This window comes from Planctomycetia bacterium (assembly GCA_021413845.1).
Lineage (GTDB): Bacteria > Planctomycetota > Planctomycetia > Pirellulales > PNKZ01 > PNKZ01.
On the sequence record JAIOPP010000156.1, the window covers coordinates 1 to 57,671 of the forward strand.

The 57,671-nt window shown below is 59.6% G+C and carries 43 protein-coding genes and 1 riboswitch (1 of these 44 running past the window's edge); of the genes, 8 read left to right on the plus strand and 35 right to left on the minus strand.

Annotation, left to right across the window (positions count from 1 at the left end; translation table 11 throughout):
* Nucleotides 1-64: 64 nt before the first annotated feature.
* Nucleotides 65-586 (minus strand): hypothetical protein, encoded by a 522-nt coding sequence (locus K8U03_25500; protein MCE9608255.1) that lies wholly within the window; start codon nucleotides 584-586, stop codon nucleotides 65-67.
* A gap of 127 nt (nucleotides 587-713) precedes the next feature.
* Here K8U03_25500 and K8U03_25505 point away from each other — a divergent pair, with 127 nt between their 5' ends.
* The 3 genes from K8U03_25505 (at nucleotide 714) to K8U03_25515 (ending at nucleotide 4,050) form a co-directional block, all read left to right on the plus strand.
* The gene (locus K8U03_25505; protein ID MCE9608256.1) at nucleotides 714-1,358 is read left to right on the plus strand and encodes an alpha/beta hydrolase; all 645 of its coding nucleotides are present in this window, start codon (nucleotides 714-716) and stop codon (nucleotides 1,356-1,358) included.
* A gap of 65 nt (nucleotides 1,359-1,423) precedes the next feature.
* Nucleotides 1,424-2,098 (plus strand): DUF1080 domain-containing protein, encoded by a 675-nt coding sequence (locus K8U03_25510; protein ID MCE9608257.1) that lies wholly within the window; start codon nucleotides 1,424-1,426, stop codon nucleotides 2,096-2,098.
* A gap of 128 nt (nucleotides 2,099-2,226) precedes the next feature.
* Nucleotides 2,227-4,050, plus strand: a complete 1,824-nt coding sequence (locus tag K8U03_25515; protein ID MCE9608258.1) for an IGHMBP2 family helicase — start codon at nucleotides 2,227-2,229, stop codon at nucleotides 4,048-4,050.
* A 29-nt stretch (nucleotides 4,051-4,079) separates the two neighbouring features.
* Here K8U03_25515 and K8U03_25520 read toward each other — a convergent pair whose 3' ends face one another.
* The 3 genes from K8U03_25520 to K8U03_25530 form a co-directional block, all read right to left on the minus strand.
* Entirely contained in the window at nucleotides 4,080-7,778 is a 3,699-nt protein-coding gene (locus K8U03_25520) for a pre-peptidase C-terminal domain-containing protein (protein MCE9608259.1), read from the minus strand.
* 66 nt (nucleotides 7,779-7,844) lie between these two features.
* Complete coding sequence (locus tag K8U03_25525; protein MCE9608260.1) at nucleotides 7,845-9,932, minus strand: DUF1549 and DUF1553 domain-containing protein; 2,088 nt, start codon at nucleotides 9,930-9,932, stop codon at nucleotides 7,845-7,847.
* 564 nt (nucleotides 9,933-10,496) lie between these two features.
* Nucleotides 10,497-11,885: a DUF1501 domain-containing protein gene (locus K8U03_25530; protein ID MCE9608261.1), complete on the minus strand. Its 1,389-nt coding sequence runs from the start codon at nucleotides 11,883-11,885 to the stop codon at nucleotides 10,497-10,499.
* A 283-nt stretch (nucleotides 11,886-12,168) separates the two neighbouring features.
* Here K8U03_25530 and K8U03_25535 point away from each other — a divergent pair, with 283 nt between their 5' ends.
* Complete coding sequence (locus tag K8U03_25535; GenBank protein ID MCE9608262.1) at nucleotides 12,169-13,197, plus strand: substrate-binding domain-containing protein; 1,029 nt, start codon at nucleotides 12,169-12,171, stop codon at nucleotides 13,195-13,197.
* Nucleotides 13,198-13,334: 137 nt separating this feature from the next.
* On the opposite strand, the gene K8U03_25540 is transcribed toward K8U03_25535, so the two are convergent.
* The 3 genes from K8U03_25540 to K8U03_25550 all read right to left on the minus strand — a co-directional run bounded on the left by K8U03_25540 (nucleotide 13,335) and on the right by K8U03_25550 (nucleotide 14,405).
* On the minus strand, nucleotides 13,335-13,517 hold the full coding sequence (locus tag K8U03_25540; GenBank protein MCE9608263.1) for a Flp family type IVb pilin: 183 nt from the start codon (nucleotides 13,515-13,517) through the stop codon (nucleotides 13,335-13,337).
* 178 nt (nucleotides 13,518-13,695) lie between these two features.
* Nucleotides 13,696-13,878: a Flp family type IVb pilin gene (locus tag K8U03_25545; GenBank protein ID MCE9608264.1), complete on the minus strand. Its 183-nt coding sequence runs from the start codon at nucleotides 13,876-13,878 to the stop codon at nucleotides 13,696-13,698.
* A 344-nt stretch (nucleotides 13,879-14,222) separates the two neighbouring features.
* Nucleotides 14,223-14,405 (minus strand): Flp family type IVb pilin, encoded by a 183-nt coding sequence (locus tag K8U03_25550; GenBank protein ID MCE9608265.1) that lies wholly within the window; start codon nucleotides 14,403-14,405, stop codon nucleotides 14,223-14,225.
* Between the two features lie 232 nt (nucleotides 14,406-14,637).
* A riboswitch (cyclic di-GMP riboswitch) is annotated at nucleotides 14,638-14,723 on the minus strand.
* Between the two features lie 361 nt (nucleotides 14,724-15,084).
* Here K8U03_25550 and K8U03_25555 point away from each other — a divergent pair.
* The 3 genes from K8U03_25555 to K8U03_25565 are packed head-to-tail and all read left to right on the plus strand — an operon-like array spanning nucleotide 15,085 to nucleotide 16,935.
* On the plus strand, nucleotides 15,085-15,441 hold the full coding sequence (locus tag K8U03_25555) for a hypothetical protein (GenBank protein ID MCE9608266.1): 357 nt from the start codon (nucleotides 15,085-15,087) through the stop codon (nucleotides 15,439-15,441).
* 13 nt (nucleotides 15,442-15,454) lie between these two features.
* Nucleotides 15,455-15,847, plus strand: a complete 393-nt coding sequence (locus K8U03_25560) for a hypothetical protein (GenBank protein ID MCE9608267.1) — start codon at nucleotides 15,455-15,457, stop codon at nucleotides 15,845-15,847.
* Entirely contained in the window at nucleotides 15,844-16,935 is a 1,092-nt protein-coding gene (locus tag K8U03_25565) for a DUF362 domain-containing protein (GenBank protein MCE9608268.1), read from the plus strand. Before K8U03_25560 ends, K8U03_25565 begins: the two co-directional genes overlap by 4 nt.
* Nucleotides 16,936-16,956: 21 nt before the next feature.
* Here K8U03_25565 and K8U03_25570 read toward each other — a convergent pair whose 3' ends face one another.
* The 8 genes from K8U03_25570 to K8U03_25605 all read right to left on the minus strand — a co-directional run bounded on the left by K8U03_25570 (nucleotide 16,957) and on the right by K8U03_25605 (nucleotide 35,356).
* Complete coding sequence (locus tag K8U03_25570) at nucleotides 16,957-18,420, minus strand: DUF1501 domain-containing protein (GenBank protein MCE9608269.1); 1,464 nt, start codon at nucleotides 18,418-18,420, stop codon at nucleotides 16,957-16,959.
* Between the two features lie 74 nt (nucleotides 18,421-18,494).
* Nucleotides 18,495-21,554 carry a PSD1 and planctomycete cytochrome C domain-containing protein gene (locus K8U03_25575; GenBank protein MCE9608270.1) on the minus strand — a complete coding sequence of 1,020 codons (3,060 nt, stop codon included), beginning with the start codon at nucleotides 21,552-21,554 and terminating at the stop codon, nucleotides 18,495-18,497.
* 105 nt (nucleotides 21,555-21,659) lie between these two features.
* Nucleotides 21,660-23,147: a DUF1501 domain-containing protein gene (locus K8U03_25580; protein MCE9608271.1), complete on the minus strand. Its 1,488-nt coding sequence runs from the start codon at nucleotides 23,145-23,147 to the stop codon at nucleotides 21,660-21,662.
* A 46-nt stretch (nucleotides 23,148-23,193) separates the two neighbouring features.
* The gene (locus K8U03_25585) at nucleotides 23,194-26,673 is read right to left on the minus strand and encodes a PSD1 and planctomycete cytochrome C domain-containing protein (protein ID MCE9608272.1); all 3,480 of its coding nucleotides are present in this window, start codon (nucleotides 26,671-26,673) and stop codon (nucleotides 23,194-23,196) included.
* A gap of 252 nt (nucleotides 26,674-26,925) precedes the next feature.
* Nucleotides 26,926-29,922 carry a c-type cytochrome gene (locus K8U03_25590; GenBank protein MCE9608273.1) on the minus strand — a complete coding sequence of 999 codons (2,997 nt, stop codon included), beginning with the start codon at nucleotides 29,920-29,922 and terminating at the stop codon, nucleotides 26,926-26,928.
* Nucleotides 29,923-30,035: 113 nt separating this feature from the next.
* On the minus strand, nucleotides 30,036-31,382 hold the full coding sequence (locus K8U03_25595) for a DUF1501 domain-containing protein (protein ID MCE9608274.1): 1,347 nt from the start codon (nucleotides 31,380-31,382) through the stop codon (nucleotides 30,036-30,038).
* 92 nt (nucleotides 31,383-31,474) lie between these two features.
* On the minus strand, nucleotides 31,475-32,938 hold the full coding sequence (locus tag K8U03_25600) for a DUF1501 domain-containing protein (protein MCE9608275.1): 1,464 nt from the start codon (nucleotides 32,936-32,938) through the stop codon (nucleotides 31,475-31,477).
* Nucleotides 32,939-33,199: 261 nt separating this feature from the next.
* A complete protein-coding gene (locus K8U03_25605; protein ID MCE9608276.1) occupies nucleotides 33,200-35,356 on the minus strand; it encodes a hypothetical protein in 2,157 nt (718 codons plus the stop codon).
* 137 nt (nucleotides 35,357-35,493) lie between these two features.
* Here K8U03_25605 and K8U03_25610 point away from each other — a divergent pair, with 137 nt between their 5' ends.
* Nucleotides 35,494-35,970 carry a GNAT family N-acetyltransferase gene (locus K8U03_25610; protein MCE9608277.1) on the plus strand — a complete coding sequence of 159 codons (477 nt, stop codon included), beginning with the start codon at nucleotides 35,494-35,496 and terminating at the stop codon, nucleotides 35,968-35,970.
* Nucleotides 35,971-35,974: 4 nt separating this feature from the next.
* Here K8U03_25610 and K8U03_25615 read toward each other — a convergent pair whose 3' ends face one another.
* The 20 genes from K8U03_25615 to K8U03_25710 all read right to left on the minus strand — a co-directional run.
* Nucleotides 35,975-36,187 carry a DNA gyrase inhibitor YacG gene (locus tag K8U03_25615; GenBank protein MCE9608278.1) on the minus strand — a complete coding sequence of 71 codons (213 nt, stop codon included), beginning with the start codon at nucleotides 36,185-36,187 and terminating at the stop codon, nucleotides 35,975-35,977.
* A 56-nt stretch (nucleotides 36,188-36,243) separates the two neighbouring features.
* Nucleotides 36,244-36,573: a zinc ribbon domain-containing protein gene (locus K8U03_25620; protein MCE9608279.1), complete on the minus strand. Its 330-nt coding sequence runs from the start codon at nucleotides 36,571-36,573 to the stop codon at nucleotides 36,244-36,246.
* 69 nt (nucleotides 36,574-36,642) lie between these two features.
* Complete coding sequence (gene grpE / locus K8U03_25625; GenBank protein ID MCE9608280.1) at nucleotides 36,643-37,176, minus strand: nucleotide exchange factor GrpE; 534 nt, start codon at nucleotides 37,174-37,176, stop codon at nucleotides 36,643-36,645.
* Nucleotides 37,177-37,184: 8 nt separating this feature from the next.
* Nucleotides 37,185-38,333, minus strand: a complete 1,149-nt coding sequence (gene dnaJ, locus K8U03_25630) for a molecular chaperone DnaJ (GenBank protein MCE9608281.1) — start codon at nucleotides 38,331-38,333, stop codon at nucleotides 37,185-37,187.
* A 147-nt stretch (nucleotides 38,334-38,480) separates the two neighbouring features.
* A complete protein-coding gene (gene groL / locus K8U03_25635; protein MCE9608282.1) occupies nucleotides 38,481-40,097 on the minus strand; it encodes a chaperonin GroEL in 1,617 nt (538 codons plus the stop codon).
* Between the two features lie 232 nt (nucleotides 40,098-40,329).
* Complete coding sequence (gene groES, locus K8U03_25640) at nucleotides 40,330-40,626, minus strand: co-chaperone GroES (protein ID MCE9608283.1); 297 nt, start codon at nucleotides 40,624-40,626, stop codon at nucleotides 40,330-40,332.
* Nucleotides 40,627-40,708: 82 nt separating this feature from the next.
* The gene (gene groL / locus K8U03_25645) at nucleotides 40,709-42,391 is read right to left on the minus strand and encodes a chaperonin GroEL (protein MCE9608284.1); all 1,683 of its coding nucleotides are present in this window, start codon (nucleotides 42,389-42,391) and stop codon (nucleotides 40,709-40,711) included.
* Nucleotides 42,381-43,787 carry a hypothetical protein gene (locus K8U03_25650; GenBank protein ID MCE9608285.1) on the minus strand — a complete coding sequence of 469 codons (1,407 nt, stop codon included), beginning with the start codon at nucleotides 43,785-43,787 and terminating at the stop codon, nucleotides 42,381-42,383. The genes groL (K8U03_25645) and K8U03_25650 overlap by 11 nt, the downstream gene beginning before the upstream one ends.
* Nucleotides 43,788-43,937: 150 nt before the next feature.
* Nucleotides 43,938-45,491, minus strand: a complete 1,554-nt coding sequence (locus tag K8U03_25655; protein MCE9608286.1) for a hypothetical protein — start codon at nucleotides 45,489-45,491, stop codon at nucleotides 43,938-43,940.
* 31 nt (nucleotides 45,492-45,522) lie between these two features.
* Nucleotides 45,523-47,673 carry a hypothetical protein gene (locus K8U03_25660; GenBank protein MCE9608287.1) on the minus strand — a complete coding sequence of 717 codons (2,151 nt, stop codon included), beginning with the start codon at nucleotides 47,671-47,673 and terminating at the stop codon, nucleotides 45,523-45,525.
* 101 nt (nucleotides 47,674-47,774) lie between these two features.
* The gene (locus K8U03_25665) at nucleotides 47,775-48,239 is read right to left on the minus strand and encodes a hypothetical protein (protein MCE9608288.1); all 465 of its coding nucleotides are present in this window, start codon (nucleotides 48,237-48,239) and stop codon (nucleotides 47,775-47,777) included.
* A gap of 205 nt (nucleotides 48,240-48,444) precedes the next feature.
* Nucleotides 48,445-49,662, minus strand: a complete 1,218-nt coding sequence (locus K8U03_25670) for a type II secretion system F family protein (GenBank protein ID MCE9608289.1) — start codon at nucleotides 49,660-49,662, stop codon at nucleotides 48,445-48,447.
* Between the two features lie 11 nt (nucleotides 49,663-49,673).
* A complete protein-coding gene (locus K8U03_25675) occupies nucleotides 49,674-51,176 on the minus strand; it encodes a GspE/PulE family protein (GenBank protein ID MCE9608290.1) in 1,503 nt (500 codons plus the stop codon).
* On the minus strand, nucleotides 51,173-52,381 hold the full coding sequence (locus K8U03_25680) for a PilT/PilU family type 4a pilus ATPase (GenBank protein MCE9608291.1): 1,209 nt from the start codon (nucleotides 52,379-52,381) through the stop codon (nucleotides 51,173-51,175). Before K8U03_25680 ends, K8U03_25675 begins: the two co-directional genes overlap by 4 nt.
* Complete coding sequence (locus tag K8U03_25685; GenBank protein ID MCE9608292.1) at nucleotides 52,372-52,971, minus strand: hypothetical protein; 600 nt, start codon at nucleotides 52,969-52,971, stop codon at nucleotides 52,372-52,374. The genes K8U03_25680 and K8U03_25685 overlap by 10 nt, the downstream gene beginning before the upstream one ends.
* Nucleotides 52,972-53,018: 47 nt before the next feature.
* Nucleotides 53,019-54,461 carry a hypothetical protein gene (locus K8U03_25690; protein ID MCE9608293.1) on the minus strand — a complete coding sequence of 481 codons (1,443 nt, stop codon included), beginning with the start codon at nucleotides 54,459-54,461 and terminating at the stop codon, nucleotides 53,019-53,021.
* 38 nt (nucleotides 54,462-54,499) lie between these two features.
* Nucleotides 54,500-55,438, minus strand: a complete 939-nt coding sequence (locus tag K8U03_25695; protein ID MCE9608294.1) for a prepilin-type N-terminal cleavage/methylation domain-containing protein — start codon at nucleotides 55,436-55,438, stop codon at nucleotides 54,500-54,502.
* 5 nt (nucleotides 55,439-55,443) lie between these two features.
* Entirely contained in the window at nucleotides 55,444-56,238 is a 795-nt protein-coding gene (locus tag K8U03_25700) for a type II secretion system GspH family protein (GenBank protein ID MCE9608295.1), read from the minus strand.
* A 70-nt stretch (nucleotides 56,239-56,308) separates the two neighbouring features.
* On the minus strand, nucleotides 56,309-57,112 hold the full coding sequence (locus K8U03_25705; GenBank protein ID MCE9608296.1) for a prepilin-type N-terminal cleavage/methylation domain-containing protein: 804 nt from the start codon (nucleotides 57,110-57,112) through the stop codon (nucleotides 56,309-56,311).
* 181 nt (nucleotides 57,113-57,293) lie between these two features.
* Nucleotides 57,294-57,671: the 3' end of a type II secretion system GspH family protein gene (locus K8U03_25710; protein MCE9608297.1), read on the minus strand. Its footprint extends 498 nt past the window's final position; the window shows 378 of its 876 coding nt (coding positions 499-876); its start codon lies off the right edge, out of view; the stop codon is at nucleotides 57,294-57,296.

The window sequence follows — 57,671 nt, forward strand, 5'->3', positions numbered from 1 at the left end:
AGCCGGTGGGCGTTAGCCCCCGGTTCCCGAACGTCGAGACCATCGCCGGGTCCGTTCCGTCCCTCTATTGCTTAGCGCGAATCGTCGTAACGACTTCCGCAAACTTCGCGACCGTCAGCTTCTCGATCACTTCGTACGGCATGTCGGTATCGGCCGCCTTTTGCAGCGCGCTCTTAGGGATCGCGATCTTCAGCTTCTCCTCGATTTCCATCACGGCATCGGCCATGTCTAAGTTGCTCGCCTTCAACGTGGACAATGTCGACTTCGGATCGACCGCTTCCGGTTTGATCTTCAATATCTTAGCGAGCACATCCTGCACGACTTTCAAGTCTTCCGCCGCGGTGCTCTTCTTGAGGACGGGAGTTCCGAGGGGAGGTTCGCCGGCCGGCAAGGAAGCCGCTTCCGGTGCCGATGCAGTCGGCTTCGGAGTCGAGGCGACAATCGGTGTTGCTACGGGGGCTGCGATCGGAGCGGCGGCCGTCGCCGTCGGCTTCGCCGGTTCCGGTTTTACAGCCTCGGGCTTGCTGCAACCAAGAACGATTCCGCACAAGAAGGCCGTCGCGATGGTTCTATAGATGACGCACATGTTCTCGCCTCTTCGGTGATTTGACGGATAATAACCCCGGCAATATAACGGCCTCCGGGCAACGGTGAAACGGGCTAGCTTCAAGAACGGTACATTGCCCGCCGTTTGCCGGAGAACATAACGTCCGATGACATCGCGAATTCTGTTGCTTTCGGGAATGACACCGAACGATCGAATTTTCGATCGGCTGCTGCCGCTGTTGCCAACCGCATCGATCGTTCGCTGGATCGAGCCGTTCAAGAATGAATCCCTTTCCGAATATACTCTTCGCTTGGCGGAAACCATTCCCGTCCAAGAGCCGACAATTGTCTGCGGAGTGTCTTTCGGCGGTGTCGTTGCGCGCGAACTCGCGGTCCGGTTAAACTCCAAAACGTGCGTAGTTATTTCGTCGATTCAAAGCCCAAGTCAGCTTCCCCCGTGGTTCCGAATGCTTCGCCCCTGCGCACGGTACGGATTTGCTCATTTTCTAAATGGCATAGGTACTCTCGCCGCTGCCGTCCCGCGGCGTATTCGCACAGGATCAACTCTGCGTCTAACAAAGCTGGCAGGCGATCGTGGTTCGTGGTATCGGTGGGTAACAACCGCGTTTCTAAACTGGAAGCCGACATTGGAACTCGACGTCGCCTCCTCCCTTCAAGTTCATGGTGATCGCGACACTACGTTTCCGATTCGTTACATTAAGCCGAACATAACCATTTGTGGCGGCGGACACGTTTTGCCGTTAACGCATAGCGTTGAGATTGCCGAAATCCTCAACGGCCTTGCTAATTAGATGCGTCCGGACGCGTGTGGCGAATTTCATCTAATTGCGACGAACGCTTCAGCAGGGAACGTGTTATGCGATCGACTCTCATCATAATTATTACAGTCTTTGCCGTTTTCGCGTTACGATCGAGCAAGTCGATTCTTCTCGCGGATGATAAATCTACAGATGCCGTAGTCGGAAAACCGGCCTCTCTCTTCGACGGCAAGACGCTCACCGGCTGGAAGATCACCGAGTTCGGCGGTCAGGGAGACGTGACCGTGGCCGACGGGAAGATCGTGCTGGAGATGGGAAGCAACATGACCGGCATCACGCTGGCCGAGACGGTGAAACTTCCCCAACTCGATTACGAGATCACGCTCGAAGCGATGCGCGTCGACGGCGATGATTTCTTTTGCGGGCTCACGTTTCCCGTCGGCGACAAGGCATTGAGCTTCATCGTCGGCGGATGGGGAGGGGCGACCGTCGGGCTTTCAAGCCTCGACGGGGCCGATGCTTCCACCAACGAGACGACGACCTATCAAGATTTCGACCGCAACAAGTGGTATAAGCTTCGCGTCGCCGTAACGCAAAAGCGAGTTCAGGCTTGGATCGACGAGAAGAAAGTAGTCGACGTCGAGCACACAGGCCGGAAACTATCGATTCGCTCCGAGGTCGAGCTTTCCCGACCGCTCGGCATCAGTACCTGGCTTACGAAGGCCGCATTGCGTAACATCACGATCCGCCGCTTGCCTGCCGCCATAAAGTAACGCAACACTCGTCTCTTCGTTCGCATGGAGTTCGCTCGTTGCACGAGAATCATTTCGATCGCTTGCTGCGCCTCTTGCAACTTGAAGCCGAAGCGGAAGCGGAGCAGTTGAGAGCCCGAGCCCAACGGATGTCGGGGCGCGAGGCCGAGCGGCTCGGCAATACGCTCATCGAAATGGCGATCGAGGAAGAGACGGCAGGCCTCGGCGGGCGCTGGCTGCTTACGTTCTGCAAACGCAACCGAACGCTGCGGCTGCCGTGGAATCGATTCAGTCGCGGCACCCCGGTCGTCCTCACGCCGCAAGAGACCGACGATAAGATGCTGCTACGCGGCATCGTCAGCGATCGGGCCGACCGGACGATCACGATCGCGCTCTCATCGGTGCCCGACGACTATGAAGAGGTTCCGTCGTGGCGCATCGACTATGCCAGCGACGAACGAGCCCGCGAGCGACAGCGCGATGCCTTGCGTTCGGCCCGCGACTCGGAACGGGGGCGGCTGCCGCAATGGCGCAAGTTGCTTTTAGGGGAGAAGGCTCCAATCTTTCGCACACCGTCGCCGAGCAGTTCGCCGTTCAAACCGCTCTCGACGGCGCTCAACGAATCGCAACTCGACGCGGTGAAATTCGTGTTATCGGCCGAGCATTTCGCGATCGTGCATGGCCCGCCCGGCACGGGGAAGACGACGACGATCGTTGAGTTCATTCGACAAACCGTCGCGCGCAAGGAGAAGGTGCTGGCCTGCGCGCCGAGCAACATGGGGGTCGATAATCTGCTCGAACGGCTCGTCGTGCGCGGAGTTCGGGCCGTACGGCTCGGGCATCCGGCGCGCGTCTCCGCGCCGCTGCGCGAGCACACGCTCGATTATCTTACGGAGAGCCATCCCGACATGGCGGTCGCCGAACGACTGTTGCGCGAAGCGGAGAAGCTTTTCCGGAGGGCCGGGAAGTATACGCGAGCGAAGCCCATGCGCGGCGAGAAGCAGGCCATCCGCGCCGAAGCGAAAGCGTTGTCGAACGAAGCCCGACGATTGGAACGGACCATCGAAGCCCATCTGCTCGACGAAGCCGAGGTCGTCTGCTGCACGCTGACCGGCGTCGACGGCGAGGTGCTCGGCGATCGCGAGTTCGAGTGGGTTGTCGTCGATGAGGCGGCGCAAGCGACCGAGCCGCAGACTTGGATCCCGCTTTCGCGTGGGAAGCGACTCGTGCTCGCCGGCGACCATCGCCAACTCCCGCCGACCGTCGTCTCGGCCGAGGCCGCGGCGCAGGGCTTTGCGGTGAGCCTGATGGAGCGGCTCATGCAAACCGAAGGAAAGGACCGCTCACGAATGCTGAGCGTGCAGTACCGGATGCACGAAGCGATCATGAATTTTTCGTCGCGGCAGTTTTACGACGGCAAGCTCACCGCAGATCCGAGCGTCGCCGGGCATCTGCTATGTGACTTGAAGGATGTAGAGTCGAACGCCGCGACGACCGTGCCGCTCGAGTTCGTGGATACGGCCGGCGCCAGCTACGATGAATCGACACAACCCGACGGCGAAAGCCGGCTCAACGAGCAAGAGGCGGCGCTGGTCGTCCGGAAAACGAAAGCATTGCTCGCCGCCGGCCTGGAGCCGCGGCAGATCGCGATCATCGCGCCGTATGCGGCGCAGGTGCGGTTGCTGCGCGATTTGCTCGACGAGCCGGGCCTCGAGATCGATTCCGTCGACGGCTTCCAGGGACGCGAGAAAGAAGCCGTGATCGTGACGCTCGTCCGCAGCAATCCGGAAGGGGAGATCGGCTTCCTCGGCGATGTGCGGCGCATGAACGTCGCACTAACCCGTGCGAAGCGGAAACTGACCGTCGTCGGCGACTCGGCCACGCTCGGCGGCCATCCCTTCTACCGCGACCTGCTCGAATACTTCGAGCAAGCCGGCGCCTATCACAGCATTTGGGAAGAGCCGCCGGAATAGTCACCCGTCTTCAAGACCTATGACTTCGACTATTTCGCCGGCGCGGCGACGGGAGCTTGTCCGCTCGGGGCAACATCCGCGCGTACCAAAGTCGATGGCTTCCGCACCTTGAGCATCACGGCAGGCGAGGCCTCGAAATCGACCTTCGCGCCTCCGGCTTTCGCAGTCAACGTTTGCGCAAACACTAGGCGATCGGTCTCCGGCACCCAATCGAAACAGGTCAGGAAGATCTGACGCTCGGTCTCGCCCGCAGGAATGAGAATGCCGTTGAGACCGATGTTGTCGACGATCACGCCGTGGGGCAAGTTCAACACGTCGAAGCCCATGCGATCGGTGAAGCCCGCGCGGTCGATCTTCAGCTTCGCCGAGATCGTCGTGCCGGGGGCGATCGTTAGTTCGGCCGGTTCGAGCTTTACCGTCAGCTTCGGCTTCTCTTCAAGCGTGACGCTCGAAAATCCGTCCATCGGCTTGACGACATCCTTTCCGGAGATCTGTGCCCGAGCGCTCCATTTCAACTTCTTCCACACATCATCGGCCACCAGCTTCGCACCAGAGGTTGCCGTCAGAACGGCCTTCGCCTGATTGTGCCCCGCCTGCACGACGACCGGCTGCGAGATCGTGTAGCCGTCCGGCAAGCCGGCGACGTCGATCGTGATATCGTCTTCGAAGTCGTCCACGCGCTCGGCGTTGAACGTGACGGTCGTACCGCTGCCGAGATGCACGTTCGGCTTAAGATTAAGAATAGCGACGGTGAAGTCGGGCCGAGGCTCGCGAATCGTGAGGCGATAGAAAAACCGTTCCCCGCCGAAGCCGCGCACATCGGACACTCGAACGAGGTACTCGCCGTCGGCAGGAGCCGTGAACGTGAGGCGCGAGTCGCCGACGAGCTTGCGAAGCGCGTCGTCGTCGTTGGCGTAGTTCAACGTGAAGGTCGGCAAACCGTTGTAGACGAGCGACGTGCCGATCGGATGCGGCTCGACGATGTAAACCGCTTCATCGAGCGCGTGCCCTGCGGCGCTTGTGTCGAAGTAGCCGCGCCGGCGCCCGGCCGATTGGTAGAACTCAAATCCGGAGTCGGGCCCGCGCGGCTTACGAAACAATTTCACGACCTCGCCCGACAGGTAGGCATATTGATTCAATTCCATTTCTTCCCAATTGAAGAAACGGCACTCGTTGGCAAGCGAGTCGACGCTACGGAACGTGACGTAACTGTCGCGCACCGCTTGCAGCAACACACGCGGAACCGGCTTACCGTCGCCCGCGAGCACTTCGATCTTCGTATCGAGCGGCGACCCGCGCCGCGCGGCTTCCGTTTCGATGATCCACGACTGCCCCTTCTTCGAGGCGAAGCGTACGAGATCGACGTCGACGACGGAACCGGCTTTCGTCGGTGCGATGCGACCGGCGACGAAGGCCGGCGTGGCGACGATTTTCGTCACAGCGGGTGCGTCGTTCGGCTCCAACTCCACGGACTCGGCATCCATCGTCGCCGCGACTTTCAACGGCTTGGAAGTGCGATACTTTTCCGCATCGATGGCGACGTTTAGCTCGCCCACGGCGGTCGGCTTCACCGTCGTTGCAGCACCTGCCGGCAAATTGAAACCGACGAGTTCCAAGGTCGACTCACGGCCCACGGCGACATTCATCGGAAACACGCCGGTAACGAGCGGAAACGTGCCGACCGAGAGGCGATAAAAATGCTGCGGCGAGCCGGTCATCGCTTGGTCGTTGACGCGAACCGTGTAAAGACCGTCTTGCGGCACCGTGTAAGCGATCAGCGGATCTTGCGTCGAGTCGAAGTCGTTGTTCGCGGCGACCGTTTCACCGGCGGGATCGAGCAGAGCCAAGAAGCCATTGAGCATCGAGCCAAGCGACTTCGCTTCGATGCGGCAAACGAGCGTCTGGCCTTTCTTGGCCTGGAAGCGGAAGTGGTCGACGTCGCCCGGCACGGTGCATGCACCCCAAGCACCCGTGTTCTCAACAATCGTTGCGCTGCTCTTCGCAAGATTATTCGGCTCGACCTCGCTTGCTTGAGCCAAATCGTCGATGTTCAGCATCACCGGGCCGGCCTTGGGAGCCGGAGCTTCGCTCGTGCCGGCCATCGCAACCAAGCGATACTCGCCGCGCGGCAGTTTGCCGTCCGGAGTAATTTCGACCGTAGTCGATGTCGCCATTCGACTTGTCTCAACGACTTTCGCCGTCGCAGTCACAGGCTTTCCATCCGGGCCGCTCAAAACGACATTCGTGACACCGAGCATCGCCGTTCCACGAAGCGTAATCAGCGTCGGCTTGCCGCGCTCGATGCCGCGGGGTTCAAGCGAAACGATCTGCGGCAGCATCGGCGACCTGAGCTTCGCGGTAGCCGTGTCGTAGACGGCGAACGTGCCGTCCATGCGCCCCAGTGCGAGCGTCTTCCCGTCGGCGGTGAGAGCGAGGCCGGCGACCCAGTCGGGCTGTTTTTCCAAGGCGCGAGTTTCCATGATCGTCGTGGGATTCCACAGCCGGACGATTCGATCTTCGCCCGACGAGACGAGCGTTTTGCCGTCGGCCGAATAAGCCAACTTCAATACCGACCCTTCATGGGCAAACCGCGTGATCGTCAACGGGTTTGTGTTTTCTTTGGCAGTCGGGCTAATGCTCCACAGCCGAATGCGGTTATCGGCTCCGCCCGCAACGATAGTCTTACCATCGGGACTGAACGCCACGGCATAGAGTTCCTTCGTCGATTGCGAGAAGGTATCGAGACGGGCTCCGGTCTTTACGTCCCAAAGTTTCACGGTTCGATCTGCGCCGCAACTCGCGAGGATCGTTCCCGCGGGATTGAACGAAAGATCGAACACCGCGCCGTTGTGGCCAACGAAAGTTTTCGTTTCCTTGCCGGTTGCGGCATTGCCGGAAGCAACATCCCACAACTTGATCGTCTGATCATAGCTTGCCGTAGCAAGCGTTCGGCCATCGGCTGCGAGAGCGACGGCGTAGAGGCTATCGCGATGACCCGTAAACGTACGAACGAGCTTTCCTTCGCGGACGTTCCAGAGTTGCGCCTCGCCGAAAAGGCCCGGTTCGCCGGCCGCAACCGCCAGCAATGTGCCGTCGCGCGAGAACTCAAGATCGGTCACAGGACCGCGAATTCCGGAAAGCGTTCGAACGACGGCTTGCTCATCGAGCGACATGATACGGACTTCACCATGACCGGCCACGGCTGCAAGCGGATCGGTCGGGCTCACGGACACCGCGGCAATCGCGTTACGCGCCGGAGCCGAGAGCTTAACTTTCGGTGTGACGAGAACGGTCGGGTCGGGCACCGCACCGTTCGGGCCCTTTGCCCCCGCGGCAATCCACGACTTCAGCACCGAGATCTCTTTCACTGTCGGGGCTTCGTTCCCTTCCGGCGGCATGATCGGCTTCGCTTTTCCTTCCAACATCAACACCAGCCGGCTTTGCTCCACTTGGCCCGGCACGACGACGAGGCCTCCTGCGCCTCCTTTGCGCAAGTCGGCAAACGATTCTAGATTCAGTTTTCCTTCCAGGTCTTTTCCGTTGTGGCAACTGTTGCAATAGGTCTTCAAGATCGGCGCAATATCGCGAGCGAAATCCGGCGCATGAGGAATTGTCGCCTCCACGGCGGGCTTCTTCTCGATTTGTTTCGTGTCGGCAGCTTGCGATATCGCCGATGATCCGACGAAGAACAAACCGGCAACGACGTTAGCAAAGAATCGATTCAACATGGCGGCGATCTCAAAAAAGCAAATCCGACGGCAAAGGACACGGAGCGAGACGGGCAGGCCTAGGCGCTAATGATTAAACAAAAATTCCTTGCTGCTCAGGATGCTCCAATACACGTCTTCCCACGCCGCCCGTTTCTCGGCGGCGGAAATGGCGCCGAGCTCTTTCACCAGTCGATCCCGTTCGGCCGGCGTCGGGTTGCGCGAGAGGGCGGCGAGAAAGACTTCTTCCAGCATCGCAAGGTCGGTCTTGCCGGCGGCGAGCGCCTTGCCGACGACGTTGTCTTTCGCCTTAAGCTTCTCGTTCATCGTGCCGCCGTTGGAGATATGCAGCACTTGCACCATCGTCGGCTGATCGGTTCGCTCGCAAGTGCAAGTGACCAAGCGCTCCGGCCGACCGAAGGTCGACAGAAAGTACGAAGCTGCCGACGACGAAGGCAACTGCATGGCCCGCCACCCTTCGGGAAAGCCGGTGAAAGGGGTCGGCGTCGAGGTCACGCCGGAAACGGCATCGAGCATGACTTCGGCCATCAGCCGCTTCGGGTAGTAGCGAGAGTAGAAGCGATCGTCGAGTTTGTTCTCTTCCTCGGGCACGCTACTTCTTTGATACGCGGCCGATTGCAGAATGGCTCGCATGAGCGACTTGAGGTGGAACTTATTGTCGACGAGATATTTGGCGGCAGCGTCGAGCAATTCGCCGTTGCTCGGCGGATTCGTGAGTCGCAGATCGTCGACCGGCTCGACGATTCCGCGGCCGAAAAAGTTGGCCCAGATGCGGTTCGTGATCGCGCGGGCGAAGTATGGGTTCTCCGGTGCGGTGAGCCATTTCGCGAGATGGATGCGTCGATCGCGCGGGTCCTCGAGCGCGATCGCTTCCCCATCGAGCGGAGTCGGGGCTCGCGGCTTGCCGGTGAGCGGCTGCACGAGGTCTCCGGCGACGTCGCTAAAGACGATCGACGATTTGTTCGCCGCATCCGACTTCACGCGGACGCGCGCAAACAGATTCGCCATCGAATAGTATTGGTCGTTCGTCCACTTTTCGAGCGGGTGATTGTGGCAACGCGCGCAATTGATATTGAGCCCGAGGAAGGCGACCGAGGTGGTCTCTGCGAGATCAAGAGGATCTTGGTGAAGCAGAAAGTAGTTCGACGCGCCATTTTCGAGATTGCTTCCGGAAGCCGTAACGAGTTCTCGAACCATGGCGTCCCAAGGAGTGTCGGCTTCGACGTGGTTGCGCACCCAGGAGTAGTACGACCAGAGCAAAGCTTGGTCTTTGTTATCGGCTGTGCCGAAGCGGAGGCGCTCGCCGTTGACCAAGAGCAGGTCCGACCATTTATAGGCCCAGTAGTCGATGAACTCGGGACGAGCAAGAATCGCTTCGATGAGTTTGTCGCGTTTCTTCGGATCGGCGTCGGCAAGGAACGTACGCGACTCTTCGGCCGTCGGCAAGATGCCGAGCGTGTCGACATACGCACGTCGAATGAACTCGCCATCGGTGCAATGGGCCGAGGGCTTGATGCCGAGGCTTTGCAGCTTATTAACGATCGAGGCGTCGATGAAGTTATTGCGAGGCGACTTCGCGAAGACTTCCGTCGGGATCTTCGTTTCTTGCGGCACCGTGATCGATGCGGTTGCGACCTTGCTCAAGTACCAGGCCGTAACGGCTCCTTCGCCGTAGCCGACCGTGGTGGCAAGCCCTTCGCCGTCGATCTGCACGGCCGATTCGTTCGCCGAAGTAAACAAGGTCCAACGCGTCACGTCTTCCACACGGCCGTCGGTGAAGTGGGCCTGTACGAGAAGCTGTTGCTTGGCATCTTTTTTCAGCACGGCATTACGCGGCAAGATTTCGATCCGTGTGATACGAGCATCTTGCGGCGTCGGGCCAGGCGTGCCGGCGGCGATCCACTCGGAAATGATTTTGTATTCCAGCGAATCGACACGGAAGCGAAGGCCTCCTTTATGCGCGACGGCACCGGTCGGCTTCGTGAGCAAAAGACTCCGGCCGGGATCGGTCGGTGTGATGCGTCGGCCGCGGGCCTGTCGCGTGAGAATCGTGTAGTCTCCCTCCGGATCGTAGCCGCGAAGCGAAAGCTTGAAACCGGCCTTGCCGGACTGCGAACCGTGGCAAGGCCCACTGGTGCAACCGGTCTTGAGCATCACGCTTTCGACATGGTTGCGGAAGCTCCAAACAAAGGGCTTGTCCATGTCGACGACTTTGACTTGAACGGACGCTTCCGACTTCGCAGCTTGCTTGTCCATCGAGCCGAGGGTCGCGGTGATCGTCGCCGTGCCGTTGCCGACCGGGATCGCCGTCTGGTTCTCGATACGCAGAACCTTTTCATCGCTCGACTTGAACGAAATCGGGTTCGCCACGGACATGCCGACATACCGACCCTCGACTCGGCTTTCTAAGACGAGCGGCTGGCGACAGGCGGGGCCGAAGAGCGTAAAGTCGCCCGGCAGGATCTCGAACGTCATCTTCGACGCGGGTGGTGCCAATGATGCCGCCTGCGATGTGCCCGAAGCAGCGATGGGCTGCGCCGGAGCCGCAGCGAAAGCCTGTTGCGACAACGGTATGAAACCAAAGACGACGGCGGCGAAGACGAGAGGTTGCAGCGCGGTGCGCAAAGACTTCATGCAAACAGACTCCGACGTTTCGCAAGCGCGCGAAACGAATTGGCGGGGCAGGGGCGGCAAACCGACGTGACTTTCAAGCGCGGACTAGAACAACTCTTTGATCTCGGTCTTGCCCGAGTCGACCAAGGAGAAGGGGCGACCTTGAGGACCGGGCAAATGCGATTCGAGATCGAAGCCGAGCGAATGGAAGATCGTGCCGACGACTTCGCCCGAATCGACCGGGCGCTCTGCCGGAACGCCGCCGATCTGATCGCTGCGACCGACGACGCGGCCTCCTTGGATACCGCCGCCGGCGAACTTAACGGTCCAGCACTGCGGCCAATGGTCGCGACCGCCGGCGGGGTTGATGCGCGGCGTTCGCCCGAACTCAGCGAGGTTGCAGACGAGCGTGTCGTCGAGCATCCCGCGCTGTACGAGGTCTTCGAGCAAAGCGCTGTAGCCTTGATCATAAGCCGGGGCGACGATGTCGCGCATTCCTTCAATCGACGTAAAAGGCTTCGAGCCGTGGATGTCCCAAGTGATTTCATCGAACACGGTGATGAAGGTGTTCACGGTGACGAAGCGCACTCCGGCCTCGATGAGTCGGCGGGCCAGCAAACAACTTTGGCCGAAGCGGTTCAGGCCGTACCGCTCGCGAACTTTTTGCGGCTCTTTCGAGAGATCGAAAGCATCGCGGGCTTGCGTGCTCGTCATCAATCGGAATGCGGACTCGAAGCTGCTATCGAGGAGTTGAGCGTCGGCCGTGGCTTCGAAATTCTTCACCGTGTCGTCGACGATCGAGCGCAAGCGACGGCGACGATCAAGCCGTGCCGTACCGATCTCGGTCGGCGGGAGCATGTCGGGAACTTTGAAGTTCGGTTGCGAAGGATCGGCCATCAGCGCAAACGGATCGTGCGCCTTACCGAGGAAGCCTGCGTCTTGTCCATGCGGTAAGTTGCCGCCGGTGCGACCCATAGGCTCGGGAAGGATGACGTGCGCCGGCAAGTCGGTACGCCGGCCCATCAAGTAACTGGTCACGCAACCGGCATGCGGTGTGTTGATACCGCCGGTGAAGAGGCGGCCGGTCTGCATCATCTGGTGACCGGTGTCGTGTACGGCGGCGGCCGTGTGATAGCACGATCGGACAAGAGAAAACTTATCCGCGTGCTTCGCCATCAGCGGAAAGATTTCCGAAATCTGAATGTCGGGCGAGTTCGTGGCGATCGGCTTGAAAGGGCCGCGGATTTCGCTGGGAGCGTCCGGCTTCATGTCCCAAGTATCGACTTGGCTCGGGGCACCGAGATTGAAGATCATGATGACGGAGCGTTTGTCGTTGCCCGGCTTCGCGGCGGCAACGGCTTTCGCGCGGGCTTCGGCCGCGGCAAGATCGGCCAGCGTAAGGCCGATGGCGCCGAGCGAGCCGGCTTGGAGAAAGTCGCGCCGCGTGACGCCGCTGCAAGTACGAGTGGATCCGTCGCCCGTGATGCGCAACATGCAGAGAACTCCCAAGAAAGCAGAGGCGTTTCGAGACGGTTCGGCGGCAGATTCAGGAATGGAGCAGGGCGAGGCGTGACAGCAAAAACACGCCTCTTCAAAACCCAACTTTGCGGTGGTATGGCAGCCTATCAAGACTAGCGTCGATTATCGATCCGAGCGAGGGAAAAGTCAAACCAGTTTGAAACCGAACTGATATGATATAGATGTCGATTTTCAGCGAAATCGACCTGTCTACGAATGACTTTTCCCTTCCCGTCTCGGAAACGCGGCTCCTAAGCAAATGTCTTTGCGACGCACCGAAAAAGTCGATCAAGTGCGACAACAGCTGATCGATCGAATTCATAACGGATTCTTCCGCGCAGGGGATCGATTTCTCTCGAATCGCGAGACGGCCGATCAGTTCGGCATCAGTTATCAAACGGCACATCGATTGATCGTCGAACTTTGCGGCGAAGGGATGCTCGAACGGAGACCGAAGTCGGGCACGTACGTTCCCGGAGACAAGACGAAACTCGTCGGCGTGCAATTATTGTTTCATCCACGCGCTGCGCAGGCTGGGAGCTTCGGCTCGAAGTTGCTGACGCTTCTGCAACGGAAGCTCGAAGCGGAAGGGATCGATATGACCTGCGATCTCTATGCGAAGAAACCGAAGCCCGCAACCAACCGATTGCCGATCATTTGGGAAATGACGGAAATGACGGCTGCCTGCACGGCGCGGCAAGTGCCCGCCATACTGATTAACCAGCGTGCGGCCTCGGGCTTGGAGTCGCTGTATGTCGATAGCGTGTCGACCGATGACTTCTCCGGGGGCGTGTGCGCGGCGCAAGTGCTCGGCGAACGGGTGAAAAAGAAGCGTGGGTTCACGGCCGTATCAGGACCGGAGGGAGACTCGCGCAGCAACTTACGCTTGCAAGGTTTCTTGAGCGTGTTGCCGGCTAACGTCGTTTGTGCGGGGAACTGGTTTTTCGATCAAGGCTACGCCGCTGCCGAACAAATTTTGAAAAGCGCGAAGGCCGGGATCTTTTGCGTGAACGACCAGCTCGCGTCGGGCGTGCTGCAATGGTGCGTCGATCATAGTCGGAGTTGCCCACCGATCGTCGGCTTCGACGACGCCCCCGTCGCCGAAAAATGGAACCTCACGACCATCAGCTTGCCGTGGGAAGAGATGCTCGACGGGGTTGTGAGGATCGCGAAGCTCCGGCTGACCAGCGACCGCTCGGCGAGCTCGCACCAGATGTTTCACCCGCGGCCGATACTAAGACGGCTGGACCGACGAGAGCCGAACGCGGAGCAGACTGACGGCGCGTAATTGCATGGCGTCGGGGCGGTGGCATGAAACGAAAAAACCCTTCGCCGCTCGAAAGCGACGAAGGGTTCGTGGATCGATTGCCATGCCGCACCGGCTGGCAGCGGTCTGCCTACGGTAATCGGCACGAATGGCTTCGACTAGCTAGCCGAGGTCAACGAGCTGGAGACCTTCGAGAAGGTAGCGTTGGCGTTGGTGCCGAGCGATTGAATCGTCGTCAAGCAGACCACCACGATCAAAGCCAACATCACCGCGTATTCCACGGCCGTCGGGCCGTCTTCCGACTTCAAAAACTTCTGGATCTTCAAGGCGAATGTCTTCATGATTGCGTCTCCGCGAAAAAAGCTTTTAACGCCGGCGTCGAAGTGAAAGTTCTACGACGTAGCGGCAAGTGATAAAGTGCCGAGCGATTGATTTCGTCGTCGCATCGACTCGTACAATGCAAACCTAGGTCGGATCGCGAGCTCGTCAAATTTCGACGAACATTTTTTCTCAAGTCGTTCAACTGGCGCTTGTAAGCGACGTCGAGACTTTAGAAAACGTGGTGTTGGCGTTCGTGCCGAGTGTGCGAATCGTGGTCAGACACACGACGACGATCAGCGCCAACATCACGGCGTATTCCACGGCCGTCGGACCATCCTCGGAGCGGATAAAGGACTGAATTTTCTTGACTAGCTTATGCATAGGAAAGACACCCATAACTTTTCGGAAAGGAATCTCGGTCGATCAGGTGCGATCCTCCTTAGGGAGTTGGCACACCAAACCGTATGTCGCATTTTTCTGCACGGCGGCGAAAAACAGTGCCTTTGCGGAAAATTGCCATGAAAAAAGCCCGCGACAACTTGACGCGGTCAGAAAAATAAGCCTTTGCTGTGCCGAGCTCTTTCGATCGAGAGATGTTGTGTGAACGGCTCCGGCCGTAAACGAAAGAAGCCCTCGTCGCTACGTGAGCGACGAGGGCTAGGACTGTGATAGAAATCGCGAGCCGCTACGAAAAGCGACCCACGGATGAATGCTGCATATCGGCTTTAGCTAGCCGAGGTCAAGGAACCGGAGACCTTGGAGAAGGTGGCGTTGGCGTTGGTGCCGAGCGATTGAATCGTCGTCAAGCAGACCACCACGATCAAAGCCAACATCACCGCGTATTCCACGGCCGTCGGGCCGTCTTCCGACTTCAAAAACTTCTGGATCTTCAATGCGAATGTCTTCATGGTGTGAGCTCCGGGATTGTTCGGAACGTCTTCGGGCCGGTGGATCTTCGGCCAAGATCGAGACGCTCCTAAGGAAGTTGACAAACTCGGAGCATCGTCGAACGCACGAGGCGATGAACCTCGACGAACGACATGCTCCGACCGCATCAGCAGTTCCTCTCGCATCTCCCACGACCGAAGCGAGGCGACGAATTCCGAAGCTGCAAGAGCGACGAAACGACGTCGTAAACCTTTCGGTAACCGGGCCGCCGTCGCAACGTATTGCGCCGGCCCCTGGCTTTGCGTCCCGGCCTTGCGACCGGTTTGCCCTTTCGAGGATGTGGAGGTCTTCGCCTAGCCGCGATACGCTCGACGATGCCGGCGGGTCGCCCCGACGACATCGAGAGGCCGAAGCCTCGGCATCGAAACGGATCGCGTAGCCGGTTGCGAAACCAGCTTGCGACCAAGCACATCTCAACGAAACACCCGGCCGCAATGAAAACCTAGGTCGGGAAATCGAGGAGTCAAATGACTACACCGAAATTTACGCATGAGATCGACATAGTCGCAAAATCCGAACTTCGTTCTAATACATTAAGCTCCGAGAATCGCAACGTAGTCTTTCTTGCACCATTGCGCGTATCACCTTGTTGCCGAATCGCCGCAGCGTCTACTTTCCGAAGCATCGTTGATCGCGAAAATGACTTGGCTCGATGACATTCTCGATTCTCTCTCGCACAAAGATCGTTGGGGCTATCGCCTCGGCGAGCTTCCGGCCGCCGAACCGTTGGCGTTGGCCGCACTGGCATTGCTCGGCCACGATCGCCATGCCGAAGCGAAACCGCTCTTGGAAAAGCTTTGCGAGCTCCAGGCCGGCACCGGTGCGCTCGGCATCTTTCAAGGCATGGGCGATCCGCACTGGGGTACGGCACACGCCATCTTGGCTTGGTCCGCGGCCTTGAACTCCACGAAGCTCGACTCCTCCCTGCGCGATCGGTTGCCTTTGTTTCATGGCTCTACGCGCGGCGGGAATGCAAGCGCATCCGCGCGCATATGAGGCCGTTCGCCTCATGCTGGATCGCATCCTCCCTGCCGGCGGCTGCAACTACGGCAACACCTTCGTGCTTGGGCAAACTCTTCGTCCGCACATCCAGCCGACGGGCATCATGCTCATGGCACTCGGCGGTGTCGACGACGGTAACGAGCGTATCGTGAAAAGCGTGCAGTGGCTCGATGGCGCGATCGACGCTCAAACCACGACCGCTTCGCTCGCCTTCGCACTCTTAGGCCTCGCCGCAAACGGCCGCGAACGAGCCGGTGCCGAGAAGCTATTGGAAGCGGCGCTGAACAAGCCGACGAGTGCGCTCGGTGCCGCTCTTCCGCGCCGCTCCTTGGCCGCCCTGGCCGTGCTCGGCAAGCGCTCTCCTTTGGTAACGCTAGGGCGTGAAGGAGTCGCGCCATGAGCAAGCCGCCGGCAGATGAACCGCAACGCCGAGAATCGCGGTCGGGAAAACCCGATCCATCGGCTTCGCAGCCGGGCGGCGGCTCTAAGTTCGATCGCCGCGCGCTGTTGATCGCCGGGGGCGCCGCTGCGATCGGCACCGGCGCTTATCCGGCCATTCGCCGCATCGTCAAAGGAAGGTCGCCGGTATTCATCGCCAAAAATCAGAAGTACGACGGTCCACTTGCTAAGACCATTTCCGATGGGCTGCTGGCCTCCGGTATCGATCCGGATCGATACCGCGGCAAGCGTGTGCTGCTCAAGCCGAACCTCGTCGAGCCGATGCGTGGCAGTCCGCAAATGACGACGCATCCGGCGATGGTCGTCGCTTGCTTCGAGGTTTTCAAAAACGCCGGCGCCATCGTCGCCGTGGGAGAAGCTCCCGGTCACATGCGCGATACGGAAGCGGCGCTCGTCGAGTCGCGATTGGCGGAAGCTTTGCTCGATGCCAAGCTCGACTTCGCCGACTTGAATTATCAGGAAAGCCGCTTTACGGCGAATGGTTGCGGCCTGTCGAAGCTGCCGGGCTTCTACTTTCCTCAAGCGGTTGCCGAAGCCGATCTCATCGTTTCGATGCCGAAGCTGAAGACCCATCATTGGGTCGGCATCACGGTCTCGATGAAGAATCTTTACGGCACGCTTCCCGGAAACAAGTACGGCTGGCCGAAGAACGTGTTGCATCACAACGGCATCCCGCAAACCGTCGTCGATATCAACGCTTCGCTCCCGCCGACGATCGCCGTAGTGGATGGTATCGAATGCATGGAGGGAGACGGACCGATTCTCGGCACGTCGAAACAGATGGGGCTCGTCGTGGTCGGTGCCGATCGTTTGGCGGTCGACTCGACTTGTGCCCGGATCATCGGGCTCGATCCCGCGCGCGTCACTTACATGCAACTCGGCTATCAAGCCGGCCTCGGCCAGATGGACGACTACCTCATCACGCAGCGCGGCGAGAACTGGCGCCCCCTCTACGCGCCTTTCAGAATTCTCGATCGTCCGCATCTCCGCCAACTACAAACGCCGGAAGCGGGCATCCTCACATCCTGATTCGCATCGGCGATCGTCGGACTACGCGATGATCTCTTTCACGACGTTCCCCGCGACATCGGTAAGTCGGAAGTCGCGGCCGTTGAGGCGGTAGGTCAACTTCGTATGCTCCAGGCCGAGCATCGCCAGGATCGTGGCGTGCAAGTCGTTGACGCTCACGCGATCGACGGCCGACTTGAAGCCGATTTCATCGGTTTCACCGTAATGCACGCCTCCTTTAGCGCCCCCTCCTGCGAACCAAGCGGTGAACGCGTGCGGGTTATGATCGCGGCCCGGCTTCGCCGATTTCTGCGCGATCGGTAATCGTCCGAACTCGCCGCAGCAGACGATCAGCGTCGACTCCAGCAAGCCTCGATTCTTCAGATCGGCGATCAACGCCGCGATCGGTTGGTCGGTCTCTTGCGCGAAACCTCGATGGTTCCCTTCGATGTCGTTGTGCCCATCCCAACTCAGTTGGTTATCCATTCCGCCGCTATAGATCTGCACGAAGCGCACGCCGCGCTCGACCAACCTTCGCGCCGTTAGCGCCTGCTTTGCGAAATGAGAAGATTTCTTTTCGTCGAGCCCATAGAGCTTGCGAATGTTTTCCGGTTCTTGAGTCAAATCGAAAGCCTCGGGTGCGGCCGTTTGCATGCGATAGGCCAACTCGAAGCTCTCGATGCGCGCCGCCAACTCTTGCTCTCCGGGATTCGCTGCGAGATGCTTGGCGTTCAGGCGGGCGAGCAGATCCAACTGTCGGCGTTGATCGGCATCGCTCATGTGCGCGGAGCGATTCATGTTGTCGATCGGTGCGCCTTGTGCGTTGAGCGCCGTTCCTTGATACACGCCCGGTAAGAATCCTGCGCTCCAATTCGACGCATATCCTTTCGGCAATCCGCGACCGAGCGTGTCGTACATCACGACGAATGCCGGTAAGTTTTTACTCTCGCTCCCGAGTCCGTAAGTCGTCCAACTTCCGACACAGGGGAAGCCCATTCGACTCATGCCCGTATTGATTTGGAACAGTGCGGGCGAATGATTGTTCGTTTGCGTGAAACAGGAATGAATAAACGCCATGTCGTCGACATGCTGCGAAAGCTGCGGAAATAGATCGGAAGCCCACGTCCCGCTCTTACCATGCTGCTTAAACGCGAACGGCGACTTCATCAATCCGCCGACGGAGCCGGCGAAAAAACCGGTGTTCTTGTCGAAGCCTTCGAGCGTTTGCCCGTCGCGCTTCGCCAGCTCCGGCTTGTAGTCCCAGGTGTCGACTTGGCTTTGGCCGCCGTTCATGAACAACCAAATGACGCTCTTCGCCTTCGCGGCGAACTGCGGAGCGCGTGGCGCAAGCGGATGCAAGCTCCGGTCATCGTGAACGGCGGCGCTCGCCGTTGATGATGCCGGTTGCGGCGCGCCGAGCAGATCGGCGAGCGCCAACATGCCGAACCCTTGCCCGGCCTGCATCAGAAAACGACGCCGATCGGTCGGCAACGGCGAAGCAAACATCGAGGCATCCATAAACACTCTCAATCGCTGACTTGAATCGACACGAACGAACATCCGACTTTCGTCGAACGTGCTCACTCCACGAATACGAACTCATTCAACCCGAACAACACCTGGCAGAAATCGGACCACGCCAACGCTTCCGATGCCGCGGCTTTCCCTTCGCCGCGGTAAGCCGCGATCTGCGCCGCGACGAACTCCTTTGAGTCGCGCAATTCTTCCTCCGACGGACTCCGACCGATCGCCCGACGATAGCCGGTGTCGATCCCTTGTTCGATATCGCCGGGAGATATCGGCATGATCTTCTTGGCAAACGCATCTGCGTATCGTCGCAGAATTTCATTGTTCATCAGCATCAGCGCCTGCGGGGCAACGGTCGTCTCCGGCCGCACCGCCAAATCCTGCAGCGTATCGGGCCCATCGAACAAACTCATCATCGGCACGAGCTTGCTCCGCTTCACGAAAAAGTAAATGCTCCGCCGCGGTTGATCGGCCGCCAGCGTGCCGGGTCCGAACATCGTTTCATCCAGCGTACCGGCGACGGCCATGATCGCGTCGCGCACGATCTCCCCTTCCAACCTTCGAAGCGGCTTATGCCAGAACAGGCTATTTTCGGGATCGGCTTTCGTGCGGGCGGCATCGCTAGCGCTGGTTTGCATGTACACGGCGCTGGTCATGATCAGCTTATGCATCGGCTTCAATCGCCAGTCGTTGCGAATCAGCTCGCGCGCCAAGTAATCCAATAGCTCCGCATGCATCGGCTTCGCGCTCTGCACACCGAAGTCGCTCGGGTTCGCCGTAAGCCCCGTTCCCATGTGGTAATACCAAAGGCGATTCACGATCACACGTGCAAGCAGATGACCGGCCCCGGAATCGACGTCCGTCATCCACTCGGCCAGCCCTCGACGACGATACGAAGTCTTCACTTCGGCCGGCGGCTTCGACCGCCAGCGCTCATCCTCTTTCCCTCGCACCAACACGCTCACGAAGCCGGGCCGGGCCTCTTCGACCTTTTGATTCGGATCTCCGCGGCGCACTACGAATGTCTTCTCGTAGAAGTCCGGCCCCTGAGTATGCAATCGAACGGCCGGCACTCCTTCGCTGCTGATCAGCATCTTCGCAACTTGCGGCTTAGGTCGCTTCAATTCGCTTGCGGCGACGATTCGATGCAAGCGAATCCACTCGGGATCTTGCGTCCGAAACCAGGCGAACAACACATCGCGCTCGGCCGACGACGGCTTCGTGTTTCTTTCGGCCGTCAATTTGCGCAACGCAGTTTGCGCTGCTTCCGAAATTTCGCTTCCGGCAAGAGGATGCGGCCCAGCACCCGTTGCTAGGGCGAGGCGAAAGCGGCCGAGTCCTTGATTGTTTCCCGCAAGATCGAGCGTGATGTTAAGCTTCGTTCCACCGTCGAACCCGAGCGGTTCCTTTAGCTCGAACACCGCTGCGACGTCGCGCCCTTCGCCCGTGATCTCCCACGACTCCGGATTTGCCGCGACGGTCGACTGCGCATTCGAACCAGCAACCGATCCCTTCGTCGGCGGAATCTCGACCGTGCGACTGACGATCACTCCGTCGACCGCCGTGCCTGTTTGCTTCGGAGCCGCATTGATCTGCAGCTTCACCTTCACTGAGCCGTTCAGTCCCATGCCCGGTCCGCCGCCAGGCAAACCATCGTCGGCCAAAGCCTCAAGACGAAGAGCACGAATATCGCGATGTGCGGTCTCGAGAGTAACGGCGTATTTCACGCCGAAGAACTGCGACCCACGCGCCTGCACGGAACCATCTTCGAGCGTCGTGAACTTAATAGGCTCCGGCGCGGTCGTCTTCGTCGGCGTTGCGACGATCCAAGTCGGCGCGCCTCCCGGCGCGCTGCGTTCCGTCAGCCAGGCATCGAACTTCGGCGCGAGCGTATTGCGCTCATATTGCGCTAAAGCCTCGGCGAGCGGCCGATGCGGCGGTTCCCACGCCGCGAGTTGTTTCCGGTAACCCGCCGGATCGAGGTTTACGTCGTAGTCGCTGCGCACGGTCGTCGTGAAGGTCGAGACCATGCGGAAGTAATCGGCTTGCGTAAACGGATCGAACTTATGATCGTGGCACCGCGCGCAGCCGATCGTGATGCCGAGCATCGTCGTGCCGATCGTGCGCGCCATATCGTCGAGCTCGTCGTAGCGTTCTTTTTCGGCTTGGTTCGCCGTGATCTGCGTCGCATGCACGCCGGCCGCAAGAAATCCGGTCGCCATGAGAGCGAGCGGATTATCGGGCTCGTACTCATCTCCGGCGATCTGCCACTTCACGAACTTGTCGTACGGCAAATCTTGGTTGAAGGCGCGAATCACGAAATCGCGATAGTGATACGCATTCGGCCGATCGTAGTCTTGCTCGAATCCGTGGCTCTCGGCGAACCGCGCAAGATCGAGCCAATGGCGCCCCCAACGTTCGCCGAAATGGGGATTCGCGAGCAACTTATCGATGAGCTTCTCATACGCATCGGCCGACTTGTCGTTGACGAATGCGTCGACTTCTTCCGGTTTCGGCGGCAGGCCGAGCAAATCGAAATAGGCGCGACGCACCAACGTGCGCCGTTCGGCAACATCGTTCGGCCGTAGCTTCACCCGATCGAGTTCGCGGCGAATGAACGCATCGACGGGAGTGCGCGACCATGAGTCGCCGGCGATAGTCGGCGGTTTCGGCTCGGCAAGCGGCAAGAAGGCCCAATGTTTTTTGCCGGCTTCGACGTCGATCGTCCGTTTCTTCGCCGCTAGCGGGGCTTCCACGCGCGGGTCCGGCGCGCCTCGTTTGACCCATTCGACAAGCACGCCGATTTCGGCATCGCTCATCTTCCCCTTCGGCGGCATCTGCACATGCTCGTTCTTTTCGTACCGCACCGCGCGCACGAGCAAACTCTCCTCGGGCTTGCCGGGCACGACGGCAACACCGGAATCGCCCCCCTTCATCCAACCCGGCTTGCTATCGAGCAGCAGTCCCCCTTGGAGAATCTTTGCTTCCTGCGAATGGCATTCATAGCACTTGCCGATCAGAATCGGCCGGACTTGATTCTCGAAGAACGCGATCTGCTCGGGCGCAAGTTTCTTCTCTTCCGACTTCGCACCCTCGGCAGCATCTATCGACACGGCAGCGGAGCAAGCGATGAAGATCGCCGAACAAAACGACAACAATCTCGACGACATTTTCATCGGCATGCGGCTCTGGCGTACTTCCGTAAACGGATCAATAAGTTAAGCGAGCAATTCGTGAACGACTCGGCCATGAACATCGGTGAGGCGGAAGTCGCGACCGGCATAGCGATACGTGAGCTTCGTGTTGTCGAAGCCGAGCGCGTGGAGCATCGTGGCATGCAGATCATGCACATGCAGACGGTTCTCGACAGCCTGAAAGCCGAACTCATCGGTAGCGCCGTGAACATGGCCCCCTTTGACGCCGCCGCCGGCCATCCACACCGTGAAGCCGTAGTGATTGTGATCGCGGCCGTTGATCTTACCGGCGTTGGAGCCGGCTTGCGGCAGTTCGACGGTCGGCGTCCGTCCGAACTCGCCACCGAAGATCACGAGCGTTTCATCGAGCAGGCCCCGTTGCTTGAGATCGCAGAGCAACGCGGCGATGGCCTGGTCGATTTCTCCCGCGAGCTTACGATGCCCTTTTTCGATATCGTCGTGGTTGTCCCACGGCTGCCCGGCACCGTGCCAAAGCTGCACATAGCGCACGCCCCGCTCGACGAGCCGGCGCGCAATCAAGATCTGGCGAGCTTGGGTGCCCGCACCATAAGCATCGAGAATATGTTGCGGCTCACGCGAGATATCGAAAGCATCGCTCGCTTCCACTTGCATCCGCGCCGCCAATTGAAACGAATGAATCCGCGATTCCATCGCCGCATCGGGACCATGTGCGGCGAGGTGCGCGCGGTTCAGCTCGTCGAGCAACGCGAGCTGCCGATTTTGCTGTTCCGGCAGCACTTCCGTGTTCCGAATGTTTTCAATCAGCTTATCGATCTCGGTATGTTTGCTGTCGATATAGGTTCCTTGATACACTCCCGGCAGAAACGCCGAGCGCCAATTCTCGGCACCCTTGATCGGATAACCTCCCGGGCACATCACGATGAAGCCCGGCAAGTTTTGATTTTCCGTTCCGAGACCGTACGCGAGCCACGAACCGAGGCTCGGTCGCGTCAGCGGAAACGTGCCGGTGTTCATCAACATCAGCGACGGCTCGTGATTCGGAACGTCGGCATACATCGAGCGGACGATACACATGTCGTCGATGTGTGCCGCAGTCTTCGCGAAGAGCTCGCTCACTTCGATACCGCTTTGTCCGTACTTCTTGAACTTGAACGGACTTGGAAACGCTGCTCCCGTCTTGCGCTCGGTGCGCAAGTTGTTCGGAACTTCCTTTCCAGCGTACTTCGCGAGCAACGGCTTGTTGTCGAACGTATCGACGTGCGACGGGCCGCCGTTGGCGAACAAATGAATAACGTGCTTCGCCTTGCCGGGAAAATGCGCGATTTTCGGCGCCATCGGGTTCCCGTAACTCGCGCCGGATTCCGATTTCGTAGCGGCACGAGCCGCCGAGAGCATTCCTTCGTCACCGAGAATACCAGCCAAGCCGAGCATGCCGAGACCGGTTCCGGTGCGCTGCAAAAGATCGCGGCGCGAAAGGAGGGAGCCCGATAAGGATCGGAGCTCGGCGGAATTCTCGGAAGGCATAACCATGCGAACTACCTCGACCGACGACTAAAAACGCACTACACGAACCGGCTCAATCGACAAACATAAACTCGTTGCTCATCAACAACACTTGCGCCGCAAGTTCCCAGGGGTTCATCATCGTCGGCAGTGGGCCGCCGAACTCTTTTTGATAATTCCATGTCGTCGGCTTCGCCCCACCGAGCAGCGTGAAGGAAGGGGACCACTCGAAACTGTCGTGGTCGACAGTGCCGAGGGAATCGAGAACGAGATCGAGTTGATCTCCCTTCCGAATTTCGACGCGCTCCACGCCGGTCTTCGTCGAGCCATTATGCACTCGCCAAGTGCCGAGCTTGCCCGCACGCGACGAGATTAAGTGCAGAGCTACGCCATCCCCCTCTTTCGTCTTGTGCTTGAGTTCACCGTCGAACAACACGACGCCGTCTTGCGGCGAGGTCCAGCGGGCCACAGCCGCTTGCTTTAAGTTGTTGCCGGTGTGGCCCGAGTTGACGCGGAAGATCGCGTGACCGAATTTCGCATCCGGATACGCCGCACTCGGCTGCCAAGCGGAGCCGGTCCAATGCGCCATCGGCGCGAAACCAATCACGCGGCCTTTCACGAGATCGGCGTCGCCGATGCCGTATTGCCAATGCGATTTCGGCGGCTCGATCGTCGTAGAGCCCTCGATGAACCGCACGAACCGTGAGGTTTCCTCGGCGGTCGGCAGCCGACCGAGAGCGATGCGGAACAAGGCCGCGATGCGTTGCGCTGCATCTTTCTTTCCCGCCACTTCGGCCCGAGCGACGAGCTTGCGCGTCTGCTCTTGCACGAACGGCGAGTTCATCGCAAACAAGGCTTGCTGCGGCACGGTGGTGCGCGGACGTTGGTCGATCGTGACGTCGGGATTCGCGAAGTCGAACACGCCGAAGATGCCGGGCAGGTCTTGGCGATCGATGTAGCCGTAGATCGTGCGGCGCGTCGAATAAGGCTTGTTCCAGATTTCGATCGGCCGGCCGAATTCCGTCGTGTCTAAGCGTCCGGCGATCTGCAGCAGCGAATCGCGCATCGCTTCCAGTTCCAGCCGACGACGATTCATGCGCCACAACAAGCGATTCTCCGGATCGACTTGTAGCGGATTACCGCTCGCGGCGGGAACGCTCATCGGCACGTCGCTCGATTGTCGATAAGTTTGCGACGTCATCATCAAGCGATGCAGTCGCTTGATCGACCACCCTTCCTCCATAAACGACGCGGCTAAATAATCGAGCAACTCGGGGTGCGTCGGCGGCGAGGTGCGAACACCGAAGTCGCTCGGCGTTTCGACCAAGCCTTGGCCGAAATGCTGCAACCAGATCCGATTCACCATCACGCGTGCCGTCAGCGGATTGTCGGCGCTAGCGATGGCCTGCGCGAGTTCGAGCCGGCCGCTGCCGTCGGCAAACGGCTTGCGATCTTCTCCACCGAGCAAACGAAGGTTCCTTCGCGGAACTTCGCTTCCGCGCCGAGCGGGATCGCCTCGAACGAACACCGCGGGATTAAACGCCGGCTTCGAGTCGACGAGCGACATCGCGCGCGGGGGTGCGCCGGGCGACGTGACCGTAAGAGCTTCGACCTTGCGTTGGCGCGCGTCGACTTCGCCGCGCACCTTTCGATCGAACACCTGCCGCGATTCATCCATGCCGAGCGTCGTCGGCGATGACGCATCGAACAGCACTTGCCGCAGTTCCTCCGCTGCATGATCCTCAAGCCGGTCGGGCGCTTTCTCGCCGGGCTTCATGCTCTTCGGGTCTTGCGATTTCTTCCAATCGCCGTAGACGCTTTCAAGCAACGCTCCATAAGTTTCCGCAACATCGAGCATCGACTTCGGCGTCTGTTTTCGAAACGCTTCGCGCACCAGTCGATTCGATACTGCGGCATTCTTGTCCGATCGGTCTTTCAACAACTCCGCTACGACGCTGGGCGCGCGTTCGGCGAATTCCGTTTCCTTCAGTGCATCGAATTTGTTCCAAGCATCGAAAACCGGATCCGGCTTCTTCTTCGTTGCCGTTAATAGATCGCGCCATCGACGAATGACGACCGGCCGCGGATCGCCGGCATCAAACAGAAAATCCTTTTCCTTCGATGAAGAATTATCGAGCCGATCCAGCACGATCTTCGCCAAGTAATCGGAGACATGCGTTCGCAGCTCGTCGATAAGCTTCGCTTGATGCTCGGCCACGTATGTGTCGCGTTCGGTAGTTAGTTTCGCGAGCTCTTTCTTATAGGCCTCATATTCCGGCGACGGTTTCGGCTCGCCCAAGAGCGGATACGATGCCGGCGCGAGGGAACTGCGAAACACACCGTAGAGCGAGTAATAGTCTTCCTGCGGCAAAGGATCGAATTTGTGATCGTGACAGCGGGCGCAAACGACGGTGAGCCCGAGGAACCCACGCATCACGACATCGATCTGATCGTCCACCGTATCGTGAACTGCCGTGAACTGACGTCCGCAGGTGAGGAAGCCCATCGCGGCGAGCGCGGCATCTCCATCTTGGCGCGGCAGCTTATCGGCGGCGATTTGCTCGACGATGAAACGGTCGTAAGGCAAGTCATCATTGAAGGCGCGGATGACATAGTCGCGATAGGTATAAGAAAACGGAAAGCGACGTTCCGCGCCGAACGTGTAACCCTTCGTGTCGCCGTAGCGCGCCACATCGAGCCAATGCCGGGCCCAGCGCTCGCCGTAGCGGGGCGAAGCGAGCAGACGATCGATCGTTCGTTCATACGCATTCGGCGAAGCGTCGCGCTCGAACGCTTCGATCTCTTCCATCGTCGGCGGTAAGCCGATCAGGTCGAAATAGGCGCGGCGCAAGAGCGTCCGTTTGTCGGCAGGGGGAGAGGGGCTCAAGCCCGCGGAACTAAGCTTCGCCGCTACAAAGCGATCGATCGGGTTGTCGTTCCACGGCTTCGGAGCGGCCGGCGGAAGTGCCGCACGGCGAACCGGTTGAAAAGCCCAATGTTCCGACAGCGCCCGGCGAACGCGGTCGTCCATCGAACCGCTCCACATCGTCTTCGCCGACATCGTCTTCGTCGATGCCGGCCCTTTCGGTACGCTCTCGCCGATCGGCGAGGCGCCGCTCTTCAAAGCCGTCGCGTCTTCCTCCGGCCACGGCAAGCCCATCTTTACCCAGGTCGTGAGAGCGGCGAGTTGGTCGGCCGGTAGTTTGCCGTCGGGTGGCATCTGCACGTCGCCGTCGTATTTCGTCGCGGCGATGATCGGGCTCCGGCCGGGGTCGCCCGGTACGGCTGCCGGATGCCCTTCGACTCCGGTAAGAATCGCCTTACGAGTATCGAGACGCAAGCCCGCCTCTTGCTGCTTCGGACCGTGGCATTCGACGCAATGCTTCGCCAACAGCGGACGAACCTGCTTCTCGAAATATTCGATCTGCTCGGCGGAGAACTTGGTCGCAACTACGGGCGCAGCGGCCGACGCCGACGAGTTGCCGATGCCTGCCGACGACCATGCGCAGAGCAGCGCTAAACGAGCGACAAGTTGCGGCGAAAAGTTTCTCATAGGTTCGAAAACTTCACCCGACGGAAGGTGGCAGCAACCTACAGGTTCGACGATCGAGATGCGGGGGCGACAAGGCGGGGCGAGCAAACGAAGGCGAAATGGCCCTCGAAGCTCGGTTGTCGTTGTCCGGTAAGTAGTTACATCAGTGTAACCGCAGACGACCGGCCGTGTCAAAGTTGCGACTCGAACAGCCGGCCGACGCTCGTAGGCGTCGAGTGTCGTTGAGCTTACGAACCGCTGTCGAAAAAGAGTTCACTTGGCGGGCTTGCTGCCGGGAGCATCGGGGACCGAGCCGTCGAGGTAGCGCCAATTCTTGACGAACGAAATGACGTCGGCCATGTCTTGATGCGGCAAATTCCGTTCAAGACCTTCGGGCATCAGCGAAACGCCGTTGGATTCCATCGTGTCGATCGCCGATTTCAACACGCTCTGCTGCTTGCCGTCGGGAAGTTTCAGCGTCACCGAGCCGGGAGTTTCCGCCGCAATGATGCCGACGAACTGCAAGCCGTCGTCGGTGACGACCGTATAGCTCACGAAGTTGTTGTCGATCGCCTTGTTCGGCTGAATCACGTCGACGAGCACCTGCTCAAGCGTCTTTGTCCGGAGATCGGCGATGCTTGGGCCGACGTCGACCCCGACGTCGCCGATCTTATGGCATGTCGCGCAAGTCTTGCGAAAAATTTCCTTGCCGCGCCGAGCATCGGCCTGCAGCGCGAGAACTTGGCGATAGTCTTCGAGCGCCTTCATTCGATCGGCCGGCATCGACGACGCAAGCAACTTCTCGGCGCGTGCTTTGATTTTCGGATCGGTGCTCTTCAGCAATCGCGACGCGCGGGCCTGATCGAGATCCTTCGGCTTGATCTTTCCCTGATCCATCGCATCGAGCAAGGCCGCGACACGCTCCGAGCGGCTGAGCAACACGTCGAAGATCTGGCCGCGCATCGCCGGAGATTGTTTCGGAAGCATCGCAATGAGCATTGTCGAGATCTGAGGCATCGGCCGAGACGAGAGATACGCTAGTCCTTTGGCGCGAATCTCGCCGTCCGGGTCGCTGCTCACGACTTTTAGCACCGCTTCCGCATCGGCGATGCTCGCCGCCGGCGACTCGGAAGGGTGCGCCGCGATCGCCGTGAGAATCGTGAACGCATCGAGTCGCTGTTCTTTTTCGACTTTCGAATTCACGACGAGGCTGAAGGCTTCTTTACGCAGCGCGTCGACTTTTGCTTCGTCGAAGACCACGGCTAATCGTTTCGCGAGCCCGCTCGCTACGGCAAGCAGCAACTCTTGGCCTTCTTCACTGGTCTCCCAGGGCGTAAGCGCTTGACGCACCACCTTGCCCGAGGTTTGATCGATCTGCGGCCCCGCGGCCACGGCCAACTCCCGCAATAGCGACCGACGCTTCATTGCCTCGGCCGGATCGGTCGGTTTCGTACGACCGATGACGATCGCCAACAATCTGGCGGCGTCCTTCGGTGCCGCGGTTCCTACGGCGAGCCTCGTCCACGCTACATCATCGGCTCGTTCGATGATATCGGCCAGCGCTTCGAGCGTGGCTTCGTCGGGCGAACCGACCGCACCGAGCGTCAATGCCGTTTGAAAGCGCAGGCGGCCGTCTTCGTGGCGGGCATTCGCCGCCACTTGCGAACGGATATCGGCATCGACGGCAACGAACGACTCGGCCAAGAGGACCGCTTGCTCGCGGACGCGCGGATGCTTATCGGCGAGCGCCACGGCAATGGTTTCCTTCGCGAGCGCGCCTTGGCCTTGAAGAGCCCACAAAGCATGAACTCGTGCTTGCGCACTTTTCCCTTCGGCAATCATCGTCTTCAACAAGATCACCGCGGCTTCGTCTTGCCGTTCCACCAGCAACCGCTGCGCCGTCTCGCGCCACCACGCGTTCGGATGCTCCAACGCTTGCACGAGTTCCGCCGCCGAAGCACGATCGAGCGTCGGCGGCTTCTCCGGCCGCTTGAAATCCTTCGGCACGATCCGATAAATTCGTCCGCGATCGTCGCCGGAGCGCAGGTCGGGGCGGTTCTTCAACTCGTCCGGCATGAACGCCGGGTGCTCGATTACGGCGCGATACATATCGCAAACATAGAGCGCGCCGTCGGGCCCGCCGTCGAGATAGACGCCGCGAAACCAAGGATCGCGCGAAGCGAGAAACTCGCGGCCTTCTTGCGCCCACTTGCCGGCGAACGTCGCACCGGCAGGAGAGACGAGTTCTCGATGAACTAAGCTTCCGGTCGGCTCGCAAGTGAAGCCGTTGCCGTAATAGGCGGGGGGAAGCGCATCGCCGCGATATACTTCGACACCGCAAGCCGCCGAGTATTGGCCGGCATGCAAGATCGACGTCGTCCAGGCTTGTACGAGCGGATAGACATGCGAAGCCTCGCCGGCCGCCGCCACATCGTTCACGACCACAGGAACGACTAGCGCCGGATTGCGCACGAGATAGCGATCCTCCAGCACGACATGCATCATCGGGTTGCGATTGCTGCAGATGAACCGATTGCCGTAGTCGTCGAAAGTGAGCCCGAACTGTCCGTTGCCGGCGATCGCTTCGTAGCAGCCGGTGCGCGGGTCGAACTTCAGATCGTGGCCGCGCAACGATACCGGAGCGGCTTTCGGATCGCGCGGGTTCGCAGCCATGCCGCCGCGCAAACCGTTGGCGACATAGATGCAATTGTCTAAGCCGAAGCGCGGATGATTCACGCGAAGCTGCGGGTTCTCGATCGCGAAGCCGGTGAACCACGTTTCGTTCACGTCGGCGCGGTTGTCGCCATCGGTATCTTTCAGGAACGCGATCCGGCCGGCCATCGTCGCGATGACACCGCCGTTCCAAGGTTGCAAGCCGTTGCAGAACGGCAAACCTTCGGCGAAGACATGCGCGGTCTCGTAGCGACCGTCGTTGTCTTTGTCTTCCAAGAGCTTGATGCGCGAAAGCGGCGCGGCACCCGCCGCAGGACCGTTCGGATAGTCGCGATATTCGGCGACCCACATTCGGCCCGAGCCGTCGAAGCGAACCGTCACGGGGTCGACGACCTCGGGCTCGCACGCGACGATTTCGATGCGAAGTCCGTCGTCGAGTTGAAACCAACGGAGCGACTCTTCCGGCGAGACGGGGCTTTTCGGCCCTTCGGCTGCTTGCAACGCAGCGGGCTGGAATACGATCGTCGCCTGCAAAGCGAAGGCGAGGAGAATCGCCATGCGCCGACAGGCGCGCAGCGAAGTATGGGCAAGCGACATCCCGCGATCTCCTCCGATCAAGAAACGAAAGACTCGCGCCACGTTAACCCAACGAGGCGCGCATCGGAAGGCCCGCGCAGGGGCGGAAGCAAGAAATTGTCGGGCCTCGGCGTTTAGATCAGGCCCGCGATCGGCGTTCCATTGTCGACGAGATACTGCGGGCGACCGTTATGGTCGACGATCGTCTCGCGCAGATCGATGCCAAGCGTGTGGTAGATCGTCGCCAACACATCTTGCGTTCCGAACGGCAGGAACCGGGCACGCTCACCACGATGATCGGTCTCGCCGATGACTTGCCCCATCTTCAAGCCGCCGCCGGCGACAAGCGCACACATCGCGCTCGGCCAGTGGCCGCGACCGTCGGGAGTGACGTCGCCGATTTTCGGCGAACGACCGAACTCGCTCCAAATCACTACGGCCACGCGCTCGGAAAGGCCGCGCTCGTGGAGGTCGTTGATCAAAGCGGCGACCGCGCGATCGTAGATCGGAAGTTTATTCCGGAGCAAGCCGAAGTTGCCGGCGTGCGTGTCCCAGCCGTTGTCGAAGATGGTGCCGAACTGCTTGCCGAAGAAGCGCGCACCGACGGATACGAGCGACACGCCGGCCTCCGCCAAGCGCCGAGCGCGCAACAGATCGAGCCCCTGAGACTTCGGGTCGAATCCTTCGCCGTAGGCTTCGCGCACCGACTGTTTTTCCTGAGTCAGGTCGAGCGCCTCGCGCACCTGAGTCGTCGTCAGCATTTCGAGCGCGCGATCGTTGTATGTCGTCATGTCGGGCAGGTCGCGACCGACACGGTCGAGCGAGCGGAGCAGTTCGCGTCGACCATGAAAGCGATCGCGAATCTCTTTGCTCAACTCCAAGTCTTGCCGCACTTCGCCGGCGATGTTAAACGGCCGATGTGCCGGGCCGAGGTAGGCCGGCTCTTCCGGATCGTCGTACGAAGGAAGCAGCCTGTGCGACGAGACGCTGACGTAGGGCGGGATCGGACCATCGGCACCGCGCAGCTTACTTACCACGCAGCCGATCGCGGGGCGACGGAGCGAGCCGATTTGGCCGGATGCCGAGGCGGGAATCCCGGTCAAAAGCTCGGTCGGGTCGTGATTTCCCCGTGTCTTAATACCGCGAATGATCGAGAACTTATCGGCGATCTTGGCGTGTAGAGGGAGCAACTCGCAGACGTCGAGGCCTGCGACGTTGGTCTTGATCGGGCGGAACTCTCCCCGATATTCCGCCGGCGCTTCCGGCTTCATATCGTACATGTCGATATGGCTCGCGCCGCCCGGCAGATAGACCATGATGATCGACTTCTGTTGCGGCCGAATCGCTTTGGCCGAAGCCGACTCAATCCGCAGCATGTCTGCACAAGTCAATCCGCCGACGCACAACGAACCGATGCGCAAGAAACTCCGCCGCGACCGACCGGCGGGAACCAAGTTGCGAGACTCTGCGATATCGAGCATCGAGCTACTTACCTTGCGTACTAACGGCTATTCAGGTCTGGCGTTGCATCGGCCGCCGAATGAGCGGCCCTCTCAGTGGTCGTTATCGTGACTTAGATCAACCCGCGAATCGGATCGCCGTGGTAGACGAAATGCGGACGGCCCGACGGATCTTGCCAGGATGTTTCGCGCGGGAGTCCGAGACCGTGGTAAATCGTCGCTCCCATCGATTCCGGCGTCTCCGGTTGCAGCGCGGGATAGGCACCGATCTTATCCGTCGTGCCGATCATTTGTCCACCCTTCACGCCGCCGCCGGCGAAGAACACGCTTTGCGTTCCCCAGTGGTCGCGGCCCGGCTCTTTGTAGGTTTTCCCAATTCCCGAAATGCGCGGCGTGCGCCCCATCTCGCCGGCCATCACGATCATGGTCGATTCGAGAAGCCCGCGCTCGTCGAGATCGTCGAGCAGCGCGGAAACGGCCTGATCCGTCGGCGGGAACAAATAGTTCTTGAGGTTCGGAAATTGATTGCCGTGCGTGTCCCAAGTTTCATCGTTGCCGAGGTTGACCTGCACGAGCCGTACGCCCGACTCGACCAACTGCCGAGCGATTAAGCACGACCAGCCGAACGAGTTGCGCCCGTAACGATCTTGCGTCTTGCCGTCGACATGCGCGACTTCGAAAGCGCGCTGCGTGCTCGGGTCGGTGAGCAGCGAGATCGCGCGTTGACGATGGCGATCGAACGGTCCTTCGGAGGCATATTGATCGAGCTCGCGCCGTTGTCGTTCGAGCCCGTTCAACAACCCAAGGCGACTCGTAAACGCGTCCGGCGACATCTCCGCCGGCAACGAAAGATTGGGGGCTTGGAACTTAAACTTATCGAGCGTGACCTTTCCCGTAGCATGATGAAACGCATGCGTAGGATAGGCCCCGTAGGCGGTCGAATCGAAACGGCACATCTCCAGGAACATCGGGTTGCGATGCGAACCCATTTCGCCGGCGAACTGGCCCGGGATCACTCGACCGGTGTTATGGATCAACGTCTCCGGCAGCACGACTGCGGGCGGCAGATTGTTGAGTGGAGGAGCGACCGCGTTCGCGATGGCGGCGATCGACGGCCAATCGCGCGGCATCGGCTTGTTCGGGCTGAACCCCGGCGGCAGCATATTGCGCCCCGACAACATGAGCATGTGTCCGGCGGAATGCTCCGGCTCTTTGTGTGCCATCGATCGAACGACGGCCCACTTGTCGCTCCGCGCGGCGAGCTTCGGCATGTGCTCGCAAATATGAACACCGGGAGTCGACGTCGCGATCGGCTTGAATTCGCCCCGCACCTGATCGGGAGCATCGGGCTTCATGTCGAAGCTATCGATTTGCGACAAGCCGCCCGAAAGAAAAAGATAGATGACCGACCGCGCTTTACCGTTCGGAGCGAGCCGGTTAGCGGCTTCGCTATCGACACCCGGCTTGGCGAGGGCCTGGAGCGGATCGAGATGGTTCATACCGAGCCCGAGCAAACCGACCGCGCCGGCTTGCACGGCAATGCGTCTGGAGAAAGCGGCATGCTGTAAGTAACGCATGGCGAACCTCTCGGTAGGAGCGCCTGGAAGCCGGGGCGACGTCGTCGACGCGAATAGCTTCAAAGCGAATGACGGAAGGAAGGGGGCGGGCAGGGGGGAACGCAACTTCCGGATACATCCGATCGTATCGAACTACGCCAATGCATGCAATGGAATTCATCGGGTCGGCGGAGCGTGCAACTTCGCGAAAAGTTCGCTTTCCCAGGCAAAGTCGCACATTCTTGCGGAGTCGTTCCCGCCGATCACGTTATTTCTTGGCAACTATTTCTTAGCAACTGCGGCCGGCTTTTTCGTTTCGGCGGGGATCGTGAGAAAGATCGGGTTCGAGGCGTACTTCGTATCGATCGAGAAGCTGACCGAAACCCCGGCCAGCACGGCGATCGGCAACCGCTCGACCGGCAGCGCGGCCGAGGTGGCTTCGAGCGTCATCTTTCCTTCCAAGGTGTTCCCCGCGAGCCGTGTGACGCTGCTCTTGCCGAGCGATACGCCGGGAGGAAGTTGCTCGCCGAGTTTGCCGGTGAAGTATCCCCAGGTAAACTCCAAACCGACGGGGTCTTTGTAGCTGGGGCTCCGCTCGATCTTCACGGTCAGGTCTACTTTGTCCCCCGGATTCAGCTTGAGTTCGCTCGGGATCGCTTCGATCCGCAGCAAGTCGAGTTGTTTCGCGACTCCGACGACCGATGTCCGAACCGGCCAATAGCCTTGGCTCCCTCCTTGCGATTGCAACTCGCAGAGGACCTCGGCTTCGTGCTCGATCGTACGATTGCTTCCGGTCGCCGCGTCGATAGTCTCGGCCTTGCCGATGATTTTCACAAGCGATGCGCCGACCTGCGCCGTCTTATCGGCCGAAAGGATAATGCCGACGCGCGTCATGCCAGGAGGAACCGTAACGGGAGTCTGCGTTACGCCGGCGGGAAGCCCTGAGACGTGGATCTCGACCGGCCCTTCGAATCCGTTGAGGCGAGTTACGTCGGCGAACCACAAGGTGTGCGTTCCCGGCGCGAGCAGAGCGTAGTACAGCTTCCCGGAAACCTCGAAGTCGGGACCAACCGGTTGGATCGTGAGATGGTAGGTGAAGTCGATGCCGCCGCGGTCGTGCAAGTCGCGCACGCAGACGACATAGCGGCCATCGGCCGGCGCGCGAAACGAGAGCTTAGGGTCGGGCGTGAGGGGTAAGTCGTCGGCCTCGGCGACCTTCTTTCCGGCAACGTCGTAGACCTCGAGCACGGCATCGAGCGGCAGGCCGTAGCGGCGAGCATCGACTTGCAGCGCATAGTAGGCATCCTTCTTAGCAACGAACGCGAAGCGATGGGCATCGTCGGGACGCGATAGCCGACCGTTGACGCCGACGGGGAGCTTCACTTCCCGAGGCTTCGCTTCGGCGATCGCTTCCGTTTGAATAAGCTGCTCAAACGGCTCCGAACCGAACTCGACGGGATTCGTCGCCGTGCCGGCGATCGAAAGCCGCTTGCGATTGACGTTCGCCACCTTCGACCTTGCCGGAATGATCGGGGCTCTGCCGATCGTGCGTCCGCTGATCGAAACGACATCGGCTTCGCTGACGGCGAAACCGACGAACACCAGAGGAAACGTCGTCAAGGCCGGTAACCCCCGAGTGATTTCGACGCAATACGAATAACGAGGATCGCCGACGTAGCGTGTGTCGCGCACCGCAAGCACGTAGTTGCCGTCTTGCGGAAGCTCGACGGAAAGCAGGGCATCGCCGCCGAAGTAGTTGTCGTTCATTCCGACGATTTGGCCGTTCGGTCCGGTGAGCGTGAGAATCGGATCCATGTGATAGCCGGCTTTGCCGACCATATCGTGGACTGCTTGCGTCATTCGCTGCGCGTAGATTTGAAACGTCAGTTGCTCCCCCTTCTTCCCTGACATCCGAAAGCAATCGACATCCTCGGGCTCAGGGCATTGCCCACAGACCGCGGCAGGCACGGCAACCGGCTGCGCTTGCGATGGAGTACCGTTCTCGGTCGTCGTCTCGAGAACGACGGGATAGTCGGTCACCAGAATATGCGCAACGCTCGAAACCGCCGCGGGCGTGGCGAGACGAAATTCATGCAGGCCCGGCATTTGGCCGGCCGGCACCACGACTTGCATCTTGTGCGGCGTACCCACCTGCCCGCGCTTGGTGAGCGGGGCTTCGACCGGCTTCGTTTCCAGGAGCCGCATCGTCGGGCCGGGAGGGGCGAAAAACGACGCGTAGGTTCCATCGAGCGAGAAGTTGGAACGGAGTTGAACGTCGGCGGTCGTGCCGCTTTGCACGGCACAGGGATACGCCGTCGTGAGCTGTCGGAAACCGATTCCACCGGCAGCGGCTTTCGACGATGGCGCAATTGCCGCCACGGCAACGACGAAGAAAAGCGGACGCGTTGCGCGCGAAACCGAACTTAGGACCGTACGCATAGACGAGTCTCCGAGGCGGGCTACAATCGCGGGCAGGATGTTTATCATGGCCGGGTTGGGGCAGGGCGTCAAGAAAACGGCGCCGCGATGCACGATCCAGGCGAGTGCTCGATCGAACCGAACGAGGCCGGTGCGTTATGCTCGTGATTCGTGATGCAACCTCGGCCGACGCTTCGAGGATCGTCGACTTCAATAGTCGGATGGCGTGGGAAACCGAGCATAAACGGCTCGACCCTGTGATCTTACAAGCCGGCGTCGACGCGGCGTTGCGGCAACCGCTGTATGCGCGGTACTTCGTTGCCGAGAGTTCGGCTACAGACCAGCCCGAACTCATCGGGCAGTTGATGATCACTTACGAATGGAGCGATTGGCGCAACGGGCTATTTTGGTGGATCCAGAGCGTGTACGTGCGCGAAGAAAATCGCCGAAGCGGAGTGTTCCGGATGTTGCTCGACCATGTCGCAATGCTGGCCCGAGAAACGCCGGGCACTTGCGGGCTACGGCTCTACGTCGAGCATGAAAACCAGGCTGCGATTAAGACCTATGAGCGCCTCGGCTTTGCGGCCAGCGGCCATGTGCTCTACGAAATCGATTGGTCGCAGCAGTCGCGCTGAATCGCTATTCGGATTCGTCGGCCGCTTCCGATGCTTCGCCGGTTTGGTTTTCGTCGGCTTCGTTTTCGTCGTCGGTGCGAGTCGTCGGGAACGAATACCGTTCGCCGAGCCACCGGCCGAGATCGAGTTGCTGGCAGCGAACGCTACAGAACGGCATCGTCGCCGACGCCGTCGACTCGAACTTCTTGCGACAGATTCCGCACGTAACGAGAGGCATGGAAACGGGGTCAGCAAAATAAATGCGATGTACGCGAAACGGAATTACTATCTGAACTACTTGTCGCCGCCACCGGAGCTCTTACCGGAATCGCTTTTGCCCGAATCACTCTTGCCGGAGGAGCCGCCGCTCGACGAACTTCCTCCGGACGAGTCCGACGAGCCGGCCGCCTTGTCCGCGGCTGCGCTCTTCTTATACGAATCGCTGCGGTAGTCGGTTTGATAGAAGCCGGAACCTTTGAAGACTATCGCTCCCCCGGCGCCGAACAAGCGACGAAGCTTCTTCTTTTTGCACTTCGGGCATTTCGTCAGCGGCTCGTCTTTCATCGCTTGAAATTCTTCGAACTTGTGGTCGCAGGCGTCGCAAACGTAGTCGTAGGTCGGCATGGCGAGCTTTCGGAAGAGCGATAAAAACAAGGGAGATCGGGGCTGGAACTTCACACACCGGCGGAACGGCTAAGCGTTCGGCGGCGAGCTCGAAACGATCACTTGCGACGGCCGCACGACCCGATCATGCAACTGATACCCTTCTTGAGCGACCATGACGACCGTGTTCGGCGGATATTCGTCGGTCGGCTGTTGCATGATGGCCGCATGCACGTTCGGATCGAACGGCTTCCCTTGCGCTTCGATCTTTACGGTGTGGTGACGAGCCAAGATCGCTTCGAGTTGCTGCGCGACGAGCTTCACGCCGGTAAGCAGGCTTGAAGCATCGGCGCTTTTTTCGGCGGCAGTGAGCGCGCGGCCGATGTTGTCGACGACGGGCAGCAAGTCGGTGACGAGCGGCATCAAGGCATAGCGGCGCTCATCGTCCATCTCTTTGCGCAGCCGCTTGCGCACGTTGTCCAACTCCGCTTGCGCGCGTAGCGCACGGTCTTTGGCTTCGTTGGCTTCGGCCGCAAGCTGGGCGATGCGCACATCGACCGGCGCTTCGTCGGTTTCCGCGTCGTCGTTGCGTGTATCTTTATTGATTTTTATTTCCTCGTTCATGGCAGGTCTTATTCCTCGCTAGCTTCGTCGCCCGTGATGTAGTCTTTCAGCTTGTCGAAAAAGCTCTTTCGTTGCGGACTGACGTTCGACTTCTCTTCCTCGGCCAACTCACGCAACAGTTGTTCCTGACGCTTCGTGAGTTTCGCAGGGATTTCGACTTGGATTTGCACCAACAGGTCTCCCTTGCCGCGCACGCGAGGGTCGGGCATTCCTTTTCCCTTGAGACGAAACACCGCGCCGGGTTGGGTGCCGGCGGGAATCTTCAAGTCGTCGCGTCCGTCGAGCGTCGGCACTTCGATAGTCGCCCCGAGTGCGGCTTGCGAATAGCTCACCGGCATCGCACATATCAGGTTCTGGCCGTCCCGTTGAAACAGCGAATGCTCGCGCACCGTAATGAAGCAGTAGCAATCGCCGGCAGGTCCGTTGCCGGGGCTCGGATCTCCCTCGCCTGAGATGCGGAGGCGAGTTCCGTTGTCGACTCCCGCGGGAATCTGCACCTCGCGCGTAACCCGTTCGATCACGTACCCTTCGCCGCGACACTCGCCGCAAGGATCGCTGACGATCGTTCCGGCTCCGTGGCAAGAAGGGCAAGTCGTCTGTACGCGGAAGATACCGGTCGATTGAATGACTTGCCCTTTGCCGGCGCAATAGCGGCACGTCTCGGGCTTACTTCCTTTGCGAGCGCCGGTGCCGTGGCAGTCGTCGCACTTCGCATGGCGCGAGATTTGAATATCTTTTTTACAGCCGCGGGCCGCTTCGCGCAGATCGAGGGTCACATCCGCACGAACGTCGCCCCCTTGCTGCGTTCGTCTTCCGCCGCGGCTCCGGCCTCCACCGCTCGCGCCGCCGAACATATCGCCGAAGATCCCGCCGAACGCTTCGAAGATGTCGTTGACGTCGCCGAAATGGGGCGAGCCTCCTTGAGGCCCATCGACTCCGGCATGTCCTAAGCGATCGTATCGGCCGCGCTTATCTTTATCGCTCAGGACTTCGTAAGCTTCGGCTGCTTCCTTGAAACGACCGACCGCTTCGCTGTCGCCGGGATTCTTATCCGGATGAAACTTGATCGCACACTTACGATAAGCGGCCGAGATCTCGCCGTCGGACGCCGTACGCGTGAGTTCCAAGACTTCGTAATAACAGCGTTTCGTCGCCATAATCTACTTTTACCGTTCGCGAAACGAGCCGTCCATGATGGCGAAACGGGTCGCTTCCATCATGATGAAAGCGACCCGTTCACAGCCTACGATAATGCGCGACGCGGAGTCGCGGGTTTCCATTTTTTCCGACCGATCGACATTCGCCTAGCGAACCGAACCTTCGATCTTCGTCTTCTTATCTTCCTTGTCGAAGTTCGTCACCAAAGCCTCGGTGGTGAGCATCAAAGCCGAGATGCTCGCCGCGTTGCTCAGGGCACTACGAACGACCTTCAACGGGTCGATGATGCCGGCCTTGAACATGTCGACATACTCGCCCTTGTTGGCGTCGTAGCCGATGTTCTGAGCCTTTTGGCTCACTTCATCGACGATCACGGAACCGTCGATCCCGCAGTTGTCGGCGATTTGCTTCATCGGAGCCGAGAGGCAATGCAGAATGATATCTACACCGATCCGCTCATCTCCCTTGGCCGCAGCACGAGCCTTTTCAACGGCCGGAGCACAACGGACGAGAGCGACCCCGCCGCCCGGCAGAATTCCTTCTTCGACGGCCGCACGCGTAGCATGCAGAGCGTCTTCGACGCGGGCCTTCTTTTGCTTCATGTCGGCTTCGCTATTCGCACCGACCGAGATAATGGCGACGCCTCCGGTAAGCTTGGCGAGCCGCTCTTGGAACTTCTCGCGATCGTATTCGCTTTCGGTGGCTTCGATCTGATTGCGAATCTGTTGGATGCGCGTTTGAATGTCGGCCGGCTTGCCCGAGCCTTGTACGATCGTGGTGTCGTTCTTGTCGATCGTGATTTGCTTGGCGCGACCGAGGTGAGCAAGCTCGACGCTTTCGAGCTTGATGCCGAGGTCTTCGCTGACGAACGTGCCGCCGGTCAGCGTGGCGATATCGGCCAGCATCGCCTTACGACGATCGCCGAAGCCCGGAGCCTTGACCGCACAGATGTTCAACACGCCGCGCAGCTTGTTCACGACCAAAGCGGCGAGGGCATCCCCTTCGACGTCTTCGGCGATGATCAAGAGGGGCTTGCCCGAGGTGCTGATCTTTTCCAAGATCGGCACCAGATCGCGAATGTTCGAGATCTTCTTTTCGTAGAGCAAAATGTAGGCGTCGTTGAGTTCGCAATCCATCTCGGCCGGACGATTGACGAAGTACGGCGAGATGAACCCCTTATCGAACTGCATTCCCTCGACGAGTTCCTTAGTGGTATCCGTTCCCTTGCCTTCTTCGACCGTGATCACGCCGTCTTTACCGACCTTCTCCATGACGTCAGCCAACAGATCGCCGATTTCCTTGTCGTTGTTGGCGCTGATCGCACCGATTTGGGCGATCTCAGCCTTACTTGAAACCGGCTTGGCGATCGATTGCAGATAAGCCACGGCGGCGTCGACGGCCTTGTCGATCCCGCGACGAATCGCAGTCGGATTGCTGCCGGCCACGATGTTACGGAGACCTTCTTTGAAGATCGCGCGAGCGAGGACCGTCGCGGTCGTCGTGCCGTCGCCGGCGATGTCGGATGTCTTCGAAGCGACTTCGTTCACGAGCTTAGCGCCCATGTTTTCGAAGCGATCTTCCAAGTCGATTTCCTTGCTGACGGTCACGCCGTCTTTCGTCACGGTCGGACCGCCGAACGATTTGTCGATGATGACGTTGCGGCCGGTCGGGCCCATCGTCACAGCCACGGCGTTGGCTAACTTTTCCACGCCTTTAAGCATCTTGGCGCGGGCCAGATCGTCGAAGAGCAACTGCTTTGCCACGGGATAGTTCCTATTGGATCGGTGTTGTGTTTTTGTGATGCGAGGTCGCGTGCAAGACCGCCATACTTCGGCGATCGAACTGCGGAATGACGAATGTCGAATTTCTAATGACGAAAGAATGACGAAGCACGAATGACGAATAGCGTCCTTCGCGGCTTCCAATTCACTTTTTCGGGCTTCGACATTCGTACTTCTTTTGTCATTCGAATTTCGTCATTCGAGTTTTTAGTCTCTAGATGACCTTCGCGAGAATGTCGTTCTCACGCAGGATCTTGACTTCGCGTCCTTCGACTTCGATCTCGGTGCCCGAGTATTTGCCGTAAATCACTTCGTCGCCGACGGCGACGCTCAGCGTGCCGCGGTCGCCGCTATCGAGCAACTTGCCCGGACCGACTGCCACGACCTTGCCACGTTGCGGCTTCTCTTTGGCGGCGTCCGGCAACACGATGCCGCCGGCCGTGACTTGTTCGGCCTCTTGCGGTTCGACGACGACACGATCATCCAGCGGACGAAGATTGACTTTAGCCATGTGATTCAATTCCTTATTGATGCTGCTGTTATTTTTAGTTTGCGTTGAGATTCAAAGGAGCTCGGAGTCGGCGAACAAACACTTACATGCCCATTCCCATGCCACCCATTCCGCCCATGCCACCCATGTCCATTCCGCCCATGCCGCCGCCACCGCCGTGGTGATCGTGGCCGCCGTGGTCGTCGCCATCGTCGTCTTTCGGAATGTCGGTGATCAGCGATTCGGTCGTGAGCAAGAGGGAGGCGACGCTCGCGGCGTTTTGCAACGCGGTGCGAACGACCTTAGCCGGATCGACGATGCCTGCCGCGATGAGGTCGCAATAGACGTTCTTGTCGGCATCGTAGCCTTCGTTCTTCCCCTTGAGCTGACGAACGCGGTTGACGACCACGCCGCCGTCCAGACCGGCGTTTTGCGCGATGCAACGGAGCGGGTTGTCGAGCACATTGCGAATGATCTTCGCACCGAGGCCGGCATCTCCTTCGAGCTTCAAAGCGTCGATCGCCTTCTCGCAACGGAGCAAGGCTACGCCGCCGCCGGGAACGATTCCTTCTTCCAGCGCGGCCTTCACGGCGCACTTGGCGTCTTCGAGCAACGCTTTGCGTTCCTTCATTTCGGTTTCGGTAACGGCACCGCAATTGATCTGAGCCACGCCGCCGGCGAGCTTCGCGAGCCGCTCTTGGAGCTTCTCACGATCGTATTCGCTGTCGGTCACGGTGATCTCGCGACGAATCTGATCGGCACGGCCTTCGATGTCGGCCTTCTTGCCGGCTCCGGAAATGACCGTCGTGTTTTCGCCGTCGATCAAAATCTTCTTGGCCCGACCGAGATCGGTGAGCTTCACGGCGTCGAGTTGAATGCCGAGATCTTTGAAGATCGCGGTGCCGCCGGTGAGCGTGGCGAGATCGCCGAGGATCGCCTTACGACGATCGCCGTAGCCCGGCGCCTTCACGGCACAGACGTTCAAGATGCCGCGCATCTTATTGACGACCAACGTCGCCAAGGCTTCGCCGTCGACGTCTTCGGCGATGATCAAGAGCGGCTTGCCCGACTTGCTGACCGCTTCGAGCAGCGGCACCAAAGTCTTGACGTTCGAGATCTTGTCTTCGTAGATCAAGATCTGACAGTTCTCGAGCTCGACGGTTTGGTTGTCGGGATTCGTGACGAAGTGCGGCGAGAGGTAGCCGCGGTCGAACTGCATCCCTTCGACCACTTCGACGCTGGTCTCGGATTGCTTACCTTCTTCGACCGTGATGACGCCGTCTTTACCGACCTTGATGAAGGCATCGGCCAAAACTTCGCCGATGGCGGAGTCGTTGTTGCCGGCGATCGTGGCGATTTGCTTGAGCTCCGACTTGTTCTTTTCGTTGATCGGAGTCGCCATCTTCTTGATCTGTTCGATCACGGCCTCGACCGCCTTGGCGATGCCGCGCGACAGGGCCATCGGGTCGGCACCGGCGGCGATCATCTTCAAACCTTCACGGAAGATCGCTTCCGAGAGGATCGTGGCGGTCGTCGTGCCGTCGCCGGCAACGTCGTTCGTCTTGCTGGCCGCTTCTTTCACAAGCCGAGCGCCCAGGTTTTCGTACGGGTCATCGAGGTCGATATCCTCGGCGACGGTGACGCCGTCTTTCGTGACCTTCGGGGAGCCCCAGCCTTTGTCGAGTACGGCGTTGCGGCCGCGAGGGCCGAGCGTGCTGCGAACGGCACGCGCCAATTTCGAGACACCGGCTAGAAGGGGCTGACGAGCGTCGTCACTAAATACCATCTGTTTTGCCACAGCGGTTTTCTCCTGATGCGGACGATACGTGGTTAAATGCGGTAGATTCGATCCGTCGGAACGGGATTCCCGTAGGAACGGTGTTCGGTGCGTCGGCCATCGCCGGAAGACGAGGCGACTCATGCCTGAAGCGTCGCCGTGCCGTCTTTGGCAGGCGGAGCTTGTGACGGCACTGCTTAAATGCAAGCGTCATGCCAAAACGCTCGCGCCGCACCGCATAGTCATTCCTAGAAACGACTTGCATCGCGTCGCCGACGCTACGGTCGATGTTAAGCGGAATTCGCCTAGGAAGCGACCGTGCCATATTGGCAGCCGCTATTGAGCGCGCAGCAGCGGCTAATTTCAACAATTGAATTCGCGCTACGCCGCCCACTTTGATATCCAACGTGAGATCGCCGGCGGCCGGATCGCTAAACGCGATCGAAACCTTGCCGAGATTGCCGAGCATCTTTGCGTCGGCGACGACTCCTTCGGCCGACTTGCCGGTCGGCAAGCGATCGACGCCGCACAGGACGAAGCGGACCTTCTGCCCTTTCTTTAGGCTACGCAAAACGTCGCCTCCCTCTTGGAAGAGCGTCATGTCGACCTTCATATCGAAGGCGGATCTGCCGGCCGTGTCTTCGGAGCCTTTGGCTTTGCCGTCGTCGATGTAGCCCGGCAGCCCGAGCTTGGCGAGCCGGGAGGTGTGGACCGCCTTCTGCTCGGCTTGAAACTTGAGCAGGCTCTCGTCGTCAAGAAACACTTCCCAACAGACTCGGTCGGAACCTTTGCCGATGCCGTGTGTCTTCGTGCGGAGCCGATCGCCGACTTTGATATCGGTAAACTTCGCGGGTTCGCCGTTCTTCCAATAGTGCGTGTCGGCGTCGGTGCCGATCACGATTCCCTTCGTGCGAATGAACGGCTCCTTAAGCTTCGGGTCCCAATTCCCTTGCGTAACGGTAAAGGTGCCGATCTTCGGATCGATCGAGTCGACTTGATATTGCTCGCCGTGGTTTTTCAAGAAGTTCATTTCGTCTTGAATGTACGTCAGATAAATCCATTCGCCGGCTTCGTTTTCATGCAGGCGAAAGATCGCGCGCTCCCCGACGCGAAAGTCTTCCAAGTCGCCGAACGTGGCATGATGTAGAAGTTCGGCGTAAGGCATCACGATGAACTTGATGACTTCGTCGCTTCCTTCTTTGCGGAACGTGCCGGTGCGGGTCGCGAGATCCATGCTGACAAGCTCGCCCCAGGGCCGGCGCATTTTATCCGTCGGCACGATCACCTTGCCCGGCGTGATCTTCAACACCGGCTTCGCAGCAGGCTCAGCCGCAAGAGCCGAAAAACTCAGCAAAGCAAGCAACACGACGAACGACAAAATAACGAACCGAGAAAACGTCTTCATGGGATACGATTCGCTGGGCGGGGAAGCGAAGAATGGAAAGGCACGCGCGCAAGCGTGCGACGGCGATACACGGAAGTGTAAGCAGCCGAGCGGCTTTGCCGCAACAGGCGTGCGGCCAGCCCGACGAAAGGAGAAGGGAATGCCCTGCGACTACGATCGCTCGAGCGATTCGAGGCGGAAGCGGATCGCCGCCGCTTCCTTCTTCTTTTTCGTTTCCTCGAAAAAGGCCGCTTCATTAGCAAGCGCCAACGTCAGGGACTCCCAATTCCCTTCGCTCTCGAAGCGCTCTTGGGCCGCATGCAGCCGCTGCAAACCTTGCTGTACATCCCCCATCATCAAGTAAGCGAGTCCGAGGTCGGCTTCGGCGTCGGCTCGCTCGGGCCACTCCAATCCATCGACCGTTTCGACCGATTTGCGCAGCAAGCCGAGCCCTTGTTGAACTTGTCCGCTCTTCAAACGCAGGCTGCCCAAAAGACCCAACGCGGCACGTGCCGGAGGCGTCGTCTTTTGGCCGGCAATGCGTACCAGGATCGCCGTGGCCGCACCGTCTTGTTGCAATTGAATAAGCGACCGTGCTTGGCGAATGCGCAACCAAGTTCTGGCATCTTCATCGCGCGAAGAAGCTTCGGCCCGCTTAAACGATACCAATGCCGCTTGACCATGCGTGCGATCGAGATACCAAATGCCGATCGCGTTCCAAACCGCGGTTTCGGCGACACTCGGATCGGCACCGGCATCCGAAGCCGTGGCATTCAAGTCGACACCGGAAACCTCGGTGCCCGGCAGCGGTTCCATGAGCTGCAATTTCTTCACGACATCGTTCGGCCAAGGAGACTCGACCGGGCGTTGATAGCCGAGCCGCTCCCACAAGACAGGATCATGAATCGGATGGTCCGAAGCGAGAAGTTGCGAGGCAACGACCACGGCTCGTTGCCAAGTCGCGGCGGCAAGCGCCGGATCACCGGCACGACGTTGCGAGTCGCTTAACAACAACAAGAGATAAGCGGATTGATAAGTACTCACTTGCAATGCCGCAGCTACGGCCTTCTCGAATGCCGCGGCTGCCTCGCGAGGCTTGTCGTTCAAAAGCTGCGCCGTTCCTTGAAGCTGCCAAGCGTCGATCTCCAGCAACTGCGATTCGCAATCCACGGCGAGCTTGAGCAGATGTTGATTGAGAGCGTTGTCGATCTGACCTTGCGTGAGAGAATTCTTGAAACGATTGCGAGCTTCTAAATAGGTCTGATAAGGAACGGGGTTGCGCTTGCGAGCGGCATCGAGCGTCGTCCAGTTTTGCGGCGGGCCCGACGACGAGCATTGTCGATCATGGACTTCGGCCAGCAACGACATAGCCTGACCGTTTTGCGAAGCGGAGCCGGAGCGGAGCCATTCCAGTGCGGCCTCGGGATGACGCTGAATCCAACGCGAAGCGGCGACCGTGCGATGAGCCGTCGCCAGTTCCGATACGCGCGTCGCCAGTTCTCCGGTCGTGAGGGAAACCTCTTGGCTTTCGCCGAGGCTCTGGCCGACGATATCGAACTTCGGGGTTCCCTTCGGCGCAGGCTCTGCCTTCTTCGCTTTCTCAAAGACCTCGGCCCAATCCTTCGTAGTAGCCGGCGAAAAACAACCGCTCGACACGAGCAACAGCAGCGCAGCTGTAGCCGAGAGAATCGTAGCCTTATCGTTACGCGAAAGCGAAATCATCATGAGGGCTTTCCAATGGAGCTAAGAATGCGCTTTAGTAAAGCTTGGGAACCAAGCTATGAAAGCGCAACGACTTCTGTAGCGCGTTGACCGGAGGGTTCGCACGTAAAACTTCGATCGGAGTGAAACTATTCAACGTGCCGTTGGCATCCGGAGCGTTCGGATGCAGGCTCAGGTCTCGAATCAGGTCGTGGCTCAACTCGGCCGATTCCGATGGTGTGTTGAACACATACGGGCGGACCATGATCACGAGCTCCGTCCGTACGCGGTTCGTTTGTTGACGACGGAAAAAGAACCCGATGACCGGAAGCTTGCCGAGGATCGGTACTTCCTCACGAGAATCGGTGAGGTTTTCTTCGATCAAGCCGCCGATTGCGACAGCCAAGCCGTCTTTAGCGACGATCGTGCCGGAGACGATGGCGGTTCGCAGGACGTCGATCGGCAGCGAAACGATGTTTCCCGCCGAATTGACGAGCGGGATCGTCGCTCCGCCGACGTCGACCGTGGAATTCTGCTGCGAGATTCGCAGCGTCACCGTACGGTCGGCGTTGATGTTCGGCGTGATGAGCAGGCCTTGCCCGACTTGCGTGAGCTGCGTTTCCGGCGAAGGCTGAACGCTCGTCGTCGCCGCGTTGTTCGTCACCGCACCAGATTGCGAATAGCCGATGACGAGCGGAATCTGCCGGCCGATGAAGATATTGCTGACTTCATTATTCGCCGTAAGCAGCAGCGGGGTCGCGAGGTTCGTAATGCGGTTGTTGTTCTCCAACAATTGGATCCGAGCGCGGAAGTTGGCATCGACGTATTGAAACGTCAGGTCGCGATCCGAGCCGGCAAGGCTCGGAGTGATTCCGATACCGGTCTGCGAGTTGCGTCGTTCGAGATCGCTGAGAGTATCCGTGGCCGGCGCCAAAATATTGCCGGCGGTGAAGCCCGCGGCCATGGTGTTGCCGTTCGTAAACTGCCAGTCGAAGACCGAGGTAAACCGGTCTCCCAACTCCAACGACATGACCTTCACTTCCAACAACACCAGCGGCGTCGGCACGTCGAGGCTGGAAATCAACTCACTGATGCGCTGCATGATTTGTTCGTCGCCCGTACGGACGACGATTTGATTGTTGCGACGAATCACGGTGACGTAGATCCGAGCCCGGCGGCTTCGCAACAGATCGTCGATCGCGGCCCGATCTTCCGCCGTGGACCCCACGCGAGCTTGCTCCAGCCGCTGAATTTGGTCCGCGCTCAAGTCTAATTGCTGCGGCTGAAACTGATTGTTCATTCCTTGGCCGATGCCTCCGCCTAAGCCCCCTCCGCCGATGCCTCCGCCGAATCCGCCGCCACCGAGACCACCACCCAATCCACCTCCGCCGATTCCACCACCGAGCCCACCGCCGCCGATACCACCGCCAAGCCCGCCCCCTCCGATACCGCCACCACCGATGTTACCACCTTGCCCGGAAACGCCCTGTCCGTTCTGACCGCCGACTCCGCTCGATTGGTTAAAAGCGTTCAGCAGGCTATAGCGGCTGAAGCGTTGCTGCAGGTCTTGGCTCGTGAGCTGATCACCGGCCAAGAAGCTCCCGTAGTTGAGCTGAACGCGATCGCCGAACAAACTTTGAATCGCGATCGCAACGTCGACCGGATTGGGATACAGCAACGTAAAGACCTGCGTCTTCTCTTCACGGAAACTACCGATGTCGCTTTCGTATTCGTCGGTCGTGTAGACCCGAATGATTCCGGTGCGGCGGTCTTGGCGATAGAAAAGCTTGGCCGATCCGGCCATTTCCGTGAGTGCCGTAAACGCCTCGACGTCGCGTAAATAAATCGTCACCGGAACTTTCGCTGCGTCCGTCGACGGCACGATCTTAAGACCGGACTGATCCGACAGGACGCGTGCGGCTTCGCCGAACGGCATGTCACGAAATTCGACGAGATCCAAAGGAGCCGACGGTGCTACGATTTCGCCGACGGCCAAGTCGGGATTGGTTGCCGAGCCGGGTGCGCCGTCGGGAGGAAGCGGTGGTGCGAGTTCTTCCGCAGGAAGAATCGGCAGCGGACGGGTCGCCTCGGGCTGCTGACCGTGCGCAACGGCAACCAGCATGAACCCTGCGAGAACCAGCACGACTCGACGACGCGAGACTGCCGCAACAATCAACCCGCGCAAGATGGAATGACGTCCTTCCATGGACCGCAAGCTCCTAACGCGAATCATTCGCGTTGCCGTGTTCACCAAGACTTCAGCTTGGCGTTAATTCTCAATTCGTACGCATCGCTTCATTCAATCGCTTAATTCAAATAAATCGTCTGCTTTCGATCTACGATCTCGATATGCAACTCCGAAATGCTCAACTCCGTAACCTTGAGCTGCATCGCTCCTCTTGCGCCGGGAATCTGAATCTCGGAACCCATGCGAATCGTCAACGGCTTGCCGCCGACTTCGATAATGGCAACCGGCGGCTTATTGCGAGCGAACACTCGGGCCAGAATACGAATCTCCGGCAACGGCGGAGGCCCTGCCGAAGCATTGCGATTCGCGTCGCCGTCGCCGATCAATCGACGCATATCCGGGCCGGGCATCGTCGGATCGGAGCCGGCACCGGAAGGGGGCCGACGATCGCCCCCGCCATCAACGGCATCGAGCCCGGCACCGACCGGAGCATTTGCAGCCGGAGCACCCGCAGCGGGATTCACCGCAGCAGGGCTATCGGGTCCGACAAGACGAAGCTGACCGGCCGCAGTAGAAGGAGCCACACCAGAGGCAGGCCCGGAGCCGGGAACGCCCGGCGGTGGCGAGGTAGCCGGAGGGCGAGGAGCGCCGGGCGGCAATCCGCTTCGCGGCGGCTGCGCGACGACCGACGCTACGGCCGAAACACAAAACACGAAAGCAGTGATCGATGCGGCCGCAGAAAAACGAGACACGCTTCGCAACGTCGGCTGAATTCGCATACGCATGGCGTCACGCGCCTCCTGCCGAGAAGAGGGCCATGAAAAACGCAATGTATACGAAGCCGACGATGCCGCCGACGATGACGATGATGCACGGCTCGACGATGACGCTGAGCTGGCGAACGGCGGATTGAAGTTGTGATTCATGAAATCGCGCTACCTCATCGAGAACTTCATCGATCGTACCTGCCGATTCGCCTACGGCGACCATGCGAGCCAACATCGGCGTGAATGCGTGGTCGGCAGCAAGCGGTTCGGCTAGCGTGCCTCCTTGCATCACAGCCTGGCGTGCCGCTGCGACGCGGCTGGCTAGGTAGCGATTGGTAAGGAGTTCTTCCGTGGTGCGGAGGCCTTCCAACAGGGTGATCCCGCTGCGGACTAAAATTCCGAGCGAACGGGAGAAAGCTGCGGTGCCGGCGAGTCGCAAGAGGTAACCGATAACGGGAACTTGCAACAACCGACGATCGATAGCTAGCCTGCCGAAGGGGTTGCAGTATAGCGCTACGAAGGCGACGGTCAATATCAGTATGCCGATAAGAGTGTGCGGCAGATACGTTCGCGCAGCATCCGATACATCGACGAGAAGTTGGGTGATCGGGGGGAGCTTGCGGCCCATACCATCGAGGAACGTTTTCAGCTTCGGGATCACGCCCACCACCATGAATGCGGTGACGCCGACCGCCGCAAGCAACACCAGCGATGGATAGGCCAGTGCCGTCATCAAGCTGGCTTTCAACTGCCGGCGGCGTTCAAGCGTATCCGAGGCTCGATCGATCGTTTGCTCGAGGTTTCCCGTTTGCTCACCGACGCGCACCAATTGCACGAGCAACATCGGAAAGCTCTTTGCCTCTTTCATCGCATCGGCGAAGGCGGCCCCTTCTTGAATGCGCGATGCTACGCGCCCCCAAAGACGCTGCATGCAGTATCGGCCCGATTGACGAGAGACCGCTTGCAGCGATGTCAGCAACGTCAAGCCACCGCGAAGCATCACAGCGAGTTGCTTGCCGCTTTGCTCGATTTCGATCGACCGAGGAGGCAACAATTCCAAGGGATTGTAACGCTTCCAAAGCTCACCGATCGATTGGTCCGTCTCGGCGGCGCGAACGTCGACGACCATCCAGCCGCGCTGACGCAAGCTTTGAACGGCCGTCGGCGCCGAGGCCGCCTCCAGCAAGCCGGCTTGTGCCCGCCCTGAGGCGTCGCGCGCGCGAAATTGAAAACTGGGCATCGCTTAACGCCTTACCACGTCGTGACTGCCGACAGCGCTTCGCGCACCGTCGTCAGACCGGAGGAGATTTTTTGAAACGCATCGTCCGTGAGCCGCGGAGTTCCCTTGGCTCTCGCCAAGCCGACGATCTGCGCCTCTTCGGCGCCGTTGGCGATTTCAAGAGCCAGCTCTTCGTCGATCGACAGAAGCTCGAACAAGCCGAGACGACCGGTATATCCGCGATTTGCGCAATAAAGACATCCTCCCGGCTGATAGACCGTCATTCCCGCCGCGCTCGGACGATCCAAAGCCAGCGCTTCGGAAACGCTTAACTCCACCGGTCGTTTGCAGTGCTGACACAACCGTCGCACCAATCGCTGAGCAACGGCGAGCCGCAACGTCGCTCCGGTCAGATAGCGGTCGACTCCCATGTCGCTGAGTCGGGTGATTACGCTAGCCGCGGAATTCGTGTGCAGCGTGCTGAGCACGAGATGCCCCGTGAGCGAAGCCTTGATCGCGACGTCGGCCGTTTCGCGATCCCGAATTTCACCGATCATCACGATGTCGGGATCGTGCCGCAACACGCTTCGCAGCGCCTTGCTGAAGCTCACCTTATCGGCCGAGTCGACTTCGACCTGAGCAACGCCGGGAATGCCGTATTCGATCGGATCTTCGATCGTGACGATGTTCCATTCTTCGTGCGCAATGAGCTTGCGCAGCGCCGCATAAAGGGTCGTCGTCTTACCGCTTCCGGTCGGGCCCGTCAGCAGAATCATCCCGTGCGGCTTGTCGATCGCGTTCTCGAACGAAGTGAGGTCGGTGGGGCACATGCCCAGGCGTTCGAGCGTCAGCGATTCGGTTTGCAACGCCAACAGCCGGAGCGTCATGCGCTCGCCGTACTTCGTCGGTAGGGTCGCGGCTCGAATGTCGATCGACTGTCCGGTCGGGCCAAACTTATGGCTGAAGCGGCCGTCTTGCGGGGCCCGTTTTTCGGCGATGTCCATTTCGCCCAAGACCTTGAACCGGCTGACGAGCGTCGTGTGCACGGCCAACGGCAGCTTGCGATAGCGTTCGAGTTGCCCATCGACTCGAAAGCGGATCTGCACACCGTCTTCATAAGGATCGATATGCACGTCGGATGCTTGGCGCACGATCGCCGCGTGGAGCAATTCGTCGCAGATGCTCGTCGAGTCCTTCGCGTCGGCATCGTTGCCGCGCGGATCGATTCGGCCGCGCGTGGGAACGATGACCGTCGACGGACCTTTGCCGTCGCCGAAAATTCTCGCCAGAACACGTTTCAAAGATTCCGGCTCGGCCCGCTCTGCGCGGATCGGCAGATCGATCAAGCGTTGCACCGCTTGCAACGCACCGGCATCGTTTTCATCCACGCAAGCGACGTAGACGATCCCCTCGATCGACGCGAACGGAAGCACCAAGCGCCGCAGCGCCAACGTCGAAGGAATGCGCAAGGCCCAGGCGGGATCGACGCGGACCTGATCCATATCGAGCGGCGCATTTTGCGAGACGGGGCTCATTTAGCTGCTCCCTGAACACGGAAGGGGCCGTTGCCCCGTTGCACTGGCATCCGTGCGATACGATCTCGAACGACGGCCGGGTTGCGCGACATGTTCGTCGCCGTGTGTTCGGAAATCCAACCGGTGCTCCAGAGCTTCGCCAGACTTTCATCTTGCGTTTGCATTCCGGCACCACCGCCCGACTCCATCGCCGAGTAAATCTGAGAAGCTTTTCCTTGAGCGATCAAGTTGTTGATGGCTCCGGTTGCGAACAGCACTTCGCTGACGACGATGCGCCGCCGCCGAATCGTGCCGTCGGCCGCCGGCTCCAAGACTCCGCGCTCGCCGTCGGCCACGAGCAAGTGCTGCGTTACGATCGCACGCAACACCAGCGACAATTGACGTCGAATCCCGTTTTGCTCATCGGCAGGAAACACCGAGACGAGCCGCTCGATCGTGCCGACGCAGTCGCCGGCATGGACCGTCGTAAACACGAGATGTCCGGTCTCGGCGGCCGTGATGGCCGTGCGGATCGTATTCAAGTCTCGAATTTCGCCGACCAAGATCACGTCGGGATCTTGCCGCAACGACGCGACCAACGCATCATTGAAGCCGCCGGTGTCGAGCCCCACTTGGCGTTGATTCACCAGGCTCATCGCCGACGGATGCAGATATTCGATCGGATCTTCGATCGTTACGATGTGCGAACGGCGCGTTTTGTTGACCCGATCGATCAACGTAGCGAGGGTCGTGCTCTTACCGGCGCCGGTCGGGCCGGCGACGACGACCAACCCGTCGGGCAGCGAACAAAGATCGTACAACGTGTCGGGCAAACCGAGATCGGCCAACGTACGGAACTTATCTTCCAATCGCCGCAGCGCGATCGAAATAGCGCCTTGGCGACGAAAGACATTGAAGCGAAACCGCGTGCCGTCCGGCGCGGTTAAGGCCCCGTCGATGGAGCCGGTAATGTCGAGCGATTTGCGATCGAATGCGCGTGCGAGGATTTCGCCCATCGCTTGCGTCGCAGGCACCGACAGGATGCCGAAATCATCTTGCGTTTCTAAGATGCCGTGGATGCGCAAATAAGCCGGCAATCCGGGCGCAATGTGCAGATCGGAGGCGTCTTGAAGAACGCATTGCTCCATCAATTGCGCAAGTAAACGCTCGGCGCTCTCGAATTCGGCCGGCGTGATCGGGACCTGAGATTCCGACTTTAGATCCATAGCAACAACGTCCAACTACGCCACGCGGTTTCCGAGCTTGTTTCCGACATCGAGAGCGCCACCGGAATGACCGACGAACCGGAATCGCGGAGCGACTCCAGTGTTTCCAGTACATCGGCATAACGTCCGTAAAATCGAATCTTCCAAAGCCGCGTCGTGCCTGGCGACGTGTTGTCTTTGTTCAAGCGATTAAGGGCTTCCTGAAAGGAAGGAGGGAGATCTCCCGAGTTCGTCGCAGCCGATTCCTCGAAAGGATAGAGTCCTCGATCCCAAAGCATTTTCGAAATCTGGCGCAAGGCGTTCGTGCGGAGTTGGGGCTCCGTAATTTGCATCGCTCCCAGCGACTTCCAGCGCGCGTCCCATTCCGTTTTTTCTTTCTTAACGCCGTCCAACTTCTCTTGCGAGTTTTCCAGCTTCAGCTTTTCCGCCACGACATCCATCGGCGAGACCGCCGAAGGACGGAGCGCTTCCAGCGACTTGCTTGCCGCCTTCAATTCGGAATCGCGACTATACCCCAACACATAGCCGCCGATGACGAGCAATGCCGGAAGCAGCATGACGAGCATCTGTTCGCGTGGTGTTTTACCCATAGTAATCTACGCTTTGCGAAGCACGAGAAAGTGAAGTCGAAATAATCTCAAGGGGCCGGGACGCGAACGATCGTACTCGGCGGTGTCGGAATGGCGCTGGGGGAAGTACCGGTCGGAATCGGCTTCGGAACGTTTAAGTCTCGCAGTTGGATCTCGAACGTCCAAGGGCCGCCGTTTTCCTTCAGGTTGCGAGCCGATTGCTTAGCCGGATCGACGGCCCAACCGAGAGCACCGAAATCCGTAGTGATTTCCGCAGTCAGTTCGGCGATATGCTCCGGATGCATCGTCACTCCGGAGAGCGTAATCTCACGCCCGTTGGCGGAGATTTTCTGAAGCACCCAATCGTGCGTCGCATCGTCGGAAAGTCGGCGCATCATTTCAGCCAATCGCCGACGGTGCGAATGAAATACCTCTTCGGTCCGTTGAACGTCGTTGGCAAGCCTTTTCTGTTCCCCTTCGACTTTCGTCAACTCGGTCTCTAACGTCTTGATCTGGGCTTTGATTGCGTCCACCTCTTTGCCGGGCGCTTCGAGTCGAGTTTTTTCGGCAGCGACCTTCGCGATTTCCGAGGCGACCCAAAAGTTGTGTGCGTAACAGGCTCCGACGACGATCAGCCCCATCACGCCGGCAACCATGTTTCGCTGTCGCGCCGTCATGCGGCGTGCGGCCGGCACGATCATCGGCACGGCGATCGTCTTAGCGCGCACGGCTTGATGCCAGGCCGCGAGCCAACGCCGTAGCGTGTCGTCATCTTCCAACAGCGAGAACGACGTGGCGCCGAGATCCGAATCGGCGTTCGCCGGGACGCTCCCTTCCGGAATGACGACGGCTACTTGCGTCGCGCTGCTTTGCTGCTTCCAAGCAGTCGCGACTGCCGACCAATTCGCCGCGACGGCCCCGTCGTCGACATGGGCCTTCGTGACGTTCCCTTCTAAGCAGACCGTCCGCACCACGGCACCAGGCCAAAACTCGACCCGGCCGGGAATGCCGACCGCCGGCGCAAGACCGAATTGATACGGCACACCGCCCGGATGCGCAATACCTGCGAATCGGCCGCCGAGCTTGCGCACCGCTTCATCGAGTTGGTCTCGAACGGCACTGCTGACTTGCGTAAGCCAAAAATGTCGTTGGCCTGCAGTCTCTCCGAGCGGCAGAGAAGCGGCCGTCGCTTCGAACGCGCTGATGCCCGAGATCGGCTCCGCCTCGAAGTTCAGCATCTGCAGTAATTCTTCGGCACTCAAACCATACGTGTTTCCCGAAGCCAGCGCGATCGTATGCGTCCACACATCGCCGGATAAAACGAAGACGCGCCCCGGCTTGCGACGATCGAAACCGATCGCCGTTTCCACAAGCGCGACGGGATCGTCGAGATGCGGACGCTCGCGCACGACGAAGACCGCCGGCTCGGCAGCGCGTGCCGAGGCGTAATCGGCCCGAATGAGCCGATCGCGCGTCACGACGATGATCGTTATGGAATTTGAGAACAGCATTACTTACTACAGGCTCTATGGAAGATCAAATCGAGTGCTCATTGCAATCGCAAATCAACGACGTAGAGGGAGCCCGCCCGCACGATGATCGCGGCGCTGGCCTTTTTCTTAGTCGTCACCGTCGTAGGAGCACCACTATCGGGATCGGGATCACCCGGGCTAGTTCGTTCCAACGTCGCTTTCACGACGCGAGGCCCTAGCACGGGTTTGTTAAATGCGTAACGGTAGGTCGGTGCGTCGGGTGTCTGCGTGAACTCCGCCACACCATCGGCGTCGATAGGCGGAACGACATGATCCGGAGCGAACAACCTCACTTGGATCGTCAGCGTCTCGCCGGTACCGGTCGTCGGCGCGACCCATTGGCCGCCGACCAGTTCCAGGATACTCCCCGAAATCGATTCGCCGTAGAAAGAATCGGCCGAAGTCGTCAGAGGGAGCGAAAAGCCGAGATCCTTCGAATAGGTATCGGGGCCGCCGAGCGCGTAGTCCGACCCAAGGCTCGCCACGGTGAGGCCGTTCGAGGTGTCGAAGGCAAAGGGATTTCCCCAACCGTCGCGCAGCATCGTCGCTCCGGCGGGCAAACGCATGTAAGGACCTCGCCAGCCTCGGGCGACCGTCACATCGGAGTCGTCCCCGGCGAGCGCGCCGCTATGAAAGTCCGCGAGGCCGTCCATCTTCATAAACAATTCGTCGATGCTCATCGGCAGCCGGCCTACGTCGGCCACGAAGCTGGGCGCCGAGGCATTCACGTCGGTCGTATTGGTCGGACGGCCCACGATCGCGGCTCGCAGCTCATCCAACGTCTTCTGCGTGGCATCGACGCGCGATTGCTTGCTCAACGGCTCGAGCGACTGCACGGCGACCGTCGTCAGCACCGCCAGGATGCTCAAGACGATAATCATCTCCAGCATCGTGAACGCGCTACGGCGCAGCCGCATGCCGGCGGTCGAAAGTCGCGAATTCAAAGTATGACGCATCGGCATTATTTCCACGACTTCAAGGGCAGGGCGATGTCATCGCCGAGCGTCAGCACGCCGGTCGTAGTGTTGGACGTGATATCTAAAGTCTTATTAGGGCCGGCCGACACGACATAAGCCGTGTTCATCAGCACGCCGCCGTGCGGAGTAGTCTGAATCGAAATCACGATCGGGCTTCCCCACGAGTCGGGCACCATGTAGTCCCCCTCTTGGCCGAAAGTCGTCGTGAAACCGAAGTCCTTCCATTTACGCGTGTCGTTTTTGTCGGTGGGATAACGAGCATCTTCCGGATTGGGATACTTCAACGTCTTGCTCATCAAGTACGGGCCGTTCCAACCGAGGCGCGTCGAAGCGTCGTAGTCGCCGATCGCCGCATAGCGCACGGTTACTGCCGGCGTGGCGTCGTACTGTCGCGGATTGACGAACAGGAAATGCAGCTGCGGCAAATACTTGAGCTGCTCCGTCGTGGTGCCGAGCGTGCTTGCGCGAGTCGTGTCGGGATAAGTAGGCGGAGTTCCGGGAATGGCATGCAAACGGGGCAAGCCCTGAAACCCGAGCGAGTCGGCCATGTCGTGCATATACCGATCGGCAATGACGTCGCGCAGTTCTTGCACCGAAACTTTGGCGACGGCGCTGCGCGTCTCCTCTTGCGTGTTCGTCATGCCCGGCACGACCAAGGCGGTGAGAATCGCGAGGATCGAAACGACCATCACGAGTTCTAAGAGCGTGAGTCCTCGGCGCTGGGCGAACGCTCGCGAAGCACCCCGAACGGGAACGTGTGTTGAGAATGAGTATCGCATATGGTTAGTCTCGATTTTCAAGCGGAGAATTTCGTACGAGTCTTCAAGCCAGAGCAACAAGCCTACCGGACTATCGATCCGTAAAGGCGTTGTTGTAGTTTTCCATGTTCCTTCGCGCGGTCGTGCCGTCGGGCATGAAGCAGCCGACGTATCGCGCCGGAAACGAGGTCGTCGCCGCGTTGGAAGGAACCATATACACACAGCAGACGCGAGCGTAGTAGTTGTTCGGGTCGGCGCACTGCATCAATGGAATCTGCATCATCACCGCTCCCTGAATCGTCGTCCCGCTGCCGAGCCCGAACACGATGTATTCGTTGCTGAGATCGCCGTCGCTGAATCGATTGACCTTAAAATCGGTGTCGAGAACCGTCGCCGAGTCCGGGGCCCCGACCTTCTTCAAAACCGCGACTTTTCCGGACGCGACCAGCTTCCGAGGCGTAAGGTTGTTGGCGCTCGGCGACATCGAAGTCGTCGCAATCGCTTCGTCTGAATCTCGAACGTTGTAGATCCCGGCGCTGTTCAAGCTTTCCAACTGCAACGCGGTCAACGAAGTGGGGACGATCAACACCGGGTTAGCCGCCCCTAGTGAAGGATGCAGACCGGCGTAAATAGTCCCTCCCGAAGTGTTGAGCAACGAATCCCAACCGTCGGGATGAGCATTGAGCCGTATTGCAAAAGTTTCCACCGAGCGATTCACATCGTCTATCACCGTGGCATTGATCGCGGCATTTGTCTGAAAGCCGAGACCTTGAACCAACGGCACGACCAAGCCCGAAAGCGCAACGAGAATCGCGACGACGACGACCAGTTCGATCAACGTCAACGCACGACGTCGGGGCTTGCCCGAAACGCGCTCCGTCGGTTGAAGTTTCATAAAACACACGGGTCGTAAGTGAAACGCTGCGGCAAAGGACTGACACTTCTCGAAGGAAACACGGCTCGAAGGCGACCTAACACGAAATCATTTTCCCGCCGGCTCTATCCTCTCGCACATGCAACATAATTGCAAGTGCAAGAAGATTGTCGCCGGCATGATGATTCTCTCTATGCTGAGATCAATTGGCTCCGTTGTTGAATGCTCGTACGTTATCACTCAGGCAAGTCCCGTCCGGCGCAAACGAACCGACGTATTGGGCAGGGAAGTAAGTCGCGGTCGTCGCGATTCCCGGAATCCGGAACACGATCAACATTCGGGAGTAGTATTTCGTCGGGTTCGCAGCTTGCACGATCGGAGCATCTTGCAGCGCCTTGCCGCGCAGTTCGCCCGGCTGGCCGACCCCGAACACGACGAACGAATCCGTCTTGCCGTAGTTGAACGGATTGAGATTGAAAGCCCGATCCGGAAACGTCGAACCGTGCGCAGTCCAGGGGGGCGTCGTCGCCGTGTTCCCGTAACCACCGAGCGGAATGAACAGGCCGGCGACATTGCTCCC

What these genes read in the sequence shown, in the direction of transcription:
- K8U03_25600 (MCE9608275.1), bottom strand. Translation starts at nt 32,938, where the DNA reads ATGCGTTACTTACAGCATGCCGCTTTCTCCAGACGCATTGCCGTGCAA.
- K8U03_25590 (MCE9608273.1), bottom strand. Translation starts at nt 29,922, where the DNA reads ATGTCGCTTGCCCATACTTCGCTGCGCGCCTGTCGGCGCATGGCGATT.
- K8U03_25505 (MCE9608256.1), top strand. Translation starts at nt 714, where the DNA reads ATGACATCGCGAATTCTGTTGCTTTCGGGAATGACACCGAACGATCGA.
- K8U03_25675 (MCE9608290.1), bottom strand. Translation starts at nt 51,176, where the DNA reads ATGAGCCCCGTCTCGCAAAATGCGCCGCTCGATATGGATCAGGTCCGC.
- K8U03_25550 (MCE9608265.1), bottom strand. Translation starts at nt 14,405, where the DNA reads ATGAAGACATTCGCATTGAAGATCCAGAAGTTTTTGAAGTCGGAAGAC.
- K8U03_25555 (MCE9608266.1), top strand. Translation starts at nt 15,085, where the DNA reads ATGACTTGGCTCGATGACATTCTCGATTCTCTCTCGCACAAAGATCGT.
- K8U03_25620 (MCE9608279.1), bottom strand. Translation starts at nt 36,573, where the DNA reads ATGCCGACCTACGACTACGTTTGCGACGCCTGCGACCACAAGTTCGAA.
- K8U03_25690 (MCE9608293.1), bottom strand. Translation starts at nt 54,461, where the DNA reads ATGCTGTTCTCAAATTCCATAACGATCATCGTCGTGACGCGCGATCGG.
- K8U03_25540 (MCE9608263.1), bottom strand. Translation starts at nt 13,517, where the DNA reads ATGAAGACATTCGCCTTGAAGATCCAGAAGTTTTTGAAGTCGGAAGAC.
- K8U03_25660 (MCE9608287.1), bottom strand. Translation starts at nt 47,673, where the DNA reads ATGGAAGGACGTCATTCCATCTTGCGCGGGTTGATTGTTGCGGCAGTC.
- K8U03_25610 (MCE9608277.1), top strand. Translation starts at nt 35,494, where the DNA reads ATGCTCGTGATTCGTGATGCAACCTCGGCCGACGCTTCGAGGATCGTC.
- K8U03_25650 (MCE9608285.1), bottom strand. Translation starts at nt 43,787, where the DNA reads ATGAAGACGTTTTCTCGGTTCGTTATTTTGTCGTTCGTCGTGTTGCTT.
- K8U03_25680 (MCE9608291.1), bottom strand. Translation starts at nt 52,381, where the DNA reads ATGGATCTAAAGTCGGAATCTCAGGTCCCGATCACGCCGGCCGAATTC.
- dnaJ (MCE9608281.1), bottom strand. Translation starts at nt 38,333, where the DNA reads ATGGCGACGAAACGCTGTTATTACGAAGTCTTGGAACTCACGCGTACG.
- groES (MCE9608283.1), bottom strand. Translation starts at nt 40,626, where the DNA reads ATGGCTAAAGTCAATCTTCGTCCGCTGGATGATCGTGTCGTCGTCGAA.
- groL (MCE9608284.1), bottom strand. Translation starts at nt 42,391, where the DNA reads ATGGTATTTAGTGACGACGCTCGTCAGCCCCTTCTAGCCGGTGTCTCG.
- K8U03_25685 (MCE9608292.1), bottom strand. Translation starts at nt 52,971, where the DNA reads ATGGGTAAAACACCACGCGAACAGATGCTCGTCATGCTGCTTCCGGCA.
- K8U03_25605 (MCE9608276.1), bottom strand. Translation starts at nt 35,356, where the DNA reads ATGCGTACGGTCCTAAGTTCGGTTTCGCGCGCAACGCGTCCGCTTTTC.
- K8U03_25570 (MCE9608269.1), bottom strand. Translation starts at nt 18,420, where the DNA reads ATGTTTGCTTCGCCGTTGCCGACCGATCGGCGTCGTTTTCTGATGCAG.
- K8U03_25500 (MCE9608255.1), bottom strand. Translation starts at nt 586, where the DNA reads ATGTGCGTCATCTATAGAACCATCGCGACGGCCTTCTTGTGCGGAATC.
- K8U03_25525 (MCE9608260.1), bottom strand. Translation starts at nt 9,932, where the DNA reads ATGCTCAAGACCGGTTGCACCAGTGGGCCTTGCCACGGTTCGCAGTCC.
- K8U03_25520 (MCE9608259.1), bottom strand. Translation starts at nt 7,778, where the DNA reads ATGTTGAATCGATTCTTTGCTAACGTCGTTGCCGGTTTGTTCTTCGTC.
- K8U03_25580 (MCE9608271.1), bottom strand. Translation starts at nt 23,147, where the DNA reads ATGGTTATGCCTTCCGAGAATTCCGCCGAGCTCCGATCCTTATCGGGC.
- K8U03_25670 (MCE9608289.1), bottom strand. Translation starts at nt 49,662, where the DNA reads ATGCCCAGTTTTCAATTTCGCGCGCGCGACGCCTCAGGGCGGGCACAA.
- K8U03_25545 (MCE9608264.1), bottom strand. Translation starts at nt 13,878, where the DNA reads ATGCATAAGCTAGTCAAGAAAATTCAGTCCTTTATCCGCTCCGAGGAT.
- K8U03_25615 (MCE9608278.1), bottom strand. Translation starts at nt 36,187, where the DNA reads ATGCCTCTCGTTACGTGCGGAATCTGTCGCAAGAAGTTCGAGTCGACG.
- K8U03_25655 (MCE9608286.1), bottom strand. Translation starts at nt 45,491, where the DNA reads ATGATGATTTCGCTTTCGCGTAACGATAAGGCTACGATTCTCTCGGCT.
- K8U03_25595 (MCE9608274.1), bottom strand. Translation starts at nt 31,382, where the DNA reads ATGCTCGATATCGCAGAGTCTCGCAACTTGGTTCCCGCCGGTCGGTCG.
- grpE (MCE9608280.1), bottom strand. Translation starts at nt 37,176, where the DNA reads ATGAACGAGGAAATAAAAATCAATAAAGATACACGCAACGACGACGCG.
- K8U03_25515 (MCE9608258.1), top strand. Translation starts at nt 2,227, where the DNA reads ATGTCGGGGCGCGAGGCCGAGCGGCTCGGCAATACGCTCATCGAAATG.
- K8U03_25510 (MCE9608257.1), top strand. Translation starts at nt 1,424, where the DNA reads ATGCGATCGACTCTCATCATAATTATTACAGTCTTTGCCGTTTTCGCG.
- K8U03_25560 (MCE9608267.1), top strand. Translation starts at nt 15,455, where the DNA reads ATGCTGGATCGCATCCTCCCTGCCGGCGGCTGCAACTACGGCAACACC.
- K8U03_25565 (MCE9608268.1), top strand. Translation starts at nt 15,844, where the DNA reads ATGAGCAAGCCGCCGGCAGATGAACCGCAACGCCGAGAATCGCGGTCG.
- K8U03_25530 (MCE9608261.1), bottom strand. Translation starts at nt 11,885, where the DNA reads ATGTTGCGCATCACGGGCGACGGATCCACTCGTACTTGCAGCGGCGTC.
- K8U03_25700 (MCE9608295.1), bottom strand. Translation starts at nt 56,238, where the DNA reads ATGCGATACTCATTCTCAACACACGTTCCCGTTCGGGGTGCTTCGCGA.
- K8U03_25705 (MCE9608296.1), bottom strand. Translation starts at nt 57,112, where the DNA reads ATGAAACTTCAACCGACGGAGCGCGTTTCGGGCAAGCCCCGACGTCGT.
- K8U03_25585 (MCE9608272.1), bottom strand. Translation starts at nt 26,673, where the DNA reads ATGAGAAACTTTTCGCCGCAACTTGTCGCTCGTTTAGCGCTGCTCTGC.
- K8U03_25695 (MCE9608294.1), bottom strand. Translation starts at nt 55,438, where the DNA reads ATGCGTCATACTTTGAATTCGCGACTTTCGACCGCCGGCATGCGGCTG.
- K8U03_25535 (MCE9608262.1), top strand. Translation starts at nt 12,169, where the DNA reads ATGTCTTTGCGACGCACCGAAAAAGTCGATCAAGTGCGACAACAGCTG.